This window comes from Mesorhizobium loti CJ3sym (assembly GCF_000472785.1).
Classification (GTDB): Bacteria; Pseudomonadota; Alphaproteobacteria; order Rhizobiales; family Rhizobiaceae; genus Mesorhizobium; species Mesorhizobium loti_E.
In genome coordinates, this window is the sequence record NZ_AXAL01000006.1 from 1 (window position 1) to 55,459 (window position 55,459).

The following is a 55,459-nucleotide window of genomic DNA, read 5'->3' on the forward strand; positions in this document are numbered from 1 at the left end:
CCCTCTCATATGCCACAGGCCACCGCTGCGTCGATCGCCGAGCGCATCGTGGCCTTGCGGCGGCAACGTTGGACCGGCAAGCATATTGCCATGGAAACCGGCGTCTCGCCCGCCACCGTCAGCCGGGCTCTCAAGCGTGCCGGACTGTCGCGGTTGAGCGATATCGAGCCAGCCGAACCGGTCCGACGCTACGAGCGCGAGCATCCNGGCGAGATGATCCATATCGACATCAAGAAGCTCGGCCGTTTCGAGCGCATCGGTCATCGCATTACCGGGGACCGAAAAGGACAATCCAACAGCCGTGGCGTCGGCTGGGAGTTCGTTCATGTCTGCATCGACGCCGCCTCCCGCATCGCTTTCTCGCAGATCCTGCCAGACGAGAAAAAGGAAAGCGCCATCGCCTTCCTCAAGGCGGCGGTGGCCTACTACGCCAGCCTCGGCGTCACCATAGCCCGCGTCATGAGCGACAATGGCTCCTGCTACAGATCGAAGGCCTTCGCCAAGGCCTGCCGCGGTCTCGGCCTCAAGCATGTCAGGACAAGGCCCTATACGCCCAAGACCAATGGCAAGGCCGAGCGCTTCATCCAGACAGCACTGCGCGAATGGGCCTATGCCATCGCCTATCCGACTTCAGATCACCGCGCCGCAGAGTTGCCGGTCTGGCTACATCGCTACAATTGGCATCGCCCCCACGGCAGCCTAAAGTCCAAGACACCTATCAGTCGCCTCGCTCTAACCGAGGACAACCTGTTGAGGCTCCACATCTAGCGGTGCGAGAAATGATGCAGCGCGATCGCTGACGCGGCCGCGACGTTCAGGCTGTCAAAACCTTTCGACATGGTGATGCGCACGGTTTGCAGGCGCGCGAGCAGGTTTTCGGGCAGACCTTCGCCCTCGGTGCCGAGATAGAGCGCCAGGCGCCTGGCCGGCTTTGCATCGCGTATCTCGGTCTGTCCACGCGGCGATAGCGCGAACTGCTCAAAGCCGCGCTCGGCGAGCGTCGCCGCAAAGCCCGATGTGTCGGGGAAGGACGCGAACGGCACTTTCAGCGCCGCGCCGACCGAAACGCGGATCGCCTTGCGGTAGAGCGGATCGCAGCATGTTGCGTCCATCAGCACAGCATCGGCGCCGAAGGCAGCGGCGTTGCGGAAGATCGAGCCCATATTGTCGTGGTTGGCGATGCCGACGAGCACCACGATCAGGGCCTGGTCGGGCAAGGCATCCAGCAATAACCCGGCCGGCTGCGGTGTTTCCTTGCGGCCGATGGCCAGGATGCCGCGATGCATGTGAAAGCCGGCGATCGCATCCATGACCGCGCTAGCGACGACGTAGACCGGCAGCTCCGCGGGCGCCTTGCGCAGTACATCCTTCAGGCCGTCCAGCCGGTTTTCCAGGACCAGAACGGATTCGGCGCCGAAGCGGCCGGACGACAAAAGCAGGTCGAGCACCACCTTGCCTTCGGCGACGAAGCGGCCTTGCCGGCCCGCGAGATCGCGTTCGCGGATATCGAGATAGGCGGCGACGCGAAAATCCCGAGGGTCGTCAATGCGAATTGGGTCCATATCCACCGCTCAAAGATCGAGAGCGCGGTTCGTGTATAGGGAAGACACACAAGCCACGCTCCGGAAATCGTCAGCGAGGTAAGCGGCCGCACGAGCGTCCGGTCAAGTCCCGGCGCGGCGCAACCTCTGTGCCATATGGGACAGGTCGTCCCTGCCGCCGCCGAAAATACCCTCCAGCGTGGCAAGCAGTTCGCGCACTGCATCGGATTTGCAGGAGTAGTAGATCATCTGACGGTCGCGGCGAGTTTCCACGAGGTCGAGCGCCCGCAGCTTGGCCAGGTGCTGCGAGAGGGCGGATTGGCTGAGCATCACCTTTTCGGCGATGGCGCCGACCGACATTTCGCCGTCGATCAGATAGCTCATGATCAGCAGCCGTTTTTCGTTGCCCATCAGCATCAGAAATTCGGCCGCCGAATCGGCGTTGGCGATTAGCTTTGTCGAGACCATGAATGCCCCATGCTGTTTGCTCATCGAGACACCATGGGGGCAATGGCGTCTGAATCCATAAATTCACTGCGAAAGGCGACCGACGAGTCAGCGCCACACCTAAAGCCTAGAACATTTCATTCAAATCTCAAGCGTTGCTTTTGATCAAATACAATTAAGTCTCGCTTTCTGCCTGCCCAGCAGCCCGGCCGCTCCTAGCCATGTCGACCAGAACGGGCCGCAATTCGCGTGCCGATGCCAGGGGTTGCGGGAAGAATACCCGGCAAACATTGTCCCCCGACACCAGATCCATGCCGTCTGGGTCCAGGCCGGCGATGGTCCAGCCGTCACTGGGCGCCCCGGCAAAATGATGTGCATAAACGGCGATCGCATCGAGATGGTCGGCGTTCATATGGTCGACGGCGGATTGTTCGCTCGCCGCAAGCTCTTCGATGATCGGTCCGCCGGTGACGAGATCGGAGCGATCGAGCTGATAGGCCTTGCCGAAGCCACCATTGAGGCTGGCGCGTTGCGGCTCAAGGCGGAAGATCGAGAAGTCGCCCAGTCCGGCATAGAGGCCCGCCTTGGGATTGCGGTTGAGATAGCGGCGTTCGGCGCGAACATGCGCGTCCGATCCGCGCTCGAGCCGCGATGCCTGGCAGATCAGCGTCAGGCGCGGATGCGCCAGCGGGTCGCCCTTGCCGGGCTCGCCAAGCAGCAGGGAGCAGCGAGGATCGGCAAGCAAGGCCGGCGTGTGCGCCGAGAGCATCGACACCAGGATCAGCGATGCGCCGTCGATGTCTGTTGCCACGCCGACCCGGCTTACCAGCGGCGACCCGGTCCGCGGCTCCAGCACCGCCAGAGCGCCGAAGCGTGCACTGCGCAGCAGCGTTTTCGCCAGCTGGATCGCTTGGGCGTCGGTCTCGCGGATCACGTCCTTGTTTTGATTTTGCTGCATCAAAACGCTCGCCACAATTTGTTTTCGCTTAGCGATATCACAGGCCGGATTCGGTCCTTGCGACAATTGCCAGTGCCATTTCGTGCTATTTCGGCGCCATGCGGATGGCGCCGTCGAGGCGGATGGTCTCGCCATTCAACATCTGGTTCTCGACGATGTGCAGGGCAAGGGCGGCATATTCGGATGGCTCGCCAAGGCGGGACGGGAAGGGCACGGCGGCGCCCAGCGAATCCTGCACCTCCTGCGGCATGCCGGCCATCATCGGTGTCTTGAAGATGCCGGGGGCGATGGTGCAGACCCGAATGCCGGAACGGGCAAGGTCGCGCGCCACCGGCAGCGTCATGCCGACCACGCCGCCCTTGGAGGCGGAATAGGCGGCCTGGCCGATCTGGCCGTCATAGGCGGCGACCGAAGCGGTGTTGACGATGACGCCGCGCTCGCCGCCCTGCAGCGGCTCGAGCCTGGCGGCGCGGTCGGCGACGAGGCGGATCATGTTGAAGGTGCCGATCAGGTTGACCTCGATCACCTTGCGGTACTGGTCGAGCGGATGCGGCCCATCCTTGCCGATCGTCTTGACGCCGATGGCGATGCCGGCGCAATTGACCAGGATGCGCGGTTCGCCCAGCTTGCTCGCCACCTCGGCGACGGCGGCGGCGCCACTATCGGCGCTGCTGACGTCGCATTGGACGGCAATGCCGCCGATCTCGGCCGCGACCTTGGCGGCGCGGTCGATGCCGACATCGAAGATGGCGACGCGCGCACCCTTGGCGGCAAGCGCACGCGCCGTTGCCTCGCCAAGGCCGGAGCCACCGCCGGTCACGATCGCGATCTGGCCGTTCGGATTCATGGCGTCATCCTTTCCCGGAGCAATTCATAATTTCACGAAAGCGCTGAACACCTTTCTTGGAATTGCTCCAAGAGAGCAGGGACGGATCAGGCCCATATCGCCGGGCAAGGTCAAGCCATTGCCTAGATATGCTCGGCAATCTTGACCTGGCTGGCATGACAGACCTCGCCCGTGAGCCTGGCAACCGCGCCTGAAATGATCTCGTGCGACAAAAGGCGATCGAGATCGACCGGGCGCGGCATTGAAATCTGGCCGCGCGGGATGCGCTTGAAGCCGAGCGGCCCGTAATAGGGCTCGTCGCCAACCAGTATGACGGCTGGCGCGCCGGCCTTGGCGGCTGCCTCCAGGGCGATCGCCACCAGCCGGCGGCCGATGCCGAGATTCTTGAAAGCCGGCCGCACGGCAAGTGGCCCGAGCATCAGCGCGCGACCGGCGCCGGCGGCGATGCGCGTCATGCGCACCGAGGCGACGACGAGGTCGCCGTCGACAGCGACGAAGGACAGCGCGCGCTCGTGGCCGCCAGCTTCGCGGATCTTGTAGGCGGCCAGCACGAAGCGGCCGGGCCCGAAGGCTTCGTCGTTGATGGTTTCGATCTGGATGTCGTGCGCCGGGGTTTCCGGCAGGTATTTCACGTCGGCAAGGCTCATTGTCTTTGCGTTCCGGTACAGAGGATAGGTCGCTGCAAACGGCAGCATTCGCCAGTCAGCGCTTCATCAAGCGCGGGCGCCCTTTCGTCGTCGGTCAAACCGGATCAAAGCAAAGTCGAACATGCGGAGTGTCCGCTAGCATCAATTTTCAACTGCTGCAATCGGCCCGTTCGCTGGCCCTTCCGATTGACGATCTGTTCAGCCCTCGGGGATTTCCGCCTTGCCGCATCGCGCTCTACATGAGGTGGAAACGCGAAAGGACATTGCATGGGATTGCTGGTCGACGGCAAATGGCAGGACCGCTGGTACGACACCAAGGACAGCGGCGGCAAATTCGTGCGGGCGCAGTCGCAGTGGCGCGACTGGATCACGCGCGACGGAACACCCGCCGAGGGCCGCGGCCGCGGCTTCAAGGCGGAACCCGGCCGCTATCATCTCTATGTCTCGCTTGCCTGTCCCTGGGCGCACCGGACGCTGATCTTTCGTGCGCTGAAGAAGCTGGACGGCATTATTTCGGTGTCGGTGGTGCACCATTTCATGGGCGCCAATGGCTGGACGTTTCTCGCCGAGGACGGCGCCACCGGCGACACGCTCTACGGCCTCGACTTCCTGCACCAGATCTACACCAGGGCCGATCCCGCCTATTCGGGCCGGGTGACGGTGCCGGTGCTCTGGGACAAAAAGGAACAGACCATCGTCTCCAACGAGTCCTCCGAAATCATCCGGATGCTCAATTCAGCCTTCGACGAATGGGGCGACGCCAGCCTTGATTTCTATCCGCGAGCCTTGCGCGGCGAGATCGATGCGATCAACGCGCTGGTCTATCCCGCCGTCAACAACGGCGTCTACCGCGCCGGCTTCGCCACCACGCAGGCCGCCTATGAGGAAGCCTTCGGCGAATTGTTCTCGGCCCTCGACACGCTGGAAGAACGGCTATCGACGCAACGCTATCTCGCCGGCGACCGCCTCACCGAGGCCGACTGGCGGCTGTTCACCACGCTGGTGCGCTTCGACCCGGTCTATGTCGGCCATTTCAAATGCAATCTGCGCCGCATCGCCGACTATCCGAACCTGTCGAACTATCTGCGCGACCTCTATCAGGTGGCCGGTGTCGCCGAGACCGTGAACCTGCTTCACATCAAGGCGCACTATTACGCCAGCCACGAAACGATCAATCCGACACGGATCGTGCCGGTGGGGCCGGAGCTAGACTATGGTGCGCGGCATGACCGGGCTCGGTTCAGGAAGGCGGCGTGAGAACCACTTTCGTCCCTGAAGCCTCGCGGTGGCGTTCGGCTATTGTGTCGTGCTGTCCGTGCTTTTTTGTGCGGACTTGGGCATTTTCCGATTTGAATAACCCAGCGCAACAGCGCCAAGCACTATCAAACCCGTAACGAAGGCAACCACTACCCAACCAAAAGCTGGAAGATCAGGCAAATCCCCACTTGCCGAGGCGGCCAGAAGTCCGATTGCCTGGAGTGCAGCTCCGATCACGGCGGAAAATATCATGAGCCGCCAGTATTCGGATTTCGTTGGCAGACGTCCAAAGCGTAGCTTGAAGAACTCGCATGTTGTTCGGGCGGACACATATAGCACAATGAACGGCATAGCTATTGAGCCATGGCCTTGCAGACTTGGAAAAAAGTAAATCACAAACCCGAAAAGGAGGCTTAACCCAATCGCAAAGGCCAAGAAAATAAAGAGAAGGCGACCTAGAGGGGCATTCTGAAAGTTTTCCAAAACAGACGCTCCATTTGGTGCGGCTTGCCGAGCAAGTTGTGCTTTCAGGATAGCAGCGCCGATCCAATTTGAGTAGCCAAGCAAGGCTCCCCCAACTGAAATAATACCGCTTATCACAAGCGCCAGAGCCCATGCCCTAAGAGGCATGTCAATCGCCGATCCCGCGAACAGAGCAAAGCCCATTCTCAAAATTGTCAGCGTCAGGGCAGAAGATCCCACCATTGTCCAGAACTCTTTCCGATTAAAAATCCGGGACTTCTGCCTGATGAAAATCAAATACGTGATAAGCGCAGCGAGGAACTGCATGAAAAAAGTATTTCCTCTTGCGTAGTGCTTTGGAATTGATGGAAGAATAGCGAAAAATATCGCTAGAATAACGATCACTACGATCGCCGATAACGCGAGCGCACCTAGGAATAAAGCAAAATATCGCCAGATATTCGGTTTGTCATCCGATCCTGATTCCATCGTCCGCCCCTCCCGTGCGATCTTAGACCCTATAAATGCTGTATTCCGAGTCTTACAACAGCAATTATTTGCAACACGGTCTACCAATAAGCAGATGTCGGCTTGCCATCAAAAATCTCGGCGATCCGCCGCAGCGTTGCCGGCGTCGTTCCCTCTGGCAAACGATCGAGCGGGAAGAAGCCGGCTTCGGCGATCTCGTGATCGGGCAGCTTCGACGTCGTCTGGCTGAAGTGCTCTATCAGGTAGAAGCCGACATGGTCGCGCCGGCTGGAACGGCGGTTGAAATGCATCGACTTCAGCACTGGCGGGCCGGTCAGGGCGATGTTGCATTCCTCGACAAGCTCGCGCGCCAATGCGTCGGCCATCGTCTCGCCCACCTCGACGCCGCCACCGGGAAGCTGCCAGCCGGGAACATAGGTGTGACGAATGAGGAAGATCGAGTTGGATGCGGTGTCGTGGATCAAGCCGCGCACGCCAAGCGTCATTGGCCGCCGCAGCAGGAAATAGAGGTGAAACAACCTGGCTCGCAGTCCCGGCCAGCCGGTCTGGCGGAAAGCGGCTTCTGCATCGTCCGTCATTGCTAGCGAAACCGTGGGTGGAAAGCCAAGCTCTTGTGGAAAGGAGGGCGCGTGTCGCCTATGAAAGAAACATGTTCAGGCTCGCGCATATTTCCGATGTCCATCTGGGGCCGCTTCCCGATGTAGCCTATCGCGATCTCGCCTCCAAGCGCGTGCTCGGCTACGTCAACTGGCAGCGCAACCGCCGCCGCCACATGCATGATGCCGTCATCGACGCCATCACCGCCGACATCAAGGCGCAAAGCACCGACCATCTCGCCGTCACCGGCGACCTGGTCAATCTGGCGCTCGACGGTGAGATCGAGATGGCCAGGCACTGGCTGGAGACGCTGGGCTCGCCACACGATGTCTCGGTCGTCCCGGGCAATCACGACGCCTATGTGCCCGGCGCCTTCGACAAGGTCTGCCGCTCATGGGCAGCCTGGATGAGCGGTGACGGTGTCAACACACCGGTCGACCGCAACGCATTTCCCTATCTGCGCGTGCGCGGCAATGTTGCGCTGATCGGCGTCTCGACGGCGCGGGCTACCGCACCTTTCATGGCCAATGGCTTCTTCATGGAGGGCCAGGCGGAGCGGCTCGGCAAAATCCTGCGCGACACCGCCGGACAAGGTCTGTTTCGCGCGATCATGATCCACCATCCGCCGGTGCGCGGTGCCGTCTCGCAGCACAAGCGGCTGTTCGGCATCTCCCGCTTCCACAAAATTATCCGCCAGCACGGTGCGGAGCTCGTCCTGCACGGTCATTCGCATCTGCCGTCACTGTTCCAGATCGGGGCTCGTGGCGCCAAGGTTCCGGTGGTCGGTGTCGCGGCCGCCGGCCAGGCGCCGGGCGGCAAGCATCCGGCAGCGCAGTACAATCTGTTCGATATCGATGGCGAAAAGGGCAATTGGCGCATTCGCCTGACACGGCGCGGGCTGACCGGGCCGGCAACACCGCCGTCGGATTTTCAGACGCTGGAGCTTGGTGCGGAGGCCGGCGCTTCTATGGCCTCAAGCTGAGAGCCATGGCCACGATGCGGTCCCAGAAGAGGACGACCGACACCGCCAGGCCGACCAGGGCGCCGGCGGCGATCAGGCCAAGGCCGGACAGGAAGGCCGACCAGCCCTTGCTGCGCGTCGCCAGCCGCAGTGGCGGCTCTGCTTCCAGCACACCGGCGCGTTTCATGCCGGCGACAGCCGGCTCGACCCCGCCTTCCATCATCCGCTGGCGCTCGACGACGCGCTCGGCGACATAGCGCGTGACCTGATCGACAACGGGCTTCGTCTCGGTCGATTCGGCGAGCACCACCCGGCCGATGCGGGTGTCTTTGAGGAAACGGTAGGTGCGGCGGTCGCGCCCCATCGCGACATGGCTGACAGCATCTATCCACAGGCGCGGCTGCAGCCCTGAGGAAACGACGAAGTCGAAATTGTCCATGTCGGTGGGAACATCGGCGAAGACCGGCGCGAGTTCGGCGGCCAGCAGATCGAGACGCATGCGATGCGCCTCGCGCATGTCGACGACGACATCGTCGCGGTCGGCGAAGGCGTTCTTCACATCACGGATGGCATCGGACAGCTTTTTCGACTGGTCGATCCTCTCGCCTGCGTCCTTCATCGGCGTCTGCCTCGCGGGGTTGGTTAACACGGGGTTAACACAGCCGCCGGCAAAATGCACTGCGAGATCGATGTGTCCGGAGACACGCGAAAAGTCAGCCAGTCGCTGCCAAATTCGGACGACGCGGCCTGGCACGGCGGTTCATGTTGCGGCGAACGATATCGGCCACCAGATCGGGCACTTCCTCGGCAAGCATATGGCCGGCCTCCAGCACATGATGCACATGAAAATGCGCCGGCAGGTCATCGGCCTGGGTGGAGGGCAACACGATATCGTCGGCACCCCACACCACCATGACAGGCATGTTCAGCCCGTCGAGACGGTCACGCGGGATAACGCCTTGCCGATCATCAGCGGTCATGGCGGCCGCGATTTCGTTGAGTTTCTGCGCCTGGCCGGGCCGCCCACGCATCTCGCAAAGCACATCCACGATACGTTCCGGAGGCGGGTTGTGAGGGCTGGACATGGCGGCAAGGCAGTCTCTGATCTCGGACGGATCCCGGGCGCTGGCGAAGCGGCGCAGCAGCGGACCATTGATCTCGGGGCCAAGGCCTCCTGGGGCCAGAAGGGTCAGAGACGCTACTTTTTGCGGCTCGGCCAGCGCCATCAGCATCGCCACGGCGCCACCCATTGAATGGCCGACAAGATGAACGCGCTTCAGCTTTCGCGCCGACAGGTCGGCGAGAACCGCCCTGGCGGCCACCTTGGCAGGACCGGCGTCCGGGAAACCGAACGACAGTCCGTGGCCCGGCAGGTCATAGGCAAGCGTGCGCGTAGACGATGGCAGCAAGGAGATCACCTCGCGCCAGACATCGTGGCAGCCGCCGAAACCATGCAGCAGAACGATGGTCTTCGAACCAGCACCTTGTTCGGCGGCATAGAGCGATGAAATCATGAAGGCTGGGGGCTTGTTGCTGGACTGGGAAAACTGCGGGACGCACTGCAAATGCGGCTGAATTGCTCCTCGCCCAGTGCCAAGGCCAGTAAAGTTTTCGCGATTTGTACGGTTGATGACAAAACTTGCCGGCTAACCGGTATTCGATGGTTCCATACAATGGCTCGGCGCGCCGAGCCGTGGATGTTGCTGGCGTCAGCTCGGGTTGCCGAGCCCCGCGGCGCGCAAGGCCTGGACCAGCCGCTCGGTCAGGTCGGCCGGATATTTCCGCTCGACGAAGGTCGCGCGCGGATCGGCGGCAAATTTGGGGAATTTGGTGTTCAGCTCTTCCAGCAGCGTGGTCACCAGATGGTCCTGTCCGGCAGCCTTGGCGCCGATCAGACGCGCCGCCAGATAATGCGATTTAGTTGCCGTGGTTCTCAATGCCATGCTGGCTGCGATGGCCTTGTTCATGTCACCCAGCATGAAATCACCAACGAACAGGCCGTAATCCCACCATGTCGAGTGGCCGCTGAACGTCTCGGCCGCGTGGGTAAGGATCGGCGTTCCCTCCGCGTAGCGACCAGCGAAGATCAGCCCGTAGCCGTAGGCGGCGGCCATGCCGAGATCATAGGGATTGAGTTCATAGGCCTTGCGCATCCAGCGGATCGCTTCGTCCGTATTGCCAAGGCGCGAACTGACGTAGCCATAGGCGCGGTGGGCATAAGGGCTGGTCGGCCCCATCTGCACGCCGCGATGGGCAAACTCGACGGCCTTTTCGATCGTCGCATTGAGCGGATAGGCGTAGTGATCGGAGACCGCCTCGACCTGCAGGGACGCAAGTTCCGAATAGACGAGCGACGATTTTGCCCCGGAATTGGCCAACGTCTCGAGGCAGCGATAAGCGGCCTCATGGGTTCTGGCATTCTGGTCGAGATAATATTTGTCGTTGAGCAGCAGGCATTCGGTCAGGCCGTTTGGCGTGCCAGTCTGCTCGATATAGTTGTAGATCGTGCCCGAGGCTGGAAGTGCCGAGCTCAGCATGTCGGCAACGCGGTCCTCGATAACAGCAGGGGCGCTGTCGGCCGGCGTGAGATTGCGTGAAAGAAGCACCCGTCCAGACGCCACGCTTTGCAGCTCGATCGTAATGTCGCCGGCGTTCGGGCCGGGCAGAATGTCGAAGATGAAGCTGGTGGCCTCGGTGGCGGGATCGTGCCTGTTGATGGTATCGCGACCGATGAAGTCGATCGTATCGAAGCCGCTCAGGCCGGCACGCAGCGACGCGGCGACACGGCTGGCATCGGCACCGTCGGCCTTGACGTCGATGTAAACGAGCGGCAGGGATTCAGCGATCGCCGACGGTACAACGGCGCTGGCTTGGCTGGCGGTCGCGAGTGTAGCGGACAAGTCGTCTCCCGCCAGCAGCGCACCGCTGCCCTGACGCAAGATCAGAATGCCGAGCATGGCGATGACCACGGCGATCGCCATCCAGAAAAACCTGAGATGGCGCGCCACCGAGGGGAGCGGCGCTACCGGCGGCGCCAGCAAGGCAACGGGCGCAATGGTATCGTCGGCGGCACCGAAGTGCTCGGATGGTGCTGCTGCCGCTTCCGTCTGTTCGGCGGGTTTCACCGCTTCCGGCAAACGGATCGCGTTGAGCTCATAGGCAGGCACGTAGCCGCCGCGTGGAATGGCGATGCGGACGGGCTCGGCGACGCCTTCATTGGCGAAATACTGCTGCAGCAATTCGCGCAGCCTTCCTGCCTGCACCCGTACCACGGCATCGGTCGACGGATCAAAATCGCCGTCCTTGCCAAAGACATCCATGGCGATGGAAAAGCCCTTGAGCCTATCGGCTTCGCCAGCCTGCTCGCGTTCGACAAGATAACGGATCAGCTTGCGCGCGCGCTCGGATCTTCCGAACGTTTGGCTGGCAAGCAGTCGTTCCAGTGTCTCGCGCACTGCGGGGGCGGCAGGCGTCGCATGCTGCAAGTGTCGATCCTCTCGAAGTCGGCACAGGTTGAGGTGCAATCATATAGGGACCGCACCGCCACACAAGTGTACAGCCATTATGCGATCACGTACCTAACTGGATAATTCTCCGGTGGTTAATGGCCCGGCCGAAGTCGGCTATGAAACGGCGCGCCGAGGCGCGCTGTCAACATCACCAGCCCGTTGAGGCCAACGCCTTGTTCTGGCTCGAAAAAATCGTGGCGCGAGAGCCGGTCGAACCTCTCGCGCCGATGGCCGGCAGACGCTGGAGCATTTCACCATTTCACGGAAACGGCGAACTGCTCCAACTCTTTGTTTTGACGCAATTCCCAAGGGAAAGCGCCACGCGCTTTTCCTGGGAAAACCGTCTCACACTTTTCCTGGAATTGCTCAGCGCGCCTTGCCGCCAACGATGCGGTTGGCGGCCGAAGTCACCGCTTCAAGAGAGGCGGCGACAATGTTGGTGTTGATGCCGGCGCCGAACAGTTTGCCACCGGGATATTCCATTTCGACATAGGAAATGGCCGAGGCATTCGAGCCGCGCTGCATGGAATGCTCGGAATAGTCGAGCACCGACATCTCGATGCCGACATGGCGCGACAGCGCATCGACGAAGCCGTCGATCGGCCCGGTGCCGGTGCCGGTAATGGTCACTTCCTTGCCGTTGTCGAGGATGACCGCCTCGACCACGCGCCGGCCCTTGACCTCGGTGTCGGGATAGGTGTGGTGGTCGAGGAATTTCAGGCGCGCGCCCGGCTGGTCGACATAGGCCTCGAGGAAGCGATCATGGATGCGCTTGGCCGGCACTTCCTTGCCCTCGGCGTCGGTGATCGCCTGGATCATCTGGCTGAACTCGATCTGCAGATTGCGCGGCAGGTTGAGGCCGTAGTCAGCCTGCAGCACATAGGCGATGCCGCCCTTGCCCGACTGCGAGTTGATGCGGATGATCGCCTCGTAGCTGCGGCCGACATCAGCCGGATCGATTGGCAGATAAGGCACTTCCCACACCGGGGTGTTGGCCTTCTTCAGGGCCTTCATGCCCTTGTTGATGGCGTCCTGATGCGAACCGGAAAAGGCGGTGTAGACCAGTTCGCCGACATAGGGATGACGCTCGGAGATTTTCAGCTGGTTCGAATATTCGTAGACGTCCTTCATCCGGTTGATATCGGAGCAGTCGATGCCTGGGTCGACGCCTTGCGTGTACATGTTGAGCGCCAGCGTGACGATATCGACATTGCCGGTGCGCTCGCCATTGCCGAACAGAGTGCCTTCGACGCGGTCGGCACCCGCCATCAGGCCGAGTTCGGTGGTGGCGATGCCGGTGCCGCGGTCATTATGCGGATGCAGCGAGATGATCAGGTTCTCGCGGTTGTCGAGATTGCGGCACATCCACTCGATGCGATCGGCATAGATGTTGGGCGTCGACATCTCGACCGTCGACGGCAGGTTGATGATCAGCTTGTTGTCTGAAGTCGGCCTGACGATCTCGGTGACGGCGTTGCAGATCTCCAGCGCCACTTCGAGTTCCGTGCCGGTAAAGCTCTCCGGCGAATATTCGAAGCGATAGCCGCCGCCGGCCTTGGCCGCCATGTCGGTGATCATCTTGGCCGCGTCGGTGGCGATGCGCTTGATGCCGCCGACGTCCTTTTCGAAGACGACGCGGCGCTGCAACTCACTGGTCGAATTGTAGAAATGCACAATCGGATTGGTGGCGCCCTTCAGTGCCTCGAAGGTGCGGGTGATGAGTTCGGGCCGGCACTGCACCAGCACCTGCAGCGACACGTCGGCGGGCACATTGCCCTGCTCGATGCACCAGCGGGCGAAGTCGAAGTCGGTCTGCGAGGCCGAGGGGAAACCGATCTCGATCTCCTTGAAGCCCATGTCGAGCAACAGGCCGAACATGCGCGCCTTGCGCTCATGGCCCATCGGGTCGATCAGCGCCTGGTTGCCGTCGCGCAGGTCGACCGAGCACCAGATCGGCGCCTTGTCGATCACTTTCGAGGGCCAGGTGCGGTCGGTGAGGCCAACGGTTGGATAGGGTTGATACTTACGGGCGGCGTCCGGCATGCCTCGGTTCTGCATGCCATGGGCTGCCCCAGGCCTGCCCTTCGCCGCATCCTTGCCGGTTACCGCGGCATCAGGACGGATCTCTTCTCGTGCGTTCATCGTCTTGTTCTCCCGGCGGCTCACGGATCCACCTCAGCGGATTGATGGCGAGCGACGCCTTTACCAGAATTTCGTTCGCTTGATGTGACTTGGCAAGGAGCGTGCGCTTGCGCGGCGGTTCGACCGCCGGGCGCTCCTTCAGCGAACCCGGCGATCGCCGATAAGGCCGAGAAGAAGCAGGGTCGAGGCAAGCGCGCGCACGGTCTCGCCGGCAAAGCCGGTCTGACGGGAAGCGGTGGTGGCGCGCGTGTTCATGCCGGTCCTCATACAGGAGCGGCCTGTTGGAGGCAAGCGGGGGGCTGAATCTGTTGAACATTATCCCTAATGCAGGTGCTCTTCCCCAGGCGCCGCAAATGCGCCAGACTTGGCTGCCGGCGGGGCTGCGGTGCCCTGTCACCGAGAGGGGATTGTCCATGAATTTCGTGTTCTTCTCGCCGCATTTTCCAGCCAACGGCGCCGATTTTTGCGACCGGCTTAAAAAAGCTGGAGCCACCGTGCTCGGCATTGGCGACGCGCCCTACGATGGGCTGGACGGCAGACTGAAGACGGCACTGTCGGAATATTATCGCATCGCCGACATGGAGAACTACGACCAGGTGTTCCGGGCGATAGGGCATTTCATCCACAAATGGGGCCGCATCGACCGCTTCGAATCGCTCAACGAGCACTGGCTGGAGCTGGAAGCCAATATCCGCACCGACTTCAACATCTACGGCACCAAGCTCGATTTCGTGAAGAATCTGAAGCGCAAGAGCCGCATGCGCGCCTTCTTCCGCAAGAGCGGCGTCGAGACCATCGCGCAGCGTAAATGCTCCGACCGCGCAGGCGCCATGACCTTCATCCGCCGGGTCGGCTACCCCGTGGTGGTGAAGCCGGATTCGGGCTCCGGCGCCTCCAACACCTTCAAGATCTCCAACGCCAAGGAGCTCGACCAGTTCTTCCGGGACAAGCCCGAGGGCGTGACCTTCGTCATGGAGCAGTTCATCGAGGGGCTGGTGGTGACCTATGACGGGCTGGTCAATCGCGACGGCGAGGTGGTTCTGGCGGCCAGCCATCGCTACGACCAGAGCATCATGGAGGTGGTCAACAACGACCGCCACATGAGCTACACCTGCTTTCCGCGGGTCAGGCCGGCAATCGAGGAGGCCGGCCGCAAGATCCTGAAGGCGTTCGACGTGCGCGAGCGCTTCTTCCACATCGAGCTGTTCGAAACCAGGGACGACCGCGTCATCGCGCTGGAGGTCAACATGCGGCCGCCCGGCGCCTGGATGACCGATGCGATCAACTACACATTCGACATCGATGTTTATGCGGCCTGGGCCGACATGGTGGTCAAGGACGCCGCCGGGGGACCCTATGAGGGCAAGTATTTCACCGCCTATGCCAGTCGCAAGCGGCGCCTCCACTATTTGCACAGCCATGAGGACGTGCTAGCGGCGCACCGCGACAAGATCGTCCATCATCAGCCAATCGAAGAGGTTTTCAGCCGCGCCATGGGAAATTACGCCTACCAGATGCGCTCGAAGGATCAGGCTGATCTGCGCGAGGCCGTCGCCTATATCCATGCGGAAAAGGCATGAGCCATGGACATCTCCTATCACAAGGCCTTCGCCCGCACTCTCGGCCGCGACATGGAATACAAGCGCTACGGCCACGCCGGCCGGCCGGTGCTGGTGTTCCCGACCTCGCAGGGACGGTTCTACCAGTTCGAGGATTCCGGCGGCGTGGCCTCGCTTGGCGAGTTCATCGACACCGGCCGCATCCAGCTGTTCACGGTCGACGGCATCGATTCGGAATCCTTCTTCAACAAGCATGTCGATGCCGCGCATCGCATCGCCCGCCACGAGGCCTATTTCCGCTATGTGCGCGAGGAGGCACTGCCGGAAATCCTGTCCACCGCATCGGCCGCCAATGGCGGGCGCAGGCTGAAGCCGCTCTTTTCAGGCTGTTCGATGGGCGGCTACCATTCCTCGAACTTCGTCTTCCGTTTTCCCGAACTCGCCAGCGGCGTCATCTCGCTGTCGGGCGTCTATGCGGCCCGCGATTTCTTCGGCAAGGCGCTCGACGGCGACATCTTCTTCAACTCGCCGCTCGATTATCTGCCGGGCATCGTCGACCCCAAGCTGCTGGCCCGGCTGAAGACGCTGAGGCTGATCTTCTGCTGCGGGCAGGGCGCCTGGGAAGAACGCATGCTGGTCGAGACGCGCAAGCTGGAACAGATCCTGCGCGACAAGTCGATTCCCGCCTGGGTCGATTATTGGGGCGGCGACGTCAGCCATGACTGGCCATGGTGGCACAAGCAACTGGTCTATTTCTTCGGCCGCTGGCTGGATGAAGATCTGATGCACAGGCTCGATTGATGACCACGCCCGAACCGATCCGCCGTTTCGTCGAGGCCACCAATGCAGGGGACACGGAAGCTTTTCTCGGCACCTTTACCACCGACGCGTTCCTGAGCGACTGGGGACGGTCTTTTCAGGGCCCCGAGCAGATCGCGCGCTGGAACCAGTCGGACAATATTGGCGTGAAGTCCCATCTCGGCATCGTCAGCATCACGCCGGCGGAAGGCACGTATCGCGTCCGCATCGCCGTCAAAGGCAAGGGCTTCAACGGCGAGGGCGACATGACCTTTACGCTGGATGGCGACCGCATAGCGAGCCTTGTGATCGGCTGATAGAAACCTGAGCAAACTATCCCTCCTGGCACACCGGCGAAGAAACAGCCTCGTGTTCCGCCGCCGATCCGCGACGCAGGCCGAGGAAGACGACAAGGGCGGTGACGATGGTGATTGCCGCCAGCACGATCAGCAGCCTGTCGAATGCCGTTTCGTAGGCCTGGACCAGAACCATGGCGCTGGCCGTCGGCAGATGTTGTGCCGTTTCAGCGACATTGCCGGTCACCAGCAGCTGCGCCGCTGCGGCCGCATCCCTGGGAGACGCTCCTTGACTGGCGAGCTGCGTGGCGGTGAAGCCCGACAAGGTCGCCATGACGATGGCCACCGCCACACCCTCGCAAGCGACACGCGTGGTGTTGAAGATACCGACCGCCATGCCGGCGCGCTCCCTTGGTACGACACTGACGGCCAGCCCGTCCATCAATCCCCAGGGCAAAGCGATGCCGATACCGATCAGCACCAGCGGAGCGACCAGCGCGATGTCGAACGGTGGTGTCAGGCTGAGCCAGACGAGGCCAGCGGCGGCGATGAGCAGGCCCGCGCCGCAGATCGTGGCCGGAGCGATCCAGCGCGCCAGCTGGCCGGCAAGCAGGGGCAGGATCAGCAGCGGCCCCGACAGGCAGATCATCAATTGCCCGGCCTTGATCTCGCTCATCCCTTCGATGCCGATGAAGCGGATCGGCAAAAGCACGAGCAGGACGACGAAGCCATAGGCAGGTGCCGCCGCCAGGAACTGGACGCCGACGAAGCGCGGATAACGAAACAGCGTGAGATCGAGCATCGGCCGGCGCACGCGCCGCTCGACGATAACGAAGGCGGTGAAGAAGAGGCCGGCCGCCGCGAGCAGCGTGATGACGAGGGGATCAGTCCAACCGCTTTGCGGCGCCTGCAAGACACCATAGGTCAACAAGGCCAGTGCGCTCGTGAAAGTGCCGGCGCCCGCCCAGTCGAGGCCGGTCGCATCCGGGTCGCGCGATTCGGTGATGGTGCGCAGGCCGAGGCTTGCCGCGGCAAGCGCGAGCGCTGCGACCAGAACAAAGATCGACCGCCAGCCGAATGCAGAGATGAGCAAGCCCGAGGCGATCGGGCCAAAGGCAAGGCCGATGCCGAAACTGGTGCCGAGGAAGGAGAAGGCGCGCAGCCGCAGCGGTCCTTCGAATTCCTGGGCAAGGGCCGAGGCGCCGCCGGCGAAGGCGGCGGCTGCGCCGATGCCTTGCGCGGCCCTGAACATGTCGAACCAGACGATGTCTGACGCCAGCATCGCACCCAGTGACGCCAGCACATAGAGGCCGAGGCCCGCCAGGAAGATGCGCTTGCGGCCATGATTGTCGGCCAGCGCTCCGGCCGCCATCAGGCTGGCGCCGAAGGTCAGCATGAAGGCGTTGGTCACCCAGTTGAGCGCGATCGGGCTGCCGCCGAGATCGATCGCGACGCGGGAGAGTGCGACGGCCGGGCCGGTGAAGGTCAGGGGCATGGTCATGGCGGCAAGGCATACCGACAAGAGCACGAGCCATCTCTCGGCCGGGCCGGTTGTGGTCTTCAAGGTCATGGGCTTTCCTATCTGAAGAAGCCGCATTCGCCGGCATGCCGCGCGATCACAGCGCCGGTCGCAATGACAAGATAGGTCGACGGCCTTTCAGGAAAAATGGTATTATATCTCCTGATATACCGGACTGAAACGCTCGAATGTAAGAATGCGATGGATCGTCTCAGCGGCCTCATGGCTTTCGCCCGTACCGCCGAGCTCGGCAGCTTCATCGCCGCCGGGCGGGCTCTCGGCATTTCCGCTTCCGCCGTCGGCAAGAGCGTCGCCAGGCTCGAGCAGGAACTCGGCGTGAGGCTTCTGCAGCGCAGTACACGACGCATCGGCCTGACCGAGGAGGGCAGACTGTTCAACGAGCGGGTGCGCCGCATCCTCGATGATATCGACGATGCCGAGGCGATGCTGTCGCGGACACGGGAGACACCGCGTGGGCGACTGCGGGTCTCGACGCCGATCGTCACCTACCATCTGCTTTTGCCGGTGCTGTCGGAGTTCATGGAGCGCTATCCCGAGATCGAGCTCGACATCGATTTCAACGATCGCATCGTCGACGTCATTGAAGAGGGCATCGACGTTGCAATTCGAAGTGGCGAGCTGGCCGATTCACGCCTGGTATCGAGACCGGTTGCGCCCTTTCGCATGCTTTTGTGCGCCGCACCGTCCTATCTCGACCGCCATGGCACTCCTGGCGTGCCGGCGGATCTCGTCAGGCATTTCGGCATAAACTTCCGCTTTCTCAACAGCGGCAGGCTGCTGGAGTGGCCGTTCATTACCGGCGCCGCCGAACCGCGGATCCGCTCGATGCTGACTTGCAACAACATGGAAGCGTTGAAGGGGGCCGCGATCGCCGGCCTCGGTATAGCCTGCATGTCCGATTTCCTGGTCCGCGAGGCGCTGCACGACGGCAGACTGCGCATGGTGCTGGACGATCATGTCGGCGGCCGCGGCCAGTTCCGGATGCTATGGCCCTCCAATCGCTATCTGTCGCCGAAGGTGCGCGTCTTCGTCGATTTCCTTCCCGAACGCCTTGCGGCACCACGATAGGCCGGCGAGGCACGGCCTTGTGATTTCCAGATTGGAAGCGAAAGCGGCACGACGCAGGACGGCCTCGAATTCCTGTCGAAAGGGAGTGACTGAAAATGCAATGGATCGACTTCATGTCCTATCTGTTCGGCGGCGCCTTTCTAACGAATGCCGTGCCGCATTTCGTTAGCGGTGTTATGGGGCGGCCCTTTCAAAGTCCTTTCGCCACACCGCGCGGCCAGGGCCATTCCTCTTCGACCGTGAACGTTCTGTGGGGATTTCTAAACCTGGCGATCGGCTATCTCCTGGTGGTCCGCGTCGGCAGTTTCGATCTGCGGTCGACGGCTGATGTCGTCGCGTTGGGACTCGGTGCCCTCCTGATCGGATTGTTTACGGCGCGCCACTTCGGCCGCTTCAACGGCGGTAATTCGCCAGCCGACGGATGAGCGGTCCGGCAAAAGGCACATTGCGGACAGGCCTGTTCGGCATCTTAGAAGAAATATGATTACTCCAGTCAAGTTTCCTGTGGAAACCCTAGCGGTGCTGTGGCATGCCCGACGATGGCGACGGGGGCCAGATCTTTCGGCGGCTTCGTTTGAACCGCTATCGAAGGATTTCAGCGATGGACCAGTTGAGCGCGCAGACCCGCATCAGCGATGAAGCAATCAGGTCGGCGATCGAGCGCCTGCGCGACGAGCACGGCGAATGCGAGATCGAAACCGACGCTGCCGATCGATGGGAGCTTCGGCTGTATTACGGGTCGTTGAGCGCCACGCTCGAAGGCGACGCCATGCTGATCCGCGTCGTGGCAACAGATGAAACCTGCCTTTCCTACATGAAGATGACGGTTGCCGGCCATGTCGCGCAGCATCTCGGCATTAGCAGCGGATTGCGCTGGCAAGGCGATGGCGCTGACGCCGGCACACCGGTCTTCTTTCGCGAGATCACGGTCGTGTCGTCGAGGCGGATTTCACCGCACATGCAGCGCCTGCGCTTCGCCGGCACCGATCTCGACCGTTTCGGCGATGGCGGCCTGCACATGCGGCTGCTGTTGCCGCCGCGTGGCCGGCGGCCGGTCTGGCCGTCCATGGGCATTGACGGCCTGCTGGTCTGGCCCGCCGGCGAGGACGCGCTCACCGTGCGGGTCTACACGATCCGGGCGATCGATGCGGCGAGCGGCTGGCTCGATGTCGATTTCGTGCTGCATCCCGGCCAGGACACGCCTGCCGCAATCTTCGCGCAGAATGCCCAGGTTGGAGACGTGATCGGCATGATCGGACCCGGTGGCGGCGAGGCGCCGGAGGCGCAGATCCTGCTTCTCGTCGGCGACGATACCGCGCTGCCCGCCATTGGCAGGATCCTCGAGCACCTGCCGTCGTCAACCCGCGCCGAGGCGCTTATCGAGGTCGATGGTCCCGATGATCGGATCGCGCTGCCGCAAGGCGGGAACATCGACATCACCTGGCTCTACCGGCGCGGCCGCGAGGCCGGCACCGCCGGCCTGCTGCCCACCGCCCTGCGAGAGCGCAGCCGCGCCGCATTTGCGGATGGCTTCGTTGTCTGGGCCGGATGCGAGTTCGCCGGCTTCCGCGAGATCCGCAAGATCGTCCGCAAGGAATGGAGATTGCCACGCGACAGGCATCTGGTCACCGCCTATTGGCGTCGTGGCGCGCAGGGGGAGAACGGGGGCGGCGAAGAGTAGTCCGCCCCCGGCGCCATCTCCGGGATGCGGTTTGCCGAACCTGCGGTCACGACTGTTTACCTCGATGTGACATCACCAGGACTGCGCTCAGGGTAGGCATCGAACTGTCCGTCCGACTCAGCCCGTCTTGCCGTTAGCCAACCCGAAACCGCCGACGGGGTGGGTCTCCACCTGGAACTCGAAGCCGGCGATGAAGGGCCGCGCCTTGGCGATGGCCGCCTGGACTTCGGGAAGTTGCAGCGACGTCTTGTGGCTTTCGGCGTCTGTCCACACTTCGGTGACCCAGATCGCATCGGCATCGGCCGGATCGGTGGCGATGATGTAGCTCAGGCAACCCGGCAGGGCGCCGGTGCTGTCACGCAGCACGTCCATGACCGCGTCGCGCTGGCCGCGCGCCGCCCGCATCTTGCCGATCAGTCCATACATTCCTTCGCCTCCCTTTGAAGTCTCCGACAAGAGTATATGGGTCGCCAGTATGCAATTGCCCGGTCACGGCATCAACTGGCCGCCATTCACCTCGATCACCTGGCCGGTGATGTAGCCGCTCAAGAGATCGGACGAGAGGAAGAGATAGGCCCCGACGCAGTCTTCAGCCGTGCCGGCGCGCCCCTGCGGAATGGTGGCGACCATCCCCTTGATCTGTTCGGCGGTCGAATAGCGCTCATGGAAGGGCGTGAGAATCGTGCCGGGCGCCACCGCATTGACGCGGATGCCGAAGCCGATCAGCTCCTTGGCCATGCCGCGCGTGACATTGGAGACGAAGGCCTTGGCCGAGCCATAGAGGCCGGCGCCGCCACCGGCGCCATTGCGCGCGGCGATCGACGAGGTGTTGACGATGAAGCCGCCCTGCTTCTTCAGCCACGGTATCGCCTTGCGCGAAGCGGTCAGCACCGAACGCGCGTTGAGGTCCATCACCGCGTCGTAATGCGCCTCGGTCTGCTCGGCATAGGGCACGCGGCCGAGCATGCCGCCGGCATTGTTGACCAGCCCATCGAGGCGGCCGAATGTCGAGGCACTCTCCTCGACGACACGCTCGACATCGGCGGCAACCGAGAAATCACCCTGGACGAGGAACGCCTCGCCGCCATTGTCAGCAATGGTCCTGGCCAATTTCTCCGCGGCGTCGCGGCTGGAGTTGTAGTGCACTGCCACCTTGCATTTTTGCGAGGCATAGGCCAGCGCAAGCGCCGCGCCGATGCCGGTCGAGGCGCCGGTGACCAGAACCGCCTTGCCGGCGAGATCGGGGATGGTGAGGGTGGCTGGCACTGTTGTTTCTCCGGAGATTTCGACGAGGCCGTCCGTTCCCGGCCCCTTGGTCAAGACTGTGCACTATGGCCGGAGATAGGCATAGCCCTGGCTTTGCAGTTCGGCGAGCTTGACGACGCCGCCCTTGTCGGCGGCATGGAAGCCGGCGAGCAGGTCGGTGAGCGAAATGTCCATGCCCCGCATGGTGTTGCCGCAGGCCTGCGGCTCGAGCCCTTGCTGCACCAGGCCGGCGAAGCGGCCGGAGACCGCGGCCGATATGCCCTTCGACTTGAAGCTGGCCAAGGCCGGCCCATGCACGACCAGCACGATGTCGACATTGCCGCCGGTGCCCTCATAGTGGTTCTTGATGTTGCCGAGCACGAAATTGACCTTGTCGACATCGCTGAGGTGATAGGCCACCTTCAGCCTGGCAGGCTCCGTGGCCGCTGCCTGCACGGCCCGCAGGCCAAGAAACGTTCCGGTTCCGGCAAGAACCGCGCGGAACATGTCGCGCCGGCGCATGGCATCCCTCCTCGGATTTCACTGCGATTTGCGTGGCTCTGGCCGCAATACTAGCATAAATTGACGTTACGTCCTGTCGATGCGGAGGAGAGGTCACATGACGTTCAGGGTAGGGGAATGGAAGACAGTTGCCGGCGCCGGATTTGGCGTTGTTCTAATCGGTTTGCTGGCAGGCACAGCCATTGCCGACGATACGCTCAAACTCAAGGAGCTCAGCCCGAACGGGGCCGCCGCCTGTTTCGGCCGGGTCTATGACGCGGCCCATCTCAAGGCGCATCCGAAGCAAAAGGTGGCGCGGATCTTCTTCTACTATGGCCATGACCCAGTCAGCCGGCCGAACGAGGAACCGACCTCAAATTCCGATACGTCCTACAATGGCTTCGTCACCACGACGGTGCGCGGTGCCAAGGCGCCGCAATGGGCCAGCGGTTGGTGCAATCACGAATCCGAGGACGGCACATCAGGGCCGATCCGTTGCGGCATGGACTGCGACCGCACGCTTGCGTCGCTGAAAGTCGACGACAAGGGCCGGGTGCTGCTGTCCGACCTGTCGCCCGATATCTACCTCGATCCGGATTCGGAGGAGCAGCTCGGCAAGGCGGAATATGACAGGCAGGCGCTCGGCTCGGAGGATGATAATTTCCGCCTCGACCCGATGCCCGCCGCGACCTGCCAGGCGGAATTCGCTCGCATCGATCCGATCGATCCGGCACTTGGGGCACCGTTGCGCGAACGCCTGAAGCCCGACCAGGCCTTTTGCTATGGCCGCGACTACGATGCGGCGCATATGAGTTCGCACCCCAACCAGCTGACGCAGTCGATCCGGGTTTTTCGCGGGCCGGTAGAACTGGCGTCCTTCGCTTCGGGCGGCGACGCCGCCAATTGGCCCGACGGCGCCGACATTGCCGTGTCGGTCACCACGCGGCTGAAGTCCGGCAAGGTCACGCAGACCTATTCCTGCCAGGGCGAGGCCGACCAGTGGCGTTGTGCCGCGAGTGCGAAGATGAGCAATTTCTCCTGCGACATCGCGCAGAAGGAAATCTTCCTCAAGCGTGGCGCCAACGGCACGATGATGCTGGCCAATCCCAACAGCAGCGTGGCGATCGTCGATCTGTGCTCCAAGGCCGCCGACGGCAAGACGAAGTCGGACGACAAGGTCTATCGACTGGAGCCCATGCCGCAATCGGCCTGCGCTCCTTAGCAGCTATTTGGTAATGAGTATGATGCGTCGCAGCTTTCTTGGTTTTCTGACTTCCTTGGCCTTCATCGGTTCCGCCAACGCTGAAGGCGAGGCTGAGGCTCGCAAGGCGGCCTCAACAGCACAGTTGAAGAAGGAGGGCGTGCCCTTCATCGACCATTTGCCGACGATCGAAACCGCAGCCGAAAGTCGGCGACGGACGACGGACGAGGTGGTTAAACGCGCCATCGCACTGGTGATCGTGGCCGTCAAAGGGGAGACCAATGATCGAAGTCTTGTAAGCAACTTGATCAGCCAGTTTGGAGCAGAAGGGTTTTTTACGCCCAAAGAGCGAGCGTTTGTCGGCAACCCCGTTGCAACCGAGCAAGATCGCGCAAATTTTAGCTGGCGCTATGAAGGGGCTTTCGTAATGTTGTGGGCGTTGCAAGTCTTCAAAAACCTTGGGCGTCCAGATAAGCCTTGCGATGTGTCGCGTATGGTTTCGATGTTGCGTGACCTCGACACGGGAGGACTGCTCAAGCGGGCCAATTTGCGCCCGCAAAGCGACCTTCTCGATGCTGCCGATCTGATCTATCGGTACGATTGGGCTGTGGTGGATGCGCGGGTGAATGGGAAAGCCGCGCCGGCAGGATTGGAACGAGACGTGGTTGTCGAACGTCATTACGCGCTCGGGGCAGGAGTGGGATGACATCTCGACTGACACATGATGAGCCGGTCGCAAGCGGGGTGCTACCTTGGATCGGGCCTCGCTTGCCGAGTTTGGATTTGACGAACTTAGACGGTTCACCTGACTACGGTTTTGCCGAGGCCGAGCTGGCGCGCATTTGATCAGCAGGCGCGGCCCGATTTGGAGACTTTATTCAGGAAGCAACGCCTAGATGGAGCCATTCAAGGGTTACCTCTCATGGCGGTAATGGCGCGATCGATCCGGCGAGGTCGGCAGATCCTCGCCCGAGGATGATGCCCTGAGTTTTTCCTCAAGCAAACGGCACCGCCGTCGTCCCCTTCGGCAGCTTGGCCTCGTCGTCGGGCTCGACATGGATGGTGACGCGCACCGAGGGGATTTCGGCCCTCAGCGCGTCCTCGATGCGATCGCAGATGACATGGCTGGCGCCGACCGTCATGTCGGCGTCGACGACCAGATGGAACTCGATGAAGGTGGCGCGGCCGGCGATGCGGGTCTTGAGGTCATGCACCTCCATCGCGCCCTTGCAGTTGGCCGAGATGATGTCGCGGATGCGCATGTGCTCGGCGGTGTCGACGGCGCGGTCCATCAGCCCGTTCATCGACGAGCCGATGACGTGCCAGCCCTGCCACAGGATGTTGAGCGCGACGATGACGGCGAGCGCCGGATCGAGGATCTGCCAACCGGTCAGGATCGCCCCGACCAGGCCGCCGAAGACGCCGATCGAGGTCACCACGTCGGTCATGATGTGATTGCCGTCGGCAACCAGCGCAGGCGATTTCTCGGCCCTGCCGGCGCGGATCAGCGTCCACGCCCAGAAGGCATTGATGGCGGTGGCGATACCGTTGACGGCAAGGCCGTTCCAGGGTTTTTCGATGGGCGCCGGCGTTTGCCAGGATCGCCAGACCTCGTTGAGGATCAAAAGTGCCGCCAGCACGATGAGCACGCCCTCCAGCACGGCCGAGAAATACTCGGCCTTGTGGTGGCCGAACGGGTGATCCTGGTCGGCCGGCTTGTAGCTGACCTGGATGGCCCAGAAGGCGGCGCCCGAGGCAATGACGTTGACGATCGATTCCAGCGCGTCCGAATAGAGCGCGACGGATCCGGTGAGATACCAGGCGGCGAGTTTCAGGCCGAGCACGACAGCGGCAATGATGATCGACCAGAAGGCAAGGTTGGCCACCTTGCGCTTCGCGGCCGCCTTGGCCGTGATCGCCATTGTGTTATCGGCTTCGGCCATCGCGGTCAGGCTGCCTTTTCCTTGGCCTTGCGCGGCAAATGGGCAACGATGTTCTCGATGATGCGCATGCCGGCATTGTGGCCGAGCGTCATGATCGATTCCGGGTGGAACTGCACGGCGGCGATCGGCTCCTTGCGGTGTTCGAAGGCCATGATGACACCGTCCTCAGTCTCGGCCGTGACAATGAAATCATCGGGCAGGCGCACCGGATCGGCGAAGATCGAGTGATAGCGGCCGACGGTGACTTCCTTGGGCAGGCCGGAGAAGATGATGCCCGGCTTGGAGACGCGGATGCGCGACGGCTTGCCGTGCATCGGCACATGCAACTGCCTGAGTTCGCCTCCATAGGCTTCCGCCAGCGCCTGCAGGCCGAGGCAGACGCCGAAGATCGGCAGGTCGCGAGCACGCGCTCGTCTGATGGTCGCGGCGCAATCGAAATCCTTCGGCGTGCCGGGGCCGGGCGACAGCACGACGAGATCGGGCTTCAGCCGGTCGAAGATTTCATCCGGTACCGGCGTGCGCACGGTCGAGACATTGGCGCCGGTCTGGCGGAAATAATTGGCCAGCGTGTGGACGAAGGAGTCTTCGTGGTCGACGAGCAGGATGTTGACGCCATCGCCTACGCGCGCGGTGGTGCGCTCGGTGCTGGCGGAATTGCCCGTCTTGGCGTCGCGGATGGCGGAGAGCATAGCGGATGCCTTCAATTCGGTTTCGGCTTCTTCTTCCTCGGGAATGCTGTCGAAGAGCAATGTGGCGCCAGCACGCACCTCGGCGATGCCGTCCTTGATGCGGATGGTGCGCAGCGTCAGGCCGGTGTTCATGTCGCCGTTGAAATTGACCATGCCGATGGCGCCGCCATACCAGGCGCGCGGGCTCTTCTCGTTCTGCTCGATGAAGCGCATGGCCCACAGTTTCGGCGCGCCGGTGACGGTGACCGCCCAGGCGTGTGAGAGAAATGCGTCGAAGGCGTCCATGCCTTCGCGCAACCGGCCCTCGATGTGGTCGACGGTGTGGATCAGGCGCGAATACATCTCGATCTGGCGGCGGCCGATGACACGCACCGAGCCCGGCTCGCAGACGCGCGACTTGTCGTTGCGGTCGACGTCCGAGCACATTGTCAGCTCGGATTCGTCCTTTTTCGAATTGAGCAGCTTCAGGATCTGCTCGCTATCCGAAATGGCATCGTCGCCGCGCTTGATGGTGCCCGAGATCGGGCAGGTCTCGACACGGCGGCCGTTGACGCGCACGAACATTTCGGGCGAAGCGCCGATCAGATATTCGCCTTCGCCCAGATTGATGAAGAACGAATAGGGCGAGGGGTTGATCGACTTCAGCTTGCGCGAAATCTCGGACGGCTGCGTCTCGCAGCGCTCGTAGAACATCTGCCCGGGCACGACCTCGAACAGGTCGCCGCGCTTGAAACTGTCCATCGCCTTGCGCACCAGATTGGCGTATTCGCCCGGCTCATGGTCGCCGCGCGGTGGGATGCGGTCGGCGGTCTTGAACGGCTCGGCTATCTCGTCGCGGGCCAGGCCTTCGGTGGAAAAACCCTCGCCGGCATAGTCGTAGCGGTCGGTCCAGGCCTTCGCCGAATAATGGTCGACGACGAGGATCTCGTCGGGCAGGAACAGCACGAGGTCGCGCTGGCTTGGTTTGCGCTCGAGCTTGTAGTCGACCGGGTCGAACTGGAAGGCGAGGTCGTAGCCGAAGGCCCCGTAGAGGCCGAGATTGGCGTCCTCGGCAGTTTTGAACAAAGCCGTGATGGCGCGCAGCACGGTAAACACCGATGGAACGCGGCTGCGCTCTTCCTCGGTGAAGACACGGCCGGGCTTGGCGACGTCAAGGCGGATCAGTGTCTTCGACGTCTCGGCGATGGTGATATCGGCAAGGCTGCCCAAGGTCTTGCCGATGACCGGCAACAGCGCTTCGCCACGGCGGTTCAGCGCCTCGATACGCATGGCGCGGCCACGCGCGGAGATCACCAGCGGCGGATCGATGATGGCGGTGTCCCAGCGCGTATAGCGGCCGGGATACTCGTAATTCGAGGAAAACACCGCGCCGCGTCGCGAATTCAGCCCGTCGACGTAAGCGTCGATGGCACCCGCATAGGGCCGGTCGTGGCGCTCGCGGGTGATGGTGATGCCACCCTCGGTCACGAAGCTTTCAGCGCCATTTTCCAGAACCTTCATCGTCATTGCCGTCTCCATCTGGCTTGTTGGGCAACGGACCCGGGACTGGCTTTTTAAAAAACAAATGGCCGCCCGGACATTCCGTTGCGGCCACCCTCTATTTTCACGCACGCGCGTTCGAACAGGCCGCTGTCAGCAGGCCCACCACCAAATGGTCTTGGTCGAACGCATGTTCATGGCGAAATCCATAGCGGCGAAAAACCGGATACGCAACTGATTTGAAATTCTGTCCGGTGGCTGCCGCTTCTCAGTCTCTGGCACATCGCCAGAGCCGGCGGCGTTGCCTAGACTATACATCCAACATCGAGAGAACGGGACAACAGCAATGACCGATCAGGCCGAGCGCGCGCGGACGTTCCATTCCCTTCACGTCAAGGGCAACCCGATCGTTCTCTACAATGCCTGGGATCCGGGTTCGGCCAAGATTGTCGAGAAAGCGGGCGCCAAGGCGATCGCCACCGGAAGCTGGCCGGTCGCGGCCGCCTTCGGCTATGCCGATGGCGAGAAGATCCCGCTGGAACTGGCACTCGACAACGTCAAGCGCATCGTCGGTGCGGTCGACCTGCCGGTGACCATGGATCTTGAGGGCGGCTACGGTGTCGACCCGGAATTCGTTGCTCGCACGGTGACGTTGGCGTTGCGAGCCGGCGCCATCGGTTTCAATTTCGAAGACCAGATTGTCGGCGGCAGCGGCCTGCATGACATCGACGTCCAGGTAACACGCATCGAAGCCGCCGCCGCTGCCGTCAAGGCTTCCGGCATCCCGGCCTTTATCAACGCCCGCACCGACATTTTTCTCAAAGCGAAGCCGGATGCGCATGATGACGAGTTGCTCGACCAGGCTATCGAGCGGGCGCAGACGTATGAAAAGGCGGGAGCGAACGGCTTTTTCGCGCCGGGTCTTGGCGACGAGGGGCTGATCGAGACGCTCTGCAAGTCGACGAACCTGCCGGTCAACATCATCGCGCTGGCACATGTGCCGCCACGCCAGCGGTTGGCCGAACTCGGCGTCGCGCGCATCAGCCACGGGCCGGTGCCGTACCGGCAGATGGCCGAATGGCTGGAGGCAAAGGCGCGGCTGGCGATCTCCGGCTAGGTCAGTCCTCCAGCGTACCTGACCTGGCATCGGCACTCTTCCGGTCGCCGACCAGCTTCAGCAGATCCTCGCCGGCGCGGATGATGCGGCGCGAGCGGCGGGTCAGGATGATACCATCCTGCGGCGCGAACACTTCCGCGCGGCCATCGGCTTCACCCGGTGCGTGAACGATGGTGGCAAGGCGATCGCCCCTGGCGACGCGGTCGCCGGGCTTGACATCGTAGAGCACGGCACCCGCCCGGTGCGCAGGCATCATGTCGATGTTTTCCAACGGGGCGACGACGCCCTTGAAAGGGCCGGGTGCGGGCAGCGCGCTGTCGGTGATCACGCCGCGCGCCACCAGCAGCCGGTAGAGGCCTTCGGCGTCGGCTTTGGCCAGGGCGCCATCGACATCGAGGATGCCGCGATATTCGACCGTAGTGGCGACGCGCCGGTCGAACTTCGCCACGTCGGCGGGAGCGTTCTGATAGGGCATGATCGAGGCGCCCTCGAAAGTGCCGTCGGTATCTTCGCTCCACAGCACCACGGCATCGATGCCCATGGCGGCAGCGCAATCGGCCATGGCCGGCCACAGGCTGGTGTGGATGTAGAGATAGGCGAGGCCCTCGTCGTCGCAATGCAGGTCGAGCACGATGTCGTGGCCGAGCGACAGCTGCACGAGACGCGATTTCAGCCGCTGGTCGGCGCCGCCAAAGGTCGTGTCGGGCAAGAGCTTGACGTCAGGCGCGGCGAGCAGCGGGAAGCTGCGGTTGAAGTTGGTGCGGGTGCCCAGATGAAAGCGGCCCTGGTGCTCGCCGAAATGATATTGCGCGCGGCCGATGGGGTTGGCCCAGGGAACGATGGTGATGTTGCCCTTGATGCGGCCTTCGGCTTGCGCCTTGTTCAGCGCCGGCATCAACGCGTCGATGGCGACGACGCCCGGCAGTTCGCCGGCGTGGAGTGCGGCCTGCAGATAGGCCGAGGGTGCTGATTTGTCGCTGCCTGTGAAGCGGAACACCGGGAATTCGTAGGAAACGCCCTCGCTGTCACCGGTGATGCGTTCGATCGATTTTTGCATGACTTCCTCCCTCAACGACGACGAGACATGCCCATTTGAGGACGCAGATGTCGATTGGTCCAGCTTGCCGCGCTATGGGCGCAAGATTTCTGTCCCGTTGACGAAAAGACGTCTACTCCGCGGCAGCCTGAAGCGGGACAGGCGCGCGCCGGTCCAGCGCCTGCGACAGCACCGCCACGGTGACCGCCAGCAAGGCGAGCATCGCGCCGACCAGGGGCAAATGGGCGTAGGAAACGCCCGCCGAAAGGGCCACGCCGCCAATCCAGGCGCCGCTGGCATTGCCGACATTGAAGGCGCCCTGGTTCAGCGTCGCGGCAAGGTTCGGCCCTTCGGACGCGGCCTCGACAACGCGGATCTGCAGCGGCGGGACGACGACGAAGATCAGCAGGCCCCAGAGGAAAACGATGCCGATGGCCACACTTGCGATGGCGCCGAACTGCATGAACCCGACGAATAGCACCGCCATTAGCAGCAGCGTGCCGATGACGGTCGGCATCAGCTTCCAGTCCGCCAACCGGCCACCGATAATGTTGCCGATGGTCATGCCAGCGCCGAACAGCAGGAGCACCCAGGTGACATCAGAGGTCGACAGGCCGGAGACGTCGGTGAGGTATGGCTTGATGTAGGTGAAGACCGCAAACAGGCTGGCCGAGGCCAGCGAGGCGATCAGCATCGCCAGCCAGACCTGCAATTTGCCCAGCACCCGCAACTCGCCGCGCAGGCCGCCGCCGCTCGGTTCAGCGACATTGGACGGCACCAGCCAGGCGATGGCCGCGACCGAGATCAGGCCGATGCCGACCACGGCGATGAAGGTGGCGCGCCAGCCGAAGGCTTCGCCAAGCGCGGTGCCGGCAGGAACGCCCAGAATGTTCGAAAGCGTCAGTCCGGCGAACATCAGGGCCATGGCGCTGGCACGCTTGTTGCGCGGCACCAGGCTTGCGGCAACCACCGAGCCGATGCCGAAGAAAGCGCCGTGGCCAAAGGCGGTGAAGACGCGCGCGGCCATCAGCGTCCAATAGTCAGGCGCGATGGCGCAAAACAGATTGCCGACGACGAACGAAGCGGTCAGCCCGACCAGCACCGGCTTGCGCGGCAGATGCGCGGTGGCCATGGCGACGATCGGGGCGCCGAAGACGACGCCGAGCGCATAGCCGGTGACCAGCAGGCCGGCTGACGGGATCGATACGCGGAGGTCGGCGGCGACCTCGGGCAGCAGGCCCATGATGACGAATTCGGTGGTGCCGATACAGAAGGACGCAATGGCAAGCGCAAGGATCGGCAAGGGCATGGGGCGTCCAAACTGAATCGGTTCAATTTTGAGATTGAACGATGAGTTGAGCCATGCGCAATACACATTGCTGCAATGTACCAATGCAGAAAGTCTAGAGCTTCACGTCCCTCAGACGAGCGGCTTCAATTCCTGGGCAATCGTCGGCAGCAGCTCCGAGACGGTCGGATGGATATGGACGGCGCGCGCCAGTGTGTCGACCGGCGCCTTGGCGTACATCAAATCGAGCACGCAATGCACCGCTTCGTCGCCGCCAGGGCCGAGCACCGAACAGCCGAGGATTTCCCTGGTGTCGGCATCGACGAGGATCTTCATGAAGCCTTGCGTCTCGCCTTTTTCCACGGCGCGGCCGACCCGGGTCATCGGCCGCTGGCCGACCAGCGCGCGGCGGCCGGATTTCTTCACCGCGGCCTCGGTCATGCCGCAGCGGCCGAGCGGCGGATCGATGAACAGGCCGTAGGTCTCGATACGGTCGCTGACCTTGCGCGGGTTGTTGTCGAGGAGGTTGGCGGCGACGATCTCGTAGTCGTTGTAGGAGGTGTGGGTGAAGGCGCCCTTGCCGTTGCAGTCGCCCATCGCCCAGATGCCGGACACGCTGGTGCGCAACTGGTCGTCGACGTTGACGAAGCCGCGCTTGTCGACTTCGACCCCGGCCTTTTCCAGGCCGAGATCGTCGGTGTTGGGGGTGCGTCCCAGGGCCAGCAGAACGTGCGAGCCGACGGCCTGCGGCTTGCCGGCGGAGAAGGTCACGGCGATGTCGGCGCCCTGCCTGGCGAAGCCGATATCGTCGGCGCCGACATGGACGACAATGCCTTCGTTTTCGAGGATCGACTGGATGGCGGCCGAAACGTCCTCGTCCTCGCGGCCGGTCAGGCGCGGGCTCTTTTCGATGACGGTGACTTCCGCGCCGAAACGGCGGAACATCTGTGCGAATTCGAGCGAGATGTAGCTGCCGCCGACGACGATCAAATGGCGCGGCAGCACGTCGAGATCCATCATCAAGGAGTTGGTCAGATAGTCGATGTCGTGGATGCCGGGCAGATCAGGCACCGAGGCACGGCCGCCAGTGTTGAGGAAGATCTTTTCGGCGGTCAGAAGGTCGTCGCCGACGCGCACCGTGTTGGCGGATTCGAAGCGCGCATGGCCGCGATAGAGGGTGCAGCCTTGCATGCCTGCGATCCAGGTCTCCAGCCCGGAACGGGCGTCCATCGTCACCTTGTCCTTACGCGCCTTGATCCTGCTATAATCGACCCCGACGGGGCCAGAGAATGTCACGCCATAGTCGGCGGCGCGGCGTGCCAGGTGCGCGGCATAGGCGCTGGCGACCATGGTCTTGGTCGGCATGCAGCCGGTGTTGACGCAGGTGCCGCCGACCAGCTTGCGCTCGATCAGCGCCACGCTCATGCCGGCTGAAGTCAGCCGTCCGGCCAAGGGAGAACCGGCCTGTCCGGCGCCGATGATTATGGCGTCGAAGGTTTTGGCCGTCATGCCACCGCAGCCACGATCAGCAGGCCGCCGATGATCGCTACTGCGTCCTCGATGAAGGCGGCGGGCGGATCCTTGCCGAAGGCGGCTGCCAGCCGGCCGCGCGCTTCGGCGCCGCCCAGCGTGCCGATGACGGCACCGACGGCGCCGGCAATCAGGCCGCCGATGGTGGCGCCAGAAGTAGCGCCGATCACCGCGCCGCTGAAGGCGCCAAGCAGGATGCGGGCACCGAACTGCTGCGGCACCTTGCGGCTCGGCGTCGACGGCAGTTGGTCGGTGACGAGTTCGACGATGGCCAGGATGGTGAAGATACCGACGGCGGCCCAATGGCCCATGAAGCTGGCCCAGGTGCCGGCAACCGGCAACCAGCCGAGATACGCACCCCAGGCAACCGCCGCCGGCGCGGTCATGGCGCGCAGACCGGCAATGACGCCGATCAGAAGTGCGAAGAGATAGAGCATGTTGATCCCCCTCGATCCCGGGCCGAGACAGCCCTGAAAGGGCAGGCTACCATAGGTCTGGTATTTGGCCACTACTCGCGTCGGCGCTTTTCCGCCGGCCGCTATTGTGCTTTGCGATGACGTCAATTGGAGACCCCGCCATGGCTGGAACCGAGCGCGTAAAAATGGTGGCTGGCGAATGGTACACCTGCCTCGATGACGAGTTGGAGGCCTTGCGCGTCACCGCGCGCGACGCAGTGTTCGAGCACAATTCCTTGCCGCCAGGGCAGCGCGGCAACCTCGGGCCGGGCCTGCAGGCATTGCTTGGCGGCGCGGGCGAGGGCGCCCGCATCGAGGCGCCGTTCCACTGCGCCTACGGCTTCAATATCTTTCTCGGCGACGGCGTCTTTCTCAATGCCGGTTGCAACATCCTCGACACGGCAAGCGTGCGCATCGGCAAGAGAACGCTGCTTGGCCCCAATGTGCAGATCTATTGCGCCGAGCACCACAAGGAGGCTGCCGGACGGCAAGCGGGACTGGAGATCGCGAGAGCCGTCGAGATCGGCGCCAATGCCTGGATCGGCGGCAGTGCCATCATCCTTGGCGGTGTCAGCATCGGCGAGGGCGCCATTGTCGGCGCCGGCGCGGTGGTGACGCGCGACGTGCCTGCCAACATAACCGTGGTTGGCAATCCGGCGCGGGCGGTCAAGCGCGGCTGAGGATGTCTCCGTGGACGATCAATACGACGAAACGAGTGCCATGCGCTCGTCGTGATCGGCTCGCCTGGAGAATTCCCGTCGGTATTGCACCGGCGATGTCCTGAGCCTTGCGGAAAAATGCTGGCGCAGCGAGGTGGCGCTGCCGAAACCGGCCTCGAAGGCGACGATGTCCATCGATTTCTCCGTGGCTTCCAGCAATCGTTGCGCCAGTTCGATGCGCTGGCTGGTCAGCCAGTCGCCAAAACTGGTGCCGATCGATTTCTGGAAGCGGCGGGTGAAGGTGCGCCGTGTCAGGCCCGCGGCCTCGGCGACGCTATCGAGGCTGTGCGTTTCGCCAAGTGTGGCGCGCACCGCGTCAAGCGCCTGGGTGAAACGGTCGGCGTTGGCGCTTTTTGCCACGGGGCGTTCGATGAACTGCGCCTGCCCGCCCTGCCGATGTGGGGAAAGCACGATCTGGCGGGCGAGCCGCAATGCTGCTTCCGCGCCATAGCGGGCGCGCACGATATGGAGACAGCAGTCGAGCCCGGCGGCGACGCCGGCCGAGGTCACGACATCGCCATTGTCGACGTAGAGCACTGTGGCATCGACTGCGATGTCGGGATGAAGTTTCTGCAAACGCTCGCTATAGGCCCAGTGCGTCGCGGCACGGCGCCCCGAAAGCAGCCCTGCAGCGGCAACGGCAAATGTCCCGAGACACAGGCCGACGATCAATGCGCCATGCTCGTGTGCCTTGCGCAGAGCCTTCACCAGCAGCGGTGACGGTGGCTCCTCGAGATGATGCCAGCTTGGAACAATGACAATATCGGCGCCATCAAGCCCATCGAGCCCATGCGGCGCTGCAATGGTCAATCCGGCCTCGGTATGGACCGGGCCGGCCCTGACAGCGCAGATGCGGAAGTTGAAGCGCGGCAGCCCAAGCGCTGTCCTGTCTTCGCCGAAGACCAAGCATGGCACGGAGAGGTGGAACGGGCTGATGCCGTCGAAGGCGAGGACGGCAATGATCGGGTCGGCCATAGGCTGTTTCCAGAAAGTGAAAACCGATTGTCCCAATTCTTTCGACTGATGTCAATCGGGACACTTTCGACTGGCTTATGGAGCGCCTATTTTCCGCCCATCGCATTCAAGCCGGAAGGAAAACACCATGTCTGACCCAGCCAACACCACGCCGCGCCGCGCGCTGATCGTCATCGACGTCCAGAACGATTATGATGGCGGCAACCTGGCCATCCAGCATCCGCCGTTCCGCGACAGCGTCGTCAATGTGGCGCGCGCCATGGATGCCGCGGCCGCCGCCGGCATCAAGGTGGTTGTCGTCAAGCAGATGGCGCCCGAGACCTCGCCGATCTTCGCTAGAGGCAGTCATGGCGGCGAACTGCATCCCGAAATCGCCAGGCGTGAGCGCGACCACTATGTCGAGAAGATGCTGCCCTCGGCCTTCACCGGCACAGACCTCGAGGCGTGGCTGCGTGCCAATTCCATCGATACGCTGACGGTGGTCGGCTACATGACGCATAATTGCGACCTTTCGACCATCATCCACGCCGTGCATATGGGTTTTGCCGTCGAGTTCCTGTCCGACGCGACCGGCTCGGTGCCCTACGCCAACAGCGCCGGCTATGCCTCGGCCGAGGAGATCCACCGCGTGGTGACAATCATCCTGCAGTCGCGCTTCGCCGCGGTACTGAAGACCGCCGAATGGGCCGAGTGCCTGAAGACCGGTGCTCTTCCGGAGCGCGACACGATCTACGCGTCCAATCAGCGGGCGCTGACGCGCAGCGCGGCATAGGAACGTCCACAAACAGAAAGGGCGCCGCACCACTGCGGCGCCCCTTCTGTTTGGAGTTGAAGGAATCTAGAACAGGCCTTCGATCTGGCCGATCTCGTTGAGGAAGATCTTCTCCGAGGACGGCACCTTGGGCAGGCCGGGCATGGTCATGACCTCACCGCAGATGACGACGACGAAGCCGGCGCCCGCCGAAAGCCTGACTTCGCGCACCGGCACGGTGTGGCCGGTCGGCGCGCCGCGCAGGTTCGGGTCGGTCGAGAAGGAGTACTGGGTCTTGGCCATGCAGACCGGCAATTTGCCATAGCCGGCTTCTTCCCAAGCCTTCAACTGGTCGCGCACCGACTTGTCGGCGATCGCCTCCGAGCCGCGATAGATGCGCTGGACGATGGTGTTGATCTTCTCGAACAGCGGCATTTCATCGGGATAGAGCGGCGCGAACTGCGAGGCGCCGGATTCGGCCAGCGCCACCACCTTGTTGGCGAGTTCTTCGATGCCGGCCGAGCCCTTGGCCCAGTGCTTGCACAGGATCGCCTCTTCACCCATCGAGGCGACATAGTCCTTCATCGCCTGGATTTCGGCGTCGGTGTCGGAATAGAAGTGGTTGATGGCAACCACCGCCGGGACGCCGAACTGGCGGATGTTTTCGATGTGGCGGCCAAGGTTGGCGCAGCCCTTCTTCACCGCCTCGACGTTTTCCTTGCCGAGGTCTTCCTTCTTGACGCCGCCATTCATTTTCATGGCGCGCACGGTGGCGACGATGACGGCGGCAGCCGGCTTGAGGCCCGCCTTGCGGCACTTGATGTCGAAGAATTTTTCAGCGCCGAGGTCGGCGCCGAAGCCGGCTTCGGTGACGACGTAGTCGGCGAGCTTGAGCGCCGTCGTGGTGGCGACGACCGAGTTGCAGCCATGCGCGATGTTGGCGAACGGGCCGCCATGCACGAAGGCCGGGTTGTTCTCCAGCGTCTGCACCAGATTGGGCTGCATGGCGTCCTTCAACAGCACGGCCATGGCGCCGTCGGCCTTGAGGTCGCGGGCATAGACCGGCGACTTGTCGCGGCGATAGGCGACGATGATGTCGCCGAGGCGCTTTTCCAAATCCTTCAGGTCGGTTGACAGGCACAGGATGGCCATGACTTCCGAGGCGACGGTGATGTCGAAGCCGCCCTCGCGCGGAAAACCGTTGGCGACGCCTCCAAGCGAGCAGATGATTTCGCGCAACGCGCGGTCGTTCATGTCCATGACGCGGCGCCACACGACGCGGCGGGTGTCGATGCCGAGCTCATTGCCCCAGTAGATGTGGTTGTCGATCAGCGCCGAAAGCAGATTGTGCGCGGTGGTGATGGCGTGGAAGTCGCCGGTGAAATGGAGGTTCATGTCCTCCATCGGCACGACCTGCGCATAACCGCCGCCGGCGGCACCGCCCTTGACGCCGAAATTCGGGCCGAGCGAGGCTTCGCGGATGCACACGATCGCCTTCTTGCCGATGCGGTTTAGGCCGTCGCCGAGGCCGACGGTGGTGGTGGTCTTGCCTTCACCGGCCGGCGTCGGGTTGATGGCGGTGACCAGGATCAGCTTGCCGTCCTTGTTGCCCTTCACCGATTTGATGAACTCGGCTGAGATCTTGGCCTTGTCGTGGCCGTAGGGCAGTAGATGTTCGGTCGGAATGCCGATCTTCTGGCCGATCTCCTGGATCTGCTTTTTCTTGGCGGCGCGCGCGATCTCGATGTCGGACTTCACTTCGGCCATGACGGCTTTCCTTCGGATTGGACGGTGGAGGGGACGGGTTTGATCTCACTCGCAGGCATGTTGAACCCGGGCGCGGGCATGTTCTAACCCTGTCGCTGCCGCGGCGTCAACTTGCATGCAACTATGTTTCCTATAGAGAAAATTCATCCGCGGCCGGCCGACCTGTGATCGGTTCTTCCTGGCTCCGCTTGCCGCGCCGTATAGAAGCCAGAGCAGCGCCGCTTCCGCCGTCTCAAAACAGCCGCACAATGCACGGAATGCGACAGAGGCGACGGCGCAAATTCGCCATCGCGAGGGTTGTGGCTAAACGGCCTACTGCGTCAGCACGTTGCTGATTTCGACCATGTTGGAGCGCACGCGCAGGACATAGAAGCCCATCGTCGTCAGGTGCGTCGGCAGCAGCCAGCCATCCTCGCGGCCATTGGCGATGATGAAGGGCTGGATTTTGAGCGCCGAGACGAACTGCGCGTCCATCGTGTCCCACAGGCTCTGCAGGTGCTTTTCCTTGATGACGTCCTCGAAGTCCGCCTGGGCGCCCTTCATCAGCCCGTAATAGGCATAGAGCTGGCCATAGGCGAACCAGTAGCGGTCGTCGGCGCGGAAATCGAACCAGCCATTGTTGTGGTTCTCGGCGCGTTCCTTGAGGATGGCGGAGGTCGAGCCGATGTCGCTGGCGATGCGGTCGATATACTGCTTCAGATTGTCGGCACGGGCATCGAAGGTTGCCTGGCAGGTGGCAAGGCGGGCGTTGAAAGAGCGCAGCTTGCGCACTGCGTCGCGATAATAGCTCGGCGTCGGTGTCTTCGGGCCAAACGGGTTCAGGCCGAAATACCAGGTTTCTTCGTCAAACTGCAAATTGCCGCGTGCGTCCTGCAGATCGCCGTCGATCTGCGAGGTGGTGCGCACACGGCCAAGATTGTCGGCAAGTTCCGTCGCCGTGCGCCGCACGGCCTGATTGATGCCGCGCTGGAACGAGGCCTTGTTGTCCATCCACGGCGTGTCGTCCCAGTCGATGCCGAACAGGCCGAGCTTGTAGAGGATCATCGACGAGATCCAGGCATTCTGGTTGACGTTGAAGTCGGTCAGGTCGGCCGCCACCTGGGCGATGCCGGAATTGCCACAGGTCTTGGCGGTGTCAGTGCCGGCACCGGCGGCCACCTGCTCGCCGGCGGAAACATTGCGCTTCTCGAACGTGTAGGTATCGGGATAGTTCGGGTTGAAATTGTTCCACCACTGGGTGGCATAGAAGAAGTTGGCGTAGAGGCCGATCAGCACCAGCAGCCCCAGGCCAACCACGGCCTTGAGGATCCAGCCGCGCTGTGTGTACCAGCGCCCGGCCCATAGGAATGGCCACAGGATGAGGCCGATCAAAAAGCCGATGCCACGGCCGATCCACTGGAAGACCTGGGTGAAGAAGTTCACGATCGGATCGAGCATGGCTGTGTCACCCCTCAGCATGATGCCAAAAAGGTTGCAGACTTTTTGGGTAACATCATGCACCAAAACAATAAGTCAGAACGAAGTGACGGCTCATTTCGTTCTAGTCAGTCAGGCCGTAGAGGCGTGTGCGAAACGCCACCTTGTCCTTCAAATATGTGGTTTTCAGAACGTCCACAACATGCGATCGCCAGGCGTCGCTGTAGCCGTCATAGTCCTTGTAGAAGCCGTCCTTGTTGAAGATGTAGCGCGAGACGAAGTCCGACGGCACGAAATCCGAGATCAGCCGGTTGGTCAGCCAGGCATCGGGATGGTCAGGCTTGGCGCGGATCACCAGGAAGCGCTGCTGCGGGAAGACATCCTCGATCTTGAGGTGGCCAAGCTGGGCGATCTCGCGCTTGGCGGCGTTTAGGAAGGGGAAATTGCCGTCCCTGGTGATCAGGTCGGCATGGCTCTGGATCCAGGTCTGCAGCCAGACCTTGTCGACATCGGTCAAATTGCGTTTCGGCTCGGCATCGCGGATCAGCGCGCGCACCACCATCTCGGCCCGATGTTCGAGATAACCTGAGGCTTCGACCCAGGAGGCGCGCGGCAATTCGATGCGTCCGGTGCTGGCCAGGAACTTGAACACCTTGTCGGCATCGCTGATCGAGATGTAGCTCACCTGCCATGGCCGCGAGCGGCGGAAGCCGGGGGCGGCCGGGTCGCTGATCACCGTCGTCACGTCGGGGTCGACAAACACGTAGAGCCCGCCGAAATGGCTGGTCCAGTAGGCATTGTGACGGAAGATCACCTGGTCAGGCACCAGCGCGTTCTCGCGGATATCGCCGCAGACCTTGGCCAGCTCCACCATGCGGGTCAGCATGGCATTGTCGCGCCAGGCGTCGGGCTCCTGCTTCAGCTTGTCGACCAGCTTGCCGAGTTCGGCGGCCTTGCCCAACACGTCCTCAGCTGACAGCACCTTGAACTCGACCTGGCTGATCGACAGCAGGTCCTCGATGTCGTTGACCAGGGGAACGGAATCCTCGATCTCGCCGTAGATCACATCCTTGATGGTCAGCGCGTCGATGGCGCGCTGGTTCTTGGTCATGAACTCGAACATCAGCTGCGAGGTGTTGGAGAAGGCTGTGTGCACCACCGGCAGGTCGATCTGCGACGGCGTCAGGATGATGAAGCGGCGGTTGACCTCATTGGGGTCGAGATAATCAGGGTCGCCGCATTCATCGGCGATCTCGGGCGAGAAGCCGGTGCGGTCGATCTGGAAACTCTTCAGCTTGGTCGGCTTGAGGCCGAAAGCGGCCAGCGCCTTGTTGTAGCGATCGATCAGATGCGGCTCGTCGACGGTGAGGAGGCGGCCGTAGATCAGCTCGTTGTCGCGGAGGAGGTCGGGTTTCTTGGTGGCGTGGGTCACCTTGCCTTCTCCCCGTGAACGGGGAGAAGGTGCCCGAAGGGCGGATGAGGGGCGCGACCTCTCCTTCTCCCCTTGTGGGAGAAGGTGTCGCCGAAGGCGACGGATGAGGGGTGTTCCAGGGAAAGCCAACGTCTCACTCCGCTGGAACACCCCTCATCCGTCTCGGCGCTATCGCGCCGATCCACCTTCTCCCACAAGGGGAGAAGGGAAGGCGAGCTCACCTCACGCATTCCAATTGCCCTTCTTCTTCATCTCCTCCATCTCGCGCGCCGCCCGCTCACGCAGCCGCGCATCGCGCAGCAGCTTCTCCACCGCCGCGTCGTCCGACTTGTCGGAATAGCGGAACTCGCTGTCCGCGTAGCGGTTGATCTCCTGCATGACCATGTCCATCGAGAACGGCCCGCGCAGTTCCTCGATCATGGCTTTCTTCTCGTCGTAGCCCTTGTGCATGAAGGCTTCCGGCTTCTCGAACCAGTCGTCAGGCAGTTCGATGTCCATGGCGCGCATCTTGATGGCGTCGGTGACGTTCTTGATGGCGCGGCCGGTGAAGCGCGGTTCGGCGTCCTTGATCAGGTGCAGATAGGTGCCGATGTCAGCCATGGATTTCGGCGCGCCATTCTCCTTCATGTAGCGCTCATAGACCTTGATCAGCCCGTCCTCCTGCGGCTTCTCGTGCTCCTCATAGGCTTCGGTCACGGCGCGCTGGATTTCCTGCGCGGCATAGAGCTTGTGGTCGCCAAGCGGTATCTTGTGGTTCTTGCCGGCGAGCAGCACGAAGATGTCGATATAGTCGTCGCGGGTCTGCGGGCCGTCGACCAGCCAGCGGGCGCCGGCGCGCTGGCGCAGCGCGTCGTCGACATTTTCGGGATAGTTGGAAAACATGCCGAAGGAACAATTGCCGCGCACCACGGTGCCGGCGCCGGCGAAGGCATCCATGAGCACGCCGGTGATTTCTTGCTGGCCGGCCGAGGCGCGGTCATCGGAGCGTCTGGCCGCCACCTGGTCGATATCGTCGATGGTGCCGAAGCCGATGACGCGCGGGTTCAAGACGTTGTTGATGAATTGGCGGCAGTTCTGTCCCGACTTGCCCTGATAGGACGAGATCTGGTCGACGCCGAAATTCTCGTAGGCGAAGGGATAGCCGGCGACCTGGCAGTAGCCGTTGACCAGACCGGCGATCATCTGGATCAGCGTCGTCTTGCCTGTGCCGGGCGCGCCGTCGCCGATGAAGGTGAACAGGAAGCCGCCGAGCTCGACGAACGGGTTCAACTCGCGCTCGAAATCATAGGCCATCAGCATCTTGGCAAGCTTGACCGACTGGTATTTGGCGATGTGGTTGCCGACGACCTCTTCCGGCTTCTTGAAGGTCATCACCAGCGGCTTGGAGCGCTTGCCGGGCGCGACGTCGAAGCCATCGAGGGTGAAGTCGTCGGCGTCGATGCGGATATGGGCATTCTCGAACGGGCCGATGCCGTCGAAGCGGCCTTTTCTGGCCAGCAGCCCGTCGATGGCGACGCGGGAGAAAGCGCGCGCCCTGGTCATCAGGTCGGTGTCGTCGGCCGAGCCTGCGATGGCCTTGTCGAGGCCGGCGAGGATCGACTTCACCGCGTCCTGCGGCGTGTCGAAGAGAAAATCCGGCTCCGGGATGTCGTTGGGCGCTTCGCCATCGCTGTCGATCAACTGGAACAGATAGGAGGCAAGGCTGAAGGCCGAGATGTAGGCCGAGGCGGACAGGAGTTTCTTAAAGGTCGAAGCCTCGTCGCCTTCGAGCGGGGCACGGACGTTTTTCGCCTGCAGGCTTTCGAGGTCGGAGCCTTCGGCAAAGACATCCGATACGGCCAGAGCAATCGCCGTGCCGCGCCGGGCGCGAAACAAAAGCGTGTGCTGCGCGATGGTGAGCAATTGATCGTCGGGATGGACGGCGCCGACCGTCTTGGTGAGTTCCACCTCGCGGGTGCGGCGCACCGAGCCGACCGAGACGGTGGAGACGAAGCGGCGGTTGGTGCCGGCCAATGCCGTGCCGGATTCGCGCGACGGATCCTCCAGCACGACGATGCGGGTGATGAAGCTCTGCGCCATGGCACGGTGCTTCTCGATTGCCGCTTCCGGGATGGTGGTCAGGCCGGTGTCCATGAAGGATGCTCCGTGGTGTTACGGTCAGACGTCTGAGATGACCTGTCCGTTGGACAGGATGTGGACCTTGTAGCCGCCGAAAATCTTCTGCGCTTCGCCGGCGGCGTAGAGCGCCTGGTAGGCTTCGTGCGGGATCAGCGCGTGGTTTTCGTAGCTCGACACGCCCTGGCGCGCGGCTTCCAGGTCGTCGGTGTTGATGAAGAATTCCTGCGTCGTCTTCTCGCTGGAAAACAGCCCTTTGCGGCCGGGCTTCTCGCCCTTGGAATAGACTTCCTGGATGGTCCACGTCAGCAGCCATGCGTTTTCCGGCTTGCGCACCTTGGCCAGAACCTCGGTCACTGTCGAATTGTTGTCGGTGATGCCCGCGGAATAGAAGGGCCCGAGCACCACGCGGCGCAACTGCTTGGGGTGCAACGGCTCGAAATCCTTGTCGAGATTGACGGCAATGGTCGCCGGCGACAGCGTGTAGGCTGAATTCTTCTCGGTGAAATCGTCGAAGCGATGGGCGAGCTCGGGATTGAGCAGGCCGTCGACCGGCAGCGGGATGTCGACCTTGTCGTTGAGCTTGCCGTCACGGTCGACGAGCTGGCGGATCATGTTTTCGGAGGAATCCTCCACCGTCACCATGTAGACCAGCGGCAGGTTGGCGCTGCCGTCGAAGGTCGCCCAGTGGACGAGATAATAGGGCCGCGCGGTCTTCGGATTGACCGAGACCTTGGCGGTCTGCGCCAGGGTAAACGGCCCGAAAGTCTGCTCGCTCTTGACGTCCTCGAGGTAGAGCCGCTCGGCCATCGACTTCTGCAGCGCTTCGGGGAATTCCTTGTGGCGCAGGATGAAGTCGGCCATCTCCTCGCGCAATTCGCCGGCCAGCGGAATGTTGGCGAGCCGGCTGTCTGCCTGGCGGCGGTCGTTTTCCAGTTCGAGCAGGTTCTGGAACACCGGAAAACCGCTTTCGGCGCGCGATATGCGGAACGTGTCCATGAAGCCCAGCCGGTTGCGCCAGCAGCCGAAGGATTTGTCGAGCCGGGCGATGTATTCGGCAACGATCTTGGCGACGATGCCGTGCCGGTAGAGCGGCGAGCGGTCGTCGCGCATGAACACTTCAAGGCCGCTAAGCGCGGCCGTGATCGCCGAGAAATACCGCGCCGCGGCGTCGTTTTCGGGGGTCATGCTGTCAGCCCTGGGATTGTCGCACCGGTGCGTGCGGCAATTATGACTGCACGTAGTTGGCCGAATTGTGCTTCTTCAGCACCTCGTCGAAGCGGCGAGCAAAGGCGTCGTCGGCGAGCTTCTTGCGGCGCTGGATATCGGCGCTGGCGACCATGTTCTTCTCGTGCATTTCCAAGAGGTCGCCGATGTGCTTTTGCGAAGCGGCACCGATGCCGGCCATGGTTTCCTCGGCCGTGTTGTCGACCTGGCTGCCCAGCGTGTTGATCTTGTGGGCGACGTCCTGCTGGGCGGCGGTCTTCAGCGAATCTTCAAGCGCCTTGTAGAGCACGATGCGCTGCTCGGTATCGATGGTCAGCTTGTTGATCAGCGTCGACTGCGCGGCGATCTGGTTGTTGAGTGAATCGACGAAGGTCTGGAACATCGAGGTGTAGCGCTCCAGCGTCTGGCTCTCGGCCAACAATTCCTGCTCCTTGGCCTGCTTCTCGTTGTATTCGGTGGCCAGCACCGAGCGTTCGCCTTCGAGCTGCGTGCGGTCTTTCTGGTTGGTTGAGGCGGCGATCTTGTTTTCGATGTCGAGCAGCATCGGGTTGAGCTCCTCGATGCGCTTCTGCACGGCTTCGAGGTTGGACATGGTGGTCTTGCGGCGCTCGATGACCTGCGACAGGCTGGCCTCGGAGGTCTTGTAGCGCTGGTCGAGAACTTCTTTCTGCGCCTTCAGGATGCCGACGATGGTGTCGGACTTGGCCAGAAGTTCCTGCAGGTTGCCGGCCAGCGACATGTTGCGGACGCGGTCTGTGCGCAGGCGCTGCTTGCGCTGCGCCGAAAAGATGCCGACGAAATTTTCCCAACCGGAATAGTTCTTCATGCTCTCGAACTCGGCGCCGAAGACGTTGGTGGCGTCCTCAAGGCCGATGATCAGGTCGGCGATGTTGCCTTCCATCACTTTCTGTTGCTTCAGCACATCCTCGATGCGGGCGTTCTCGATGTCGAAATTGGCGTCGCCGATCTTCTTGTCCGATGTGGCGAGCGTGTCGAGCACGGTGCCGGACTGCTCGATCCTGGAGCGCATGTCCTGCACGACCTGCTTGGTCTTGGCTATTTCGGCATCGAAATTCTGCAATGTCGCCATAGGGGCCTCCCGCTTCGGCTTCCGGTCGCTGGCTGCGAACAGCGGCGAATATATGTGGGGCATCCGGGGATTGAAAGACGTGAAGACAAGGCGGCCCCGAAAACAAAAGAATCGGTCGCGGTCTTGAAAGCCAATGAAGGCGTGGTCATGGCGTGACTAGCTTGCGAGCCAAGCATAGTTCAACTGTCATTGAACTTCTGTGTCGGCAAAACAATCAATCCTCATTGCCGTGGATATCCCGGATTTCGGCAGGGAATTGAACCGGTTACAGCCACGATCGAGGAAGAATGCCGGCGTCGTTCGTTGCGAACGACGGCTGCTCAGGGCTTCGGATCGGCCTTTAGATATGCGATGACGTTGGCGATGTCGTCGTCATTGCTGAGGCCGCCGAAGGCCATTTTGTTGCCGGGAACTTTGAGCTTGGGAGCCCTGAGATACTCAGCAAGATTTGCCTCGTCCCAGACAAGACCGGCAGCACCGGCACTCTTCATCCCTTCGGAATAGTGGCCAAGAAAACTCTCGGCGGTGCCAGCGGTGCGGCCAACGACACCCATCAGATGCGGGCCGACCTTGTCGCGATCCGTTGCCGCCTCATGGCAGGCGATGCAGCGGTTGAAGACTTTCTTTCCCAGCGCCGGATCGCCGCCGGCGTGAGCGCCAACAGTGGCCACAAGGAGGAGAAGGCTGGCGGAGGAAACGGCTCGAAACATGGCTGACCCCGGAGAGCTCTGGCTGGGACGACATGGCGCAAAATAGGACCGAGGCCTTAACAAACGCTGCATCATGGCAGGATTGCTCCGGCTCCTCCTATCGTACTTCAGGACAATGGCGCAGCGAGGCCTGCGCCGGGAAGCGTGGCCATGCTGGTCAGGCCTGCTGCGCCAGGTCACGGCGCAGGAAATCATGCAGCCGATCGACCGCCGGCGTCGTCGACAGCGGGTTGCGCAGGATGCCGACTTCGAGATCCGGCAGTGCGGGAAGCCCTTCATTGGCGCCGATGATGCGCAGCGACTGGGGCACGCTGCGTTGCGCGAGGCCGGCGACGGCGAGTCCGGCCTGCACGACGGCGATCAGGCCAAGCAGGGAGGCGCTGGAATAGGTGCAACGGTAGGACCGGTCGGCTTCGCCAAGCGCCTGCAGGACATTCATCCTGGCGGCGCAGCCGGGCTCGAACAGGGCGACTGGCAAGGGATCGGCCTGCCAGGCGACATGGTTTGGCGAGGCGACCCAGACGAAGCGTTCCAGGCGGATGACGTCGAGCGGCTGGTCCGGCAGACGGGTGACGATCGCCAGGTCGAGCTTCCCCTCGGCCAGGGTTTTCACCAGCGCGGTCGACTGCTCGCAGATCAGTTCCACCGTCACCAGCGGGTGATCCTCGGCAAAGCGCGACAGCACGGGTGGCAACAGGAAGGCGGCATAGTCGTCCGGTACGCCGAGGCGCACACTGCCTGTCTCCTTCGGCCGGGTGACGCTCGCCCAGGCCTCGTCCGACAGCTTCAGCAGCCGGCGCGCATAGATCAGGAAATCCTCCCCGATTGCATTGGGAACGACCGTTCTCGGTCCTCGCACCAGAAGCTGGGTGCCCACCATCTCTTCCAGCCGCTGCATCTGCATGCTGACCGCCGACTGGCTGCGGCCGACACGGGGTGCCGCATTGGACAGGCTGCCGCTTTCTACGACGGCGACGAAGGTATTCAGCAAATTGAGGTCGAGCGGAGCAGCCATGGTGCTATCAGCATATCGAATAGGTTGCTCCAAATCTATTCGCTTGTTTGAAAGCAATGTTGCTGGCCAGATAGCCCAGCGCTTGAGGACATTGTGATGAAGGACCTGCCAACCGCTCGTTATCCGGCCGCAAGCCTCGCTGTGGCGATGACGATCGCCGGCACGGTTGGCGCCTTCGTCACGGAATCGGGCCTGCATCCTGTCACCGTCGTCTTCTGGCGATGCGTATTCGGCGCGATCTTCCTGGCCGCATGGTGCCTGCTGCGCGGCTATCTGCCGGACCGCACCCTGTCGCCGTCCCGCCTTGCGCTGGCTGCCCTGGCCGGCGCCTGCATGGTGCTGAGCTGGACGGCCTTCTTCGCCGGCTTCGCCATGACTTCGATCGCCACGACGACGATCGTCTATCACGTGCAGCCCTTCTTCGTGGTGCTGATCGGGGTGGTCTTTCTCAAGGAGCGCATCTCGCTTGACCAGATCCTGTGGATGCTCGGCGCGTTCCTCGGCGTCGTGCTGGCCAGCGGCCTGGTCGTCACCCATGGCCATGCCGATGCGAACTGGGCGCTGGGCATCGCGCTGACGCTGGGCGCTGCGCTGCTTTATGCCGTGGCGACGATCCTCGCCAAAGGCCTCGGACAACAGCGCGCGGAAATCACCGTGCTTTGCCAGACGCTGGTCGGCGTCGTCATGCTCGCCCCGTTCGCCGGCATTGGCCAGCATATCCCGGTGGCGTCGTGGGGCTGGGTGGCCGGGATCGGTGTCCTGCACACCGGCATTGCCTATGTGCTGATGAATTCGGCCTTCCCGCGCCTGACGACGCCGGTGATCGGCGTGATCACCTTCATGTATCCGGTCGTCGCCATCATCGTCGATTGGGCGATCTATGCGCATCCGCTCGGGCCGGCACAGGCGGCCGGCATGGCGCTGATCGCGCTGGCGACGCTCGGCGTGCGGCTCGGCTGGCGGTTTCCGATGCGGCGTGTCTTAGCCGCGTGAACCCGGTCAGCCCTTCATGAAGCCGATGAAATCATCGGGTGCTGCGCGGCCCATCTCTTCTTCCCAGTGACGGCGGCAGAGCGAGACATAGACATCCTTGCCGATCGCCACCTGTTCGCCCTGGCGGGCCACCTTGCCGTCTGGGCCGAGGCGCACGACCATCGTCGCCTTACGGCCGCAGCGGCAGATGGTGCGCACCTCGCGCAGATCGTCGGCGATCGCCAGCAGCGCGCGCGAGCCGGAAAACAGCTTGCCCTGGAAATCGGTGCGCAGGCCGTAGCACATCACCGGAATGTTTAGCCGATCGGCGATGCGGGCCAATTGCCAGACCTGCTCTTCCTCGAGAAACTGCGCCTCGTCGACAAAGACGCAATGCACCGTCGTATGGTCGTGATGCTCGGCGACGCGGGCGAACAGGTCGTCGCCGTCGCGGAACATCTCGGCTTCGGTCTCCAGTCCGATGCGCGACGAGATCAGGCCGCTGTCGCCCTTGCGGTAATGGCCGGCGACGAACAGCATCGTCGTCATGCCGCGCTCGCGATAATTGTAGGATGCCTGCAAGAGCATCGTCGTCTTGCCGGCATTCATCGTTGCGTAGTTGAAGTAGAGTTTGGCCATGTTCCTCTTCTAAGCCGACTTGGCCCAGGGCGGGGAGGGGCCGTCGCCGCATTCCCCTGAAAAAGCCGGAGCGTCCCTGAAAAGCTTCTCTCGCCCCTCCCAAAAAAATGTCTGACACGACAAAAGCGTCAGCCGTGTCGCTGATTGGCCAGTCCGCGCCGTTGATCGTGATTGCCTTGACGCTTGAATCCACACCAGAATGGTGTTTGGCTGACGAAACAAGGCGGGCACAGAAACCGTAACTACGCTTCGCCAAAGAATCACAATGGGAGAATACCTATGTCGCGTATGAATACCTTCGCCGCCGGCCTTGGCCTTGCGGCTTTGTTGTCCACGAGTGCCGCCTTTGCCGGTGATGCGGCAAGCTGCAAGGCGGTGCGTCTCTCCGATGTCGGCTGGACCGACATCCAGGCGACCACTGGCGTCGCATCCGTTCTGCTCACCGCGCTCGGCTATGCGCCACAGACGATCCAGCTGTCGGTGCCGGTGACCATGGCGTCGCTGAAGAACAAGGACCTTGACGTGTTCCTCGGCAACTGGATGCCGTCGATGACCAACGACATCAAGGATTACACCGCCGACGGTTCGGTCGAAACGATCAGCACCAACCTGACCGGGGCCGGCTACGGCATCGTCGTGCCGACCTATGTCGCGGATGCCGGCGTCAAGTCGCTGACCGACATCGGCAAGTTCAAGGACAAGTTCAACGGCAAGATCTATGGCATCGAAGCCGGCAATGACGGCAACCGCATCATCCTCGACATGATCAAGAACCCGAAGGACAATCTCGACGGCTTCGAACTGGTCGAATCCTCGGAAGCCGGCATGCTGACGCAGGCCGAGCAGTCGATGAAGAACAATGAGTGGATTGCCTTCCTCGGCTGGACGCCGCATCCGGTGATGGGCGCCATGAAGATCACCTATCTCGACGGCATGGGTGACAGCGGCTTCGGCGCCGCGACCGTCTACACCAACGTGCGCAAGGGCTACACCACCGAATGCCCGAACGCCGGCAAGTTCATCGCCAATCTGAAGTTCAATCTGGACATGGAAGGCCAGATGATGGACGCGATCCTGAAGGGCGGCGACGCCAACACGGTGGCGGCTGCCTGGCTGAAGAAGAATCCGGATGCCGTCAAGCCATGGATCGCCGGTGTGACCACATTCGACGGTGGTGATGCCGCTGCAGCGATCAAGACCGCGCTCGGAAGCTGAGCCAACTGAATTCGGCAAGGCCGAACCAGGAAGGGCAGCCATCTCAGAAAAGGCTGCCCTTTTTCATATCCTGTGACAAGATGACGTTGCGCGAGCCGAGAGCAGGGCGGCTCCTGGACGAAGAGGGGTAAGATGGATCCGATTTCGCAGTTCATGGTCGATCACAAGATCCCGATCGGGGCCTGGGGAAAGGCGTTCTTCGGCTTCCTCACCGACAATTTCGACACCATCTTCAGAGCCTTCTCGAACGGCTTGAATTTCCTGCTCGACGGGCTGGTCAACGTCCTGCTGGTGGTGCCGCCGGTGCTGCTGGCCCTGATCATCGCTGCTATCGCCTGGCTGCTGCAGCGCTCACGGCCGCTCGCCATCGGCGTCTTCTTCGGCCTGATCTTCATCATCAACCAGAACCTCTGGAAGCAGACGGTGCAGACGCTGGTGCTGGTCGTCGCGGCCGCCGCCATGGCAATGGCCATCGGCGTGCCGCTCGGCATCTGGGCAGCGCACAAGCCGAAGGTCTACCGCGTCATGCTGCCGGTGCTAGACCTGATGCAGACGCTGCCGACCTTCGTCTACCTGATCCCGGTGCTGACGCTGTTTGGCCTCGGCAACGCGCCTGGCCTCATCGTCACCATCATCTTCGTCATACCGACAGCGGTCAGGCTCACCCATCTCGGCGTCGTGTCGGTGCCGAAATCGATCGTCGAGGCCGGCGAGGCGTTTGGCGCCACCAAGAGCCAGCTTCTGTGGAAGGTGGAACTGCCCTCGGCGCTGCCGACCATCATGGCCGGCCTGACGCAGTCGATCATGCTGTCGCTGTCGATGGTGGTGTTCGCCGCGCTGATCGGGGCCGGCGGCCTCGGCACTGAAATCAACCGGGCTCTCGGTTCGCGCCGCATCGACCTCGGGCTCGAAGCGGGCCTGGCCATCGTGGTGCTCGCCATCGTGCTCGACCGGATGACCCGTATCGCCGTTGGAGGCAAGAAATGACCGTCGCCGTTGATTTCAGGAACGTCGATATCGTCTTCGGCGCCGACCAGGCCGGCTCGCTGGCGATGATCGACAAGGGTGCGACCCGCGCCGAAATCCTCGAGAAGACCGGCAACGTGCTGGGCTGCGCCGGCGCCAGCCTGACCGTCAACGAGGGCGAGATTTCCGTGCTGATGGGTCTGTCCGGCTCGGGCAAGTCGACGCTGCTGCGGGCCGTCAACCGGCTCAATGTCGTGTCGCGCGGCCAGGTGCTGGTCAAGGACGGCGACAAGACCGTCGATGTCGTCACCTGCGACCAGGCCACCTTGCGGCGGCTGCGCCAGAAGCAGGTGGCGATGGTGTTTCAGCAGTTCGGCCTGCTGCCGTGGCGCACGGTGGAGGAAAATGTCGGCCTCGGTCTCGAACTCGCCGGCGTGCCGGACGCCGAGCGCAAGGAACGCGTGCAACGCCAGCTCAAGCTGGTCAATCTCGACCAATGGTCGAACAAATATGCCCATGAACTGTCAGGCGGCATGCAGCAGCGCGTCGGCCTGGCGCGTGCCTTCGCCACCGAGGCGCCGATCCTGCTGATGGATGAGCCGTTCTCGGCGCTCGACCCGCTGATCCGCACCAAGCTGCAGGATGAGTTGCTGCAACTGCAGGCGCAACTGAAGAAGACCATCATCTTCGTCAGCCACGACCTCGAGGAAGCGCTGAAGATCGGCACCCACATCACCATCATGGAAGGCGGCCGCATCGTCCAGACCGGCGCGCCGGAAGACATCGTGCTGCGGCCCGCCAACGACTACGTTCGCGACTTCATCGCCAATGTGAATCCGTTGTCGGTGCTCACCGCCTGGAACGTCATGCGAGACAGCCGCGACCTGGAGCATGGCGACAATGGCTGGGTGTGGCTCGACAGGCGCAAGACGACGCGCTTCAAGATCGACGAGCATGGCCTGGTGGCGGCAGCCGAACGCGACGGCAAGCCGGCGGTCTGGGTGTCCTGCGCCGATGTCGAAGGCCAGTCTGAGGAAGCGGCACAAGTGTTCTGGGCCAATCCCGGCACCTCGCTGAAAACCGTGATGCTGGCCATGCACCGTTCGCAGACGGCGCCGGTGGCGCTGTTCGACGACCAGTCCCGCTTCGTCGGTGCCATCGGCATCAGGGATGTGCTGAGCGCGGTGTTGCGGCGGTAACCTTCACCGCCAATTCAACCTGCTCTTCTCCGAATGCCTAAGGTTGAAATGAAGAATTGGCTGACGCTTATTGGAGCAGTCCTGCTTTGCATAGTGGCAGCGCTTGGGCCGGCGTCGGCTGCAATGGAGAGTAATCCGCACGCGTTGCCGGCTGCAGATCCGGCAACAATCAGCGAGATCCTCGCTTTGCCCGATGGACGAGACTTTCTCGGTAGCAGCAACCTTGTCTACGCGGAACACTGGGATTTCAGGAAAGCCGAATTCTTGATTGTCAGGGTTGAAGACGCCACGTGCAATGGCGAGCTCTGCCCTACGGCATTTATCTCCGAACAAGACGAGGGGTCTAAAATCATTGGCCTTGGCTGGCTACCAAAAAGCGTCCTGTATGGGGACGTGGAATATGATTTTTGCCGCGCTTGCCGCGAGCTATACGGACTTTCCTTCTCAGACACACACGGTAAGAAGATCGCCATCGGGATCAGCAGAAATTATCTGGTGATTTCAGGTGATGCTAAATAGGCGCACGTCGATGGAAGCGAGATACGTCGCAAACATTGAAGTCGTGCGTTTCTTGTCTTGAGGTAGCTTTACGTCGCCAGCGGCAGGCGCAGCTCGGTCAGCAGCCCGCCGCCCGGATGGTTGGACAGCCGGATCTCGCCGCCGGCGGCGCGCGCGATGTTGCGGGCGATGGTGAGGCCCAGGCCGAGGCCGCCGGTCTGGCGGTTGCGGGACTGTTCGAGCCGGACGAAGGAGCCGAACACGGCATCGATCTGGGCCTGCGGGATGCCCGGCCCTTCGTCGCGGATGGTGAGCGTGATCGTGCCGTCCGAGCGATGCAGGCTGAGATGCGCCTTCTTGCCGTAGGTGACCGCGTTCTGCACCAGATTGGTGACGCAACGCTTGAGCGCCACCGGTCGCGCAATGCAGATCAGGCCGCGTGAACGGGTATCCTCATTGTCGAACGAGACCTCCGGATAGGGATCGGCGATCGATTCCACGAGCGACCAGAAGTCGATGCGCTCGGTCTTTTCCTCGTTCACCTCGAAGGTGGCGAAGTCGATCACTGAACTGGCGATGCTCTCGACATCGGCGAGGTCGTGCGCCAGCGCCTCGCGAACCGCCGATTTGCGCAACAGCTCCAGCCGCAGCCGCATGCGCGTCATCGGCGTGCGCAAATCATGCGCGAGTGCGGCGGCCAGATGTTCGCGGTCCTCGACATATTCGCGCAGCCTCGCCTGCATGGCGTTGATGGCCCTCGCGGCAGCCCGAACCTCGCGGCTGCCCGACTCGGCGATCGGCGGGCTCTTCAGGTCCTTGCCGATTCTGTTCACGGCGGTTTCCATCATCCGGTAGGGCGCCGTCAGCCGGCGCAGCGACCAGATCGACATGATCACCACCAGGCCTGCGATCAGCGCATAGAGCGGCAGGCTGTCAAAGCTCAGGATCGGGCCGACCGGCGTGATCGGCTCGGTGAAGTTCAGCCACTGGCCGTCGGCGAAGCGCAGCGAGGCCGTCAGCTTGTCGCTCTGGGCGAAATCGGCGGCCAGCACAAGAAGGTCGCGCTCGACCTGGCCGATATCGGGGCCGGACACAGTGTTGGCGTCGTCGGCCTCGCGCGTCGCCGGATCGCGCCGCACGCGCGCGTCGGTGACGCCGAATTTCGACAGCCGGCCAACGAGGATGTCCTCGAGTTCCGCCAGTTCGTCGTCGCCGGCGATCGAGGAGGTGACGGCGGGCGTGTCCGAAACGGTGAGCGCGTAAGTCGAGTTGAAAAGGCCCGCAGCGGTCGCCTTGCGCTCCTCGGGGGTGGCGGCGCTCATCAGCTGCACCAGGGAGAAGGCGCGGTCGTTGAGGCGGTAGAGGTCGACGACGTCGTTGGCGGCGGCGCGGTCGCGCGACACGATGTAGAGGGTCGCGACCTGGCTGATCAAAAGGCCTGCAATGACGATCAGCAGCACCCAGACAGGCAAGGTCTGCGGCAGGAGACGTCTCATTCGGAGGTCGTCTCGGGCAGGAACTGGTAGCCGCCGCTGCGCACGGTCAGGATCAGTTTCGGCATTTTGGGGTCATCTTCCATCTTGCGCCGCAGCCGGCTGACCAGGATGTCGATGCTGCGGTCGAAGGAATAGTCGCTGTCGCCGCCGGAAAGCTCGATGAGCTGGTCGCGGGTCAGCACGCGCTGGGCGCTCTTGACGAAGGTCTGCAGCAGGTTGAACTCCGCCATGGTCAGTTCGACCCTGACATCGTCGGGCGCGGTCAGCCGGCGCCGCGAACAGTCCATCGTCCAGCCGGCGAAATGGTAGATCTGCTTGGTGGTGGCGCGCTTCGGCTCGGTGGCACCATTACGCCGTAGCACGGCGCGGATGCGCGCCAGCAACTCGCGCGGGTCGAAAGGTTTGGGCACATAGTCGTCGGCGCCCATCTCCAGGCCGACCACGCGGTCCGTCGTCTCGGTGACGGCGGTCAGCATGATGATCGGCGTCGAATACTGGGCGCGCAAGTCGCGGCACAGTTCCAGCCCGCTCTTGCCGGGCAACATCACGTCGAGCACGATGAGGTCCACCTGCGCGCGGCGCAGGACTGCCTCCATCTCGATACCGTCGGCGGCGACCGACGTGTGCAGGCCCCGCTTCTGGAAGAACTCCTGGAGCAGGTCGCGGATGCCCTTGTCGTCGTCGACGATCAGTATGTGTGCGTCGGATTTCACAGCTGTCCTGTCTCGATTGCCGGCCAAGTCGTTCCGGCTGGTGAGCCACACGATAGAATTCGGGCCATATGTTGGCCAGTGCCTTGGATTTCAAGGGAGAATGAATTCCAGCTTCTCCACATCGAAAGCTATGGCCGCGCTGAAGCTCTTTGATCCATACGTGTCGTTTTCCCAAAACCGGGATCACTTTGGGCGACACGTATCAGCCGAGCCGGCCAGACACAATCCAGAAACAAAATTCTACAATCGGGAAAAACTCCTGAAAAGGTAGGGCGGCATAACGGTGCCGTGGCGGTCAGGTTATCGGCTGCGACGCTAATCTCCGGGTTCACGGATAAACCGATGCCAAGTTTGTCGATCAGTTTGTTGGGAGCGTTACTGGGCCTTGGCCTGGTCACTGCCGCTGTCGGCCAATCGGACGCAAAGGCGCCGCTCACCCGGAGCGAACGGTGCGCCAATCTCAGCCACCAATTTGATGAAGCCCTCGAAACCCATGCCACGGCAACGCAGGTCACCGCGGCAAAGGCACTTCAGAGAAAGGGCAACCGGTACTGCGCTGCCAAGAAACAGGCGCAGGGCATCCGGATGCTCGCCAACGCTTTGAAGCTGCTTGGAGTGACACCGAATGACCCGGTTCAGTGAAGCTCAAAACGACCCGCACTAAAAAGGAAATGAAGCCATGAAGAAGTCCATCCTGTCCGGCCTCGGCCTCGCCGTTGCTCTCGCGTTCTCGATGCCGGCTCTCGGCAACGCCGCCACCACGACCACCGCTGCTCCGGCTGCCACGACCACCGCTCCTGCGACCACGGCTCCGGCCACTGCCGCTCCGATGAAGGCTGCTCCGAAGAAGGTCGCCAAGAAGGCCGTCTGCAAGGTGACCAAGAAGCATAAGTGCCCGGTCAAGAAGGCCGCTCCGAAGGCGGCTCCGAAGGCTGCTCCGAAGAAGCCCTGATCAGCTTCGACGTCAGTTCTATCAAGGCCGTTCCAGCCGCAACCGGCTGGGGCGGCCTTCTGCCAAGAACCTGATCGAGCGGCTGAACGCCGGCAGCTTACAGCCAGTCACCTCGATCGCATTTAACTCGTTTTCAACGCCGGCCGTGTAGGACAATCCGCATGAAGAAGCGGCTTTCGTCCATTTTGCGTTCGATGGTGATTGGCGGCTTGGTGGCCACCGGTGTCGCCAGGGCGCTGATTCTGCTCACCGCCAGCCCCGTGCCCGACCCGGCCAGCGGCCGCACCGAACCCTCGCTGTTCGCGCCGA

The 55,459-nt window shown here is 62.5% G+C and carries 55 protein-coding genes (1 of these 55 cut by a window edge); 22 read left to right on the plus strand and 33 right to left on the minus strand.

Going from position 1 to position 55,459, the window contains the following annotated elements; all coding sequences use genetic code 11:
* Window positions 1-768: IS481 family transposase (locus A3A9_RS0108645; RefSeq protein ID WP_027058434.1), on the plus strand; the 768-nt coding region annotated here is incomplete at its 5' end.
* Here the strand turns inward: A3A9_RS0108645 and A3A9_RS0108650 are convergent.
* The 5 genes from A3A9_RS0108650 to A3A9_RS0108670 form a co-directional block, all read right to left on the minus strand.
* Window positions 765-1,562 carry a TrmH family RNA methyltransferase gene (locus A3A9_RS0108650; RefSeq protein WP_027058435.1) on the minus strand — a complete coding sequence of 266 codons (798 nt, stop codon included), beginning with the start codon at window positions 1,560-1,562 and terminating at the stop codon, window positions 765-767. The genes A3A9_RS0108645 and A3A9_RS0108650 overlap by 4 nt on opposite strands.
* Before the next feature lie 102 nt (window positions 1,563-1,664).
* Window positions 1,665-2,009: an ArsR/SmtB family transcription factor gene (locus A3A9_RS0108655; RefSeq protein WP_027058436.1), complete on the minus strand. Its 345-nt coding sequence runs from the start codon at window positions 2,007-2,009 to the stop codon at window positions 1,665-1,667.
* Between the two features lie 154 nt (window positions 2,010-2,163).
* A complete protein-coding gene (locus tag A3A9_RS0108660; protein WP_027058437.1) occupies window positions 2,164-2,946 on the minus strand; it encodes a HugZ family protein in 783 nt (260 codons plus the stop codon).
* An 85-nt stretch (window positions 2,947-3,031) separates the two neighbouring features.
* Window positions 3,032-3,793: a 3-hydroxyacyl-CoA dehydrogenase gene (locus tag A3A9_RS0108665; RefSeq protein ID WP_027058438.1), complete on the minus strand. Its 762-nt coding sequence runs from the start codon at window positions 3,791-3,793 to the stop codon at window positions 3,032-3,034.
* 122 nt (window positions 3,794-3,915) lie between these two features.
* On the minus strand, window positions 3,916-4,440 hold the full coding sequence (locus A3A9_RS0108670; RefSeq protein ID WP_027058439.1) for a GNAT family N-acetyltransferase: 525 nt from the start codon (window positions 4,438-4,440) through the stop codon (window positions 3,916-3,918).
* Between the two features lie 267 nt (window positions 4,441-4,707).
* On the opposite strand from A3A9_RS0108670, the gene A3A9_RS0108675 reads away from it, so the two are divergent.
* Entirely contained in the window at window positions 4,708-5,697 is a 990-nt protein-coding gene (locus A3A9_RS0108675; RefSeq protein ID WP_027058440.1) for a glutathione S-transferase family protein, read from the plus strand.
* Window positions 5,698-5,736: 39 nt separating this feature from the next.
* Here A3A9_RS0108675 and A3A9_RS0108680 read toward each other — a convergent pair whose 3' ends face one another.
* Window positions 5,737-6,648 (minus strand): ABZJ_00895 family protein, encoded by a 912-nt coding sequence (locus A3A9_RS0108680; protein ID WP_027058441.1) that lies wholly within the window; start codon window positions 6,646-6,648, stop codon window positions 5,737-5,739.
* A gap of 80 nt (window positions 6,649-6,728) precedes the next feature.
* Window positions 6,729-7,226 carry an NUDIX domain-containing protein gene (locus A3A9_RS0108685; protein WP_027058442.1) on the minus strand — a complete coding sequence of 166 codons (498 nt, stop codon included), beginning with the start codon at window positions 7,224-7,226 and terminating at the stop codon, window positions 6,729-6,731.
* A 71-nt stretch (window positions 7,227-7,297) separates the two neighbouring features.
* On the opposite strand from A3A9_RS0108685, the gene A3A9_RS0108690 reads away from it, so the two are divergent.
* A complete protein-coding gene (locus A3A9_RS0108690) occupies window positions 7,298-8,227 on the plus strand; it encodes a metallophosphoesterase family protein (protein ID WP_027058443.1) in 930 nt (309 codons plus the stop codon).
* Here the strand turns inward: A3A9_RS0108690 and A3A9_RS0108695 are convergent.
* The 4 genes from A3A9_RS0108695 to leuA all read right to left on the minus strand — a co-directional run bounded on the left by A3A9_RS0108695 (window position 8,211) and on the right by leuA (window position 13,758).
* Entirely contained in the window at window positions 8,211-8,825 is a 615-nt protein-coding gene (locus tag A3A9_RS0108695; RefSeq protein ID WP_027058444.1) for a hypothetical protein, read from the minus strand. The two genes, A3A9_RS0108690 and A3A9_RS0108695, sit on opposite strands and share 17 nt — an antisense overlap.
* A 94-nt stretch (window positions 8,826-8,919) precedes the next feature.
* A complete protein-coding gene (locus A3A9_RS0108700; RefSeq protein WP_027058445.1) occupies window positions 8,920-9,720 on the minus strand; it encodes an alpha/beta fold hydrolase in 801 nt (266 codons plus the stop codon).
* Between the two features lie 195 nt (window positions 9,721-9,915).
* Window positions 9,916-11,691 carry a tetratricopeptide repeat protein gene (locus A3A9_RS0108705; protein WP_027058446.1) on the minus strand — a complete coding sequence of 592 codons (1,776 nt, stop codon included), beginning with the start codon at window positions 11,689-11,691 and terminating at the stop codon, window positions 9,916-9,918.
* Between the two features lie 390 nt (window positions 11,692-12,081).
* Window positions 12,082-13,758 carry a 2-isopropylmalate synthase gene (gene leuA, locus A3A9_RS0108710; protein WP_027058447.1) on the minus strand — a complete coding sequence of 559 codons (1,677 nt, stop codon included), beginning with the start codon at window positions 13,756-13,758 and terminating at the stop codon, window positions 12,082-12,084.
* A 512-nt stretch (window positions 13,759-14,270) separates the two neighbouring features.
* Here leuA and A3A9_RS0108720 point away from each other — a divergent pair.
* The 3 genes from A3A9_RS0108720 to A3A9_RS0108730 are packed head-to-tail and all read left to right on the plus strand — an operon-like array spanning window position 14,271 to window position 16,531.
* Window positions 14,271-15,437, plus strand: coding sequence for an ATP-grasp domain-containing protein (locus A3A9_RS0108720; protein WP_027058448.1), 1,167 nt, complete (start codon window positions 14,271-14,273; stop codon window positions 15,435-15,437).
* 3 nt (window positions 15,438-15,440) lie between these two features.
* On the plus strand, window positions 15,441-16,217 hold the full coding sequence (locus A3A9_RS0108725; RefSeq protein WP_027058449.1) for an esterase family protein: 777 nt from the start codon (window positions 15,441-15,443) through the stop codon (window positions 16,215-16,217).
* The gene (locus A3A9_RS0108730) at window positions 16,217-16,531 is read left to right on the plus strand and encodes a nuclear transport factor 2 family protein (RefSeq protein WP_027058450.1); all 315 of its coding nucleotides are present in this window, start codon (window positions 16,217-16,219) and stop codon (window positions 16,529-16,531) included. The genes A3A9_RS0108725 and A3A9_RS0108730 overlap by 1 nt, the downstream gene beginning before the upstream one ends.
* 16 nt (window positions 16,532-16,547) lie before the next feature.
* Here the strand turns inward: A3A9_RS0108730 and A3A9_RS0108735 are convergent, their stop codons facing one another.
* Window positions 16,548-18,080, minus strand: a complete 1,533-nt coding sequence (locus A3A9_RS0108735; RefSeq protein ID WP_027058451.1) for an MFS transporter — start codon at window positions 18,078-18,080, stop codon at window positions 16,548-16,550.
* Between the two features lie 150 nt (window positions 18,081-18,230).
* On the opposite strand from A3A9_RS0108735, the gene A3A9_RS0108740 reads away from it, so the two are divergent.
* The 3 genes from A3A9_RS0108740 (at window position 18,231) to A3A9_RS0108750 (ending at window position 20,799) form a co-directional block, all read left to right on the plus strand.
* On the plus strand, window positions 18,231-19,118 hold the full coding sequence (locus tag A3A9_RS0108740) for a LysR family transcriptional regulator (protein WP_027058452.1): 888 nt from the start codon (window positions 18,231-18,233) through the stop codon (window positions 19,116-19,118).
* A 95-nt stretch (window positions 19,119-19,213) separates the two neighbouring features.
* On the plus strand, window positions 19,214-19,543 hold the full coding sequence (locus A3A9_RS0108745) for a hypothetical protein (RefSeq protein ID WP_027058453.1): 330 nt from the start codon (window positions 19,214-19,216) through the stop codon (window positions 19,541-19,543).
* Between the two features lie 176 nt (window positions 19,544-19,719).
* Entirely contained in the window at window positions 19,720-20,799 is a 1,080-nt protein-coding gene (locus tag A3A9_RS0108750) for a siderophore-interacting protein (protein WP_027058454.1), read from the plus strand.
* Window positions 20,800-20,916: 117 nt separating this feature from the next.
* Here the strand turns inward: A3A9_RS0108750 and A3A9_RS0108755 are convergent, their stop codons facing one another.
* From A3A9_RS0108755 to A3A9_RS0108765, 3 genes are all read right to left on the minus strand, one after another.
* Window positions 20,917-21,225, minus strand: coding sequence for a putative quinol monooxygenase (locus A3A9_RS0108755; RefSeq protein ID WP_027030715.1), 309 nt, complete (start codon window positions 21,223-21,225; stop codon window positions 20,917-20,919).
* Between the two features lie 63 nt (window positions 21,226-21,288).
* The gene (locus A3A9_RS0108760) at window positions 21,289-22,065 is read right to left on the minus strand and encodes an SDR family NAD(P)-dependent oxidoreductase (protein WP_027058455.1); all 777 of its coding nucleotides are present in this window, start codon (window positions 22,063-22,065) and stop codon (window positions 21,289-21,291) included.
* Between the two features lie 63 nt (window positions 22,066-22,128).
* Entirely contained in the window at window positions 22,129-22,566 is a 438-nt protein-coding gene (locus A3A9_RS0108765; RefSeq protein ID WP_027058456.1) for a DsrE family protein, read from the minus strand.
* Between the two features lie 97 nt (window positions 22,567-22,663).
* On the opposite strand from A3A9_RS0108765, the gene A3A9_RS0108770 reads away from it, so the two are divergent.
* Together A3A9_RS0108770 and A3A9_RS41115 are read left to right on the plus strand one after the other, a co-directional pair.
* Entirely contained in the window at window positions 22,664-23,767 is a 1,104-nt protein-coding gene (locus tag A3A9_RS0108770; protein ID WP_027058457.1) for a hypothetical protein, read from the plus strand.
* Window positions 23,768-23,786: 19 nt separating this feature from the next.
* A complete protein-coding gene (locus A3A9_RS41115; RefSeq protein ID WP_245278999.1) occupies window positions 23,787-24,452 on the plus strand; it encodes a DUF4272 domain-containing protein in 666 nt (221 codons plus the stop codon).
* Between the two features lie 289 nt (window positions 24,453-24,741).
* Here A3A9_RS41115 and A3A9_RS0108780 read toward each other — a convergent pair whose 3' ends face one another.
* The gene (locus tag A3A9_RS0108780; RefSeq protein ID WP_051370820.1) at window positions 24,742-25,689 is read right to left on the minus strand and encodes a cation diffusion facilitator family transporter; all 948 of its coding nucleotides are present in this window, start codon (window positions 25,687-25,689) and stop codon (window positions 24,742-24,744) included.
* Window positions 25,690-25,694: 5 nt separating this feature from the next.
* A complete protein-coding gene (locus A3A9_RS0108785; RefSeq protein ID WP_027058459.1) occupies window positions 25,695-27,884 on the minus strand; it encodes an anthranilate synthase in 2,190 nt (729 codons plus the stop codon).
* A gap of 319 nt (window positions 27,885-28,203) precedes the next feature.
* On the opposite strand from A3A9_RS0108785, the gene A3A9_RS0108790 reads away from it, so the two are divergent.
* A complete protein-coding gene (locus tag A3A9_RS0108790) occupies window positions 28,204-28,974 on the plus strand; it encodes an isocitrate lyase/PEP mutase family protein (protein WP_027058460.1) in 771 nt (256 codons plus the stop codon).
* A gap of 1 nt (window position 28,975) precedes the next feature.
* Here the strand turns inward: A3A9_RS0108790 and A3A9_RS0108795 are convergent, their stop codons facing one another.
* The 4 genes from A3A9_RS0108795 to A3A9_RS0108810 form a co-directional block, all read right to left on the minus strand.
* On the minus strand, window positions 28,976-30,031 hold the full coding sequence (locus tag A3A9_RS0108795; protein ID WP_027058461.1) for a succinylglutamate desuccinylase/aspartoacylase domain-containing protein: 1,056 nt from the start codon (window positions 30,029-30,031) through the stop codon (window positions 28,976-28,978).
* A 112-nt stretch (window positions 30,032-30,143) separates the two neighbouring features.
* Window positions 30,144-31,319, minus strand: a complete 1,176-nt coding sequence (locus A3A9_RS0108800) for an MFS transporter (protein ID WP_027058462.1) — start codon at window positions 31,317-31,319, stop codon at window positions 30,144-30,146.
* A 111-nt stretch (window positions 31,320-31,430) separates the two neighbouring features.
* Window positions 31,431-32,807, minus strand: a complete 1,377-nt coding sequence (locus tag A3A9_RS0108805; RefSeq protein ID WP_027058463.1) for an FAD-containing oxidoreductase — start codon at window positions 32,805-32,807, stop codon at window positions 31,431-31,433.
* Window positions 32,804-33,265, minus strand: a complete 462-nt coding sequence (locus tag A3A9_RS0108810; protein ID WP_027058464.1) for a membrane protein — start codon at window positions 33,263-33,265, stop codon at window positions 32,804-32,806. Before A3A9_RS0108810 ends, A3A9_RS0108805 begins: the two co-directional genes overlap by 4 nt.
* A 140-nt stretch (window positions 33,266-33,405) precedes the next feature.
* Here A3A9_RS0108810 and A3A9_RS0108815 point away from each other — a divergent pair, with 140 nt between their 5' ends.
* Complete coding sequence (locus A3A9_RS0108815; protein ID WP_027058465.1) at window positions 33,406-33,963, plus strand: sugar O-acetyltransferase; 558 nt, start codon at window positions 33,406-33,408, stop codon at window positions 33,961-33,963.
* Window positions 33,964-33,981: 18 nt separating this feature from the next.
* Here A3A9_RS0108815 and A3A9_RS0108820 read toward each other — a convergent pair whose 3' ends face one another.
* Window positions 33,982-34,977 (minus strand): GlxA family transcriptional regulator, encoded by a 996-nt coding sequence (locus A3A9_RS0108820; protein WP_027058466.1) that lies wholly within the window; start codon window positions 34,975-34,977, stop codon window positions 33,982-33,984.
* Window positions 34,978-35,104: 127 nt separating this feature from the next.
* Here A3A9_RS0108820 and A3A9_RS0108825 point away from each other — a divergent pair, with 127 nt between their 5' ends.
* Complete coding sequence (locus A3A9_RS0108825) at window positions 35,105-35,749, plus strand: cysteine hydrolase family protein (RefSeq protein ID WP_027058467.1); 645 nt, start codon at window positions 35,105-35,107, stop codon at window positions 35,747-35,749.
* Between the two features lie 66 nt (window positions 35,750-35,815).
* On the opposite strand, the gene A3A9_RS0108830 is transcribed toward A3A9_RS0108825, so the two are convergent.
* The 8 genes from A3A9_RS0108830 to A3A9_RS0108865 form a co-directional block, all read right to left on the minus strand.
* Complete coding sequence (locus A3A9_RS0108830) at window positions 35,816-37,495, minus strand: formate--tetrahydrofolate ligase (RefSeq protein ID WP_027058468.1); 1,680 nt, start codon at window positions 37,493-37,495, stop codon at window positions 35,816-35,818.
* Window positions 37,496-37,807: 312 nt separating this feature from the next.
* On the minus strand, window positions 37,808-38,932 hold the full coding sequence (locus A3A9_RS0108835; RefSeq protein ID WP_027058469.1) for a DUF2333 family protein: 1,125 nt from the start codon (window positions 38,930-38,932) through the stop codon (window positions 37,808-37,810).
* 103 nt (window positions 38,933-39,035) lie between these two features.
* Window positions 39,036-40,343 (minus strand): DUF6638 family protein, encoded by a 1,308-nt coding sequence (locus A3A9_RS0108840; protein WP_027058470.1) that lies wholly within the window; start codon window positions 40,341-40,343, stop codon window positions 39,036-39,038.
* A 222-nt stretch (window positions 40,344-40,565) separates the two neighbouring features.
* Window positions 40,566-42,476, minus strand: coding sequence for an AAA family ATPase (locus tag A3A9_RS0108845; RefSeq protein ID WP_027058471.1), 1,911 nt, complete (start codon window positions 42,474-42,476; stop codon window positions 40,566-40,568).
* 24 nt (window positions 42,477-42,500) lie between these two features.
* The gene (locus A3A9_RS0108850; protein ID WP_027058472.1) at window positions 42,501-43,646 is read right to left on the minus strand and encodes a hypothetical protein; all 1,146 of its coding nucleotides are present in this window, start codon (window positions 43,644-43,646) and stop codon (window positions 42,501-42,503) included.
* A gap of 40 nt (window positions 43,647-43,686) precedes the next feature.
* Complete coding sequence (locus tag A3A9_RS0108855) at window positions 43,687-44,775, minus strand: hypothetical protein (protein ID WP_027030688.1); 1,089 nt, start codon at window positions 44,773-44,775, stop codon at window positions 43,687-43,689.
* A gap of 320 nt (window positions 44,776-45,095) precedes the next feature.
* Window positions 45,096-45,485: a c-type cytochrome gene (locus A3A9_RS0108860; protein WP_027058473.1), complete on the minus strand. Its 390-nt coding sequence runs from the start codon at window positions 45,483-45,485 to the stop codon at window positions 45,096-45,098.
* Between the two features lie 157 nt (window positions 45,486-45,642).
* Window positions 45,643-46,500: a LysR substrate-binding domain-containing protein gene (locus A3A9_RS0108865; protein ID WP_027058474.1), complete on the minus strand. Its 858-nt coding sequence runs from the start codon at window positions 46,498-46,500 to the stop codon at window positions 45,643-45,645.
* Between the two features lie 96 nt (window positions 46,501-46,596).
* Between A3A9_RS0108865 and A3A9_RS0108870 the strand changes: the two genes are divergently transcribed.
* Entirely contained in the window at window positions 46,597-47,493 is an 897-nt protein-coding gene (locus tag A3A9_RS0108870) for a DMT family transporter (protein WP_027058475.1), read from the plus strand.
* Between the two features lie 6 nt (window positions 47,494-47,499).
* Here the strand turns inward: A3A9_RS0108870 and A3A9_RS0108875 are convergent, their stop codons facing one another.
* On the minus strand, window positions 47,500-48,111 hold the full coding sequence (locus A3A9_RS0108875) for a thymidine kinase (RefSeq protein ID WP_027058476.1): 612 nt from the start codon (window positions 48,109-48,111) through the stop codon (window positions 47,500-47,502).
* 279 nt (window positions 48,112-48,390) lie between these two features.
* Here A3A9_RS0108875 and choX point away from each other — a divergent pair, with 279 nt between their 5' ends.
* The 4 genes from choX (at window position 48,391) to A3A9_RS0108895 (ending at window position 52,010) form a co-directional block, all read left to right on the plus strand.
* Window positions 48,391-49,326: a choline ABC transporter substrate-binding protein gene (choX, locus tag A3A9_RS0108880; protein ID WP_027030683.1), complete on the plus strand. Its 936-nt coding sequence runs from the start codon at window positions 48,391-48,393 to the stop codon at window positions 49,324-49,326.
* 132 nt (window positions 49,327-49,458) lie between these two features.
* Window positions 49,459-50,313, plus strand: coding sequence for a choline ABC transporter permease subunit (gene choW / locus A3A9_RS0108885; protein ID WP_027058477.1), 855 nt, complete (start codon window positions 49,459-49,461; stop codon window positions 50,311-50,313).
* On the plus strand, window positions 50,310-51,491 hold the full coding sequence (gene choV / locus A3A9_RS0108890; protein ID WP_027058478.1) for a choline ABC transporter ATP-binding protein: 1,182 nt from the start codon (window positions 50,310-50,312) through the stop codon (window positions 51,489-51,491). Before choW ends, choV begins: the two co-directional genes overlap by 4 nt.
* A gap of 48 nt (window positions 51,492-51,539) precedes the next feature.
* A complete protein-coding gene (locus A3A9_RS0108895) occupies window positions 51,540-52,010 on the plus strand; it encodes a hypothetical protein (RefSeq protein WP_152536091.1) in 471 nt (156 codons plus the stop codon).
* Window positions 52,011-52,078: 68 nt separating this feature from the next.
* On the opposite strand, the gene A3A9_RS0108900 is transcribed toward A3A9_RS0108895, so the two are convergent.
* Window positions 52,079-53,485, minus strand: a complete 1,407-nt coding sequence (locus tag A3A9_RS0108900; protein WP_027058480.1) for an ATP-binding protein — start codon at window positions 53,483-53,485, stop codon at window positions 52,079-52,081.
* Window positions 53,482-54,198, minus strand: coding sequence for a response regulator (locus tag A3A9_RS0108905; protein WP_027058481.1), 717 nt, complete (start codon window positions 54,196-54,198; stop codon window positions 53,482-53,484). Before A3A9_RS0108905 ends, A3A9_RS0108900 begins: the two co-directional genes overlap by 4 nt.
* A gap of 342 nt (window positions 54,199-54,540) precedes the next feature.
* On the opposite strand from A3A9_RS0108905, the gene A3A9_RS0108910 reads away from it, so the two are divergent.
* The 3 genes from A3A9_RS0108910 to A3A9_RS0108920 form a co-directional block, all read left to right on the plus strand.
* Entirely contained in the window at window positions 54,541-54,840 is a 300-nt protein-coding gene (locus A3A9_RS0108910; protein ID WP_019860700.1) for a hypothetical protein, read from the plus strand.
* Window positions 54,841-54,877: 37 nt separating this feature from the next.
* Entirely contained in the window at window positions 54,878-55,150 is a 273-nt protein-coding gene (locus A3A9_RS0108915; protein ID WP_027030678.1) for a hypothetical protein, read from the plus strand.
* Between the two features lie 161 nt (window positions 55,151-55,311).
* A protein-coding gene (locus tag A3A9_RS0108920) for a hypothetical protein (protein ID WP_027058482.1) crosses the window boundary here: on the plus strand, window positions 55,312-55,459 show its 5' portion. Its footprint extends 158 nt past the window's final position; only the first 148 of its 306 coding nucleotides appear in the window; the start codon lies at window positions 55,312-55,314; its stop codon lies beyond the right edge, outside the window.

Bases quoted from the DNA above. Each gene is read 5' to 3' on its own strand.
- A3A9_RS0108740 (WP_027058452.1), top strand. From the start codon at position 18,231: ATGGATCGTCTCAGCGGCCTCATGGCTTTCGCCCGTACCGCCGAGCTC.
- A3A9_RS0108790 (WP_027058460.1), top strand. From the start codon at position 28,204: ATGACCGATCAGGCCGAGCGCGCGCGGACGTTCCATTCCCTTCACGTC.
- A3A9_RS0108870 (WP_027058475.1), top strand. From the start codon at position 46,597: ATGAAGGACCTGCCAACCGCTCGTTATCCGGCCGCAAGCCTCGCTGTG.
- A3A9_RS0108795 (WP_027058461.1), bottom strand. From the start codon at position 30,031: ATGCAAAAATCGATCGAACGCATCACCGGTGACAGCGAGGGCGTTTCC.
- choW (WP_027058477.1), top strand. From the start codon at position 49,459: ATGGATCCGATTTCGCAGTTCATGGTCGATCACAAGATCCCGATCGGG.
- A3A9_RS0108810 (WP_027058464.1), bottom strand. From the start codon at position 33,265: ATGCTCTATCTCTTCGCACTTCTGATCGGCGTCATTGCCGGTCTGCGC.
- A3A9_RS0108915 (WP_027030678.1), top strand. From the start codon at position 54,878: ATGAAGAAGTCCATCCTGTCCGGCCTCGGCCTCGCCGTTGCTCTCGCG.
- A3A9_RS0108820 (WP_027058466.1), bottom strand. From the start codon at position 34,977: ATGGCCGACCCGATCATTGCCGTCCTCGCCTTCGACGGCATCAGCCCG.
- A3A9_RS0108665 (WP_027058438.1), bottom strand. From the start codon at position 3,793: ATGAATCCGAACGGCCAGATCGCGATCGTGACCGGCGGTGGCTCCGGC.
- A3A9_RS0108670 (WP_027058439.1), bottom strand. From the start codon at position 4,440: ATGAGCCTTGCCGACGTGAAATACCTGCCGGAAACCCCGGCGCACGAC.
- A3A9_RS0108750 (WP_027058454.1), top strand. From the start codon at position 19,720: ATGGACCAGTTGAGCGCGCAGACCCGCATCAGCGATGAAGCAATCAGG.
- A3A9_RS0108845 (WP_027058471.1), bottom strand. From the start codon at position 42,476: ATGGACACCGGCCTGACCACCATCCCGGAAGCGGCAATCGAGAAGCAC.
- A3A9_RS0108720 (WP_027058448.1), top strand. From the start codon at position 14,271: ATGAATTTCGTGTTCTTCTCGCCGCATTTTCCAGCCAACGGCGCCGAT.
- A3A9_RS0108770 (WP_027058457.1), top strand. From the start codon at position 22,664: ATGACGTTCAGGGTAGGGGAATGGAAGACAGTTGCCGGCGCCGGATTT.
- A3A9_RS0108825 (WP_027058467.1), top strand. From the start codon at position 35,105: ATGTCTGACCCAGCCAACACCACGCCGCGCCGCGCGCTGATCGTCATC.
- leuA (WP_027058447.1), bottom strand. From the start codon at position 13,758: ATGCCGGACGCCGCCCGTAAGTATCAACCCTATCCAACCGTTGGCCTC.
- choX (WP_027030683.1), top strand. From the start codon at position 48,391: ATGTCGCGTATGAATACCTTCGCCGCCGGCCTTGGCCTTGCGGCTTTG.
- A3A9_RS0108850 (WP_027058472.1), bottom strand. From the start codon at position 43,646: ATGACCCCCGAAAACGACGCCGCGGCGCGGTATTTCTCGGCGATCACG.
- A3A9_RS0108910 (WP_019860700.1), top strand. From the start codon at position 54,541: ATGCCAAGTTTGTCGATCAGTTTGTTGGGAGCGTTACTGGGCCTTGGC.
- A3A9_RS0108765 (WP_027058456.1), bottom strand. From the start codon at position 22,566: ATGCGCCGGCGCGACATGTTCCGCGCGGTTCTTGCCGGAACCGGAACG.
- A3A9_RS0108855 (WP_027030688.1), bottom strand. From the start codon at position 44,775: ATGGCGACATTGCAGAATTTCGATGCCGAAATAGCCAAGACCAAGCAG.
- A3A9_RS0108755 (WP_027030715.1), bottom strand. From the start codon at position 21,225: ATGTATGGACTGATCGGCAAGATGCGGGCGGCGCGCGGCCAGCGCGAC.
- A3A9_RS0108735 (WP_027058451.1), bottom strand. From the start codon at position 18,080: ATGACCTTGAAGACCACAACCGGCCCGGCCGAGAGATGGCTCGTGCTC.
- A3A9_RS0108725 (WP_027058449.1), top strand. From the start codon at position 15,441: ATGGACATCTCCTATCACAAGGCCTTCGCCCGCACTCTCGGCCGCGAC.
- A3A9_RS0108685 (WP_027058442.1), bottom strand. From the start codon at position 7,226: ATGACGGACGATGCAGAAGCCGCTTTCCGCCAGACCGGCTGGCCGGGA.
- choV (WP_027058478.1), top strand. From the start codon at position 50,310: ATGACCGTCGCCGTTGATTTCAGGAACGTCGATATCGTCTTCGGCGCC.
- A3A9_RS0108745 (WP_027058453.1), top strand. From the start codon at position 19,214: ATGCAATGGATCGACTTCATGTCCTATCTGTTCGGCGGCGCCTTTCTA.
- A3A9_RS0108815 (WP_027058465.1), top strand. From the start codon at position 33,406: ATGGCTGGAACCGAGCGCGTAAAAATGGTGGCTGGCGAATGGTACACC.
- A3A9_RS0108730 (WP_027058450.1), top strand. From the start codon at position 16,217: ATGACCACGCCCGAACCGATCCGCCGTTTCGTCGAGGCCACCAATGCA.
- A3A9_RS0108875 (WP_027058476.1), bottom strand. From the start codon at position 48,111: ATGGCCAAACTCTACTTCAACTACGCAACGATGAATGCCGGCAAGACG.
- A3A9_RS0108690 (WP_027058443.1), top strand. From the start codon at position 7,298: ATGTTCAGGCTCGCGCATATTTCCGATGTCCATCTGGGGCCGCTTCCC.
- A3A9_RS0108900 (WP_027058480.1), bottom strand. From the start codon at position 53,485: ATGAGACGTCTCCTGCCGCAGACCTTGCCTGTCTGGGTGCTGCTGATC.
- A3A9_RS0108675 (WP_027058440.1), top strand. From the start codon at position 4,708: ATGGGATTGCTGGTCGACGGCAAATGGCAGGACCGCTGGTACGACACC.
- A3A9_RS0108660 (WP_027058437.1), bottom strand. From the start codon at position 2,946: ATGCAGCAAAATCAAAACAAGGACGTGATCCGCGAGACCGACGCCCAA.
- A3A9_RS41115 (WP_245278999.1), top strand. From the start codon at position 23,787: ATGATGCGTCGCAGCTTTCTTGGTTTTCTGACTTCCTTGGCCTTCATC.
- A3A9_RS0108785 (WP_027058459.1), bottom strand. From the start codon at position 27,884: ATGACGATGAAGGTTCTGGAAAATGGCGCTGAAAGCTTCGTGACCGAG.
- A3A9_RS0108800 (WP_027058462.1), bottom strand. From the start codon at position 31,319: ATGCCCTTGCCGATCCTTGCGCTTGCCATTGCGTCCTTCTGTATCGGC.
- A3A9_RS0108700 (WP_027058445.1), bottom strand. From the start codon at position 9,720: ATGATTTCATCGCTCTATGCCGCCGAACAAGGTGCTGGTTCGAAGACC.
- A3A9_RS0108865 (WP_027058474.1), bottom strand. From the start codon at position 46,500: ATGGCTGCTCCGCTCGACCTCAATTTGCTGAATACCTTCGTCGCCGTC.
- A3A9_RS0108695 (WP_027058444.1), bottom strand. From the start codon at position 8,825: ATGAAGGACGCAGGCGAGAGGATCGACCAGTCGAAAAAGCTGTCCGAT.
- A3A9_RS0108830 (WP_027058468.1), bottom strand. From the start codon at position 37,495: ATGGCCGAAGTGAAGTCCGACATCGAGATCGCGCGCGCCGCCAAGAAA.
- A3A9_RS0108805 (WP_027058463.1), bottom strand. From the start codon at position 32,807: ATGACGGCCAAAACCTTCGACGCCATAATCATCGGCGCCGGACAGGCC.
- A3A9_RS0108780 (WP_051370820.1), bottom strand. From the start codon at position 25,689: ATGGCCGAAGCCGATAACACAATGGCGATCACGGCCAAGGCGGCCGCG.
- A3A9_RS0108835 (WP_027058469.1), bottom strand. From the start codon at position 38,932: ATGCTCGATCCGATCGTGAACTTCTTCACCCAGGTCTTCCAGTGGATC.
- A3A9_RS0108860 (WP_027058473.1), bottom strand. From the start codon at position 45,485: ATGTTTCGAGCCGTTTCCTCCGCCAGCCTTCTCCTCCTTGTGGCCACT.
- A3A9_RS0108650 (WP_027058435.1), bottom strand. From the start codon at position 1,562: ATGGACCCAATTCGCATTGACGACCCTCGGGATTTTCGCGTCGCCGCC.
- A3A9_RS0108680 (WP_027058441.1), bottom strand. From the start codon at position 6,648: ATGGAATCAGGATCGGATGACAAACCGAATATCTGGCGATATTTTGCT.
- A3A9_RS0108655 (WP_027058436.1), bottom strand. From the start codon at position 2,009: ATGGTCTCGACAAAGCTAATCGCCAACGCCGATTCGGCGGCCGAATTT.
- A3A9_RS0108895 (WP_152536091.1), top strand. From the start codon at position 51,540: ATGAAGAATTGGCTGACGCTTATTGGAGCAGTCCTGCTTTGCATAGTG.